Raw genomic sequence first — 47433 nt, 5'->3', positions numbered from 1 at the left:
CCTCCTTCAAAACGTCGAAACCCCGGTTAAACAAAGGTATAACCCCTGTCTAACCGAAAGTCCCCCTTAGGCAGTTCCCGATTGTGCACAACAAGCGATGTTTCTGTACGAAATTTCTCGATAATGCATCATATCCATTATAGACAAAAGGGAAAATTCTATACAGAAAAATTACACACGACGACGTTTTGGTGGACGACATCCATTATGAGGAACTGGAGTAACATCTCTAATTGCTGTTACTTCTAGACCTGCAGCTTGAAGAGCACGAATTGCAGCTTCACGACCAGCACCAGGACCTTTAACAGTAACCTCTAAAGTTTTTAAACCGTGTTCCATTGCAGCTTTAGCAGCAGTTTCAGCAGCCATTTGCGCAGCGAATGGAGTAGATTTACGAGATCCACGGAAACCAAGTGCACCAGCACTAGACCAAGAAAGTGCGTTACCGTGAGTATCTGTAAGTGTTACGATTGTGTTGTTGAAAGTAGAACGAATATGAGCTATACCAGCTTCAATATTCTTTTTCACACGTTTTTTACGAGTGTTTGTTTTACGTGCCATTGTTAGTTCAACCTCCTTTACTTATTATTTCTTTTTATTTGCTACTGTACGACGTGGACCTTTACGTGTACGAGCATTGTTTTTAGAGTTTTGACCACGAACTGGTAAACCACGACGGTGACGAAGACCACGGTAAGAACCGATCTCCATTAGACGTTTGATGTTAAGAGATACTTCACGACGAAGGTCTCCCTCAACTTTAATACGATCGATGATATCACGGATACGTCCTAATTCGTCTTCCGTTAAATCACGAACTCGTGTTTCTTCAGAAATACCTGCTTCAGCAAGAATTTTTTCAGCAGTTGTGCGACCAATGCCGAATACGTAAGTTAAAGAAATAACAACGCGTTTGTCTCGAGGAATATCTACACCTGCGATACGTGCCATTACGAATGCACCTCCTTCTGATTAACCTTGTTTTTGTTTATGTTTAGGGTTTTCACAAATAACCATTACTTTTCCACGTCTACGAATAACTTTACATTTTTCGCAGATTGGTTTAACTGACGGTCTTACTTTCATGTCTCGAACCTCCTTAAAGATTACGGAGTGCTATATTATTTAAAACGGTACGTAATACGACCACGATTTAAATCGTACGGAGATAATTCTACCGTAACTTTGTCTCCTGGTAAAATACGAATGAAGTTCATACGGATTTTACCAGAAACGTGAGCCAATACGACATGCCCATTCTCTAATTCTACTTTGAACATAGCATTTGGCAACGTTTCAAGAACGGTACCTTCGACTTCAATTACATCATCTTTAGCCATTCAATAGTTCTCCCTTCTTCAAATCAGTAACATTTTACACTGCTCTGAAATCCCGGAGAGCCAGCTACTTATAAAGTGGTAAGGATTTCGTATCCTGCTTCTGTAAGAGCAATCGTGTGCTCAAAATGGGCACACCATTTACCATCTACCGTTACCACTGTCCAGTCATCAGATAGTGTTTTTACATATCGTCTTCCTTGATTCACCATCGGCTCAACACAGATGACCATTCCCGGCTTTAATCTAGGGCCTCTATTTGGTGGACCATAGTGCGGGATTTGAGGGTCCTCATGTAAGTCTTGCCCGATTCCGTGACCAACATACTCCCTAACGATCGAGAATCCATTCTCTTCAGCATGGGTTTGAACCGCATGTGAGATATTTGATAATCTCTCGCCTGGTTTTACTTGTTCTAGACCAAGATACAACGATTTTTCTGTGACATCAAGTAGCTTTTGAACAGATTCAGAAATGTTTCCAACTGGATACGTCCATGCAGAATCTCCATGGTACCCATTGTATTTCGCACCAATATCGATACTGATGATATCGCCCTCTTTGAGCTTGCGCTTCCCTGGAATTCCGTGTACAAGCTCTTCATTTACAGAAGCACATATGCTCCCCGGAAATCCGTTGTATCCTTTAAAAGATGGCGTAGCACCATATTTTTGAATCGTCTTTTCCGCTATTTGATCGAGCTCTTTCGTTGTAATTCCTGGAGTAATGTGCTGTTTCAACTCTTGATGAGTCAAAGCAACGATCCTGCCAGCTTCTCGCATGATTTCTATCTCGCGAGGAGTTTTGCAGATTATCATTACGCTAAGCCTCCGATGAGAACATCGATATCAGCAAATACTTTATTGATATCTTGCTCACCATTAATGCTTTGTAAATAACCAAGCTCTTCGTAGAAATCAAGCAAAGGTTTTGTTTGCTTAATATTTACATCTAAACGATTTGCTACAGTTTCTTCATTGTCATCAGAGCGTTGATATAATTCGCCACCACATTTATCGCACACATCAGCTTTTGCTGGTGGATTGAATTCTAAGTGGTAAGTCGCACCGCACTCTTTACAAATGCGACGGCCTGTAAGGCGTTTTAATAACAACCCTGAATCCACATTAATGTTTAAAACATAGTCGATTTTTTTGCCAAGATCTTTCATAATTTCTTCAAGAGCTGATGCTTGTGCAACAGTTCGTGGGAAACCGTCTAGTAAGAAACCTCTTACGCAGTCGTCTTGACTTAAACGTTCACGAACGATTCCGATTGTAACTTCATCTGGAACAAGTGCACCTTTATCAATAAAAGATTTTGCTTGTAGACCCATTTCAGTTTCAGCCTTCATAGCTGCACGGAACATGTCTCCTGTTGAAATGTGAGGGATGTTATACTTGGCAACAATCTGTTCGGCTTGTGTACCTTTACCAGCACCAGGAAGCCCCATTAAAATTAAGTTCATCCTTGTTCCCCCTCAGAGTACATGAGCATGTAGGGAAGACAATTCTTCCCACTTACTCACTGCTTGATAAACCCTTTGTAATGGCGTTTTACCAGTTGGCTTTCTAGCTGCTTCATTGTTTCTAAAGCAACGCCGACAACGATTAACATACTCGTTCCACCGATCTGTGCAGATGGAGGAAGATTTCCCAATTTCGTAAAGATAACTGGTAAGATTGCAATCGCTGCTAGGAAAATTGATCCTACAAAGGTCAAACGATACAAGATTTTTGTTAGATATTGTTCCGTATTCTTACCCGGACGAATACCTGGAACATATCCACCTTGCTTGTTTAGATTCTCTGACATTTGCTCTGGATTAACCTGAACAAATGCATAGAAATATGTGAAGGCTACAATGAGCGCAACATATATGATCATTCCCACTGGGTGAGAATAGTTAAAGTTTGCAATAATCCACTGCGATACATCATGTTTCGGGAAGAACTGTGCAATAGTCGGAGGCGTAATTAAGAATGAAACAGCAAAAATTACTGGAATAACACCAGCACTATTTACCTTAAGCGGTAAATGTGTGTTTTGTGCTCCAGCATAACCACCATTTCCTCCTGTTACACGCTTCGCATATTGAATTGGGATCTTTCTAACAGCCTGTTGAATGAAAATAACACCCACAATAACTGCTAGCACAGCTAGTAAAATCAATGCAACTTTAACGATACTCATGAACAATTGATCTCCGATATTTTGAAACTGTTGCTGATACACTTGAGATATAACACTTGGGATCGCTGCGGCAATACCGCCAAAGATAAGGATGGAAATACCATTACCTACACCTTTAGCTGTAATCTGTTCACCTAACCACATTAAAAATGCAGTACCAGCAGTCAGTACCGTAGCAATGTATAAATAAGTGCTCCAACCTGGATTCAAAATTAATTGTCCACCTACCATACCGTTAAAACCGATTGACATACCAAACCCCTGAATAAACGCAAGAACAATTGTAAAGTAACGCGTGAATTGCGTTAATTTACGACGGCCCATTTCACCTTGCTTCGACCATTCCGAAAATTTAGGAACAACATCCATCTGCAATAATTGCACGATGATGGATGCTGTAATATACGGCATGATTCCCATCGCAAAGATGGAGAAGTTTTTCAAGGCTCCACCGCCAAATGTATTTAGAATACCTAAAGCATTTAATTGATCTTGTGCCTTCAGTACGTCTCCATTTGTAAATGGCACGGGGATAAACGTGCCAATCCTGAATACGATTAACATCGCTAAAGTGAATAATATTTTACGTCTTATCTCAGCAACGCGCATAAAGTTGGAGATTGTACGAAACATTAGATCACCTCAACTGATCCGCCAGCTGCTTCAATTGCTTCTTTAGCACTTGAAGAGAACTTGTGCGCTTTAACAGTTAGTTTTTTCTCTACTGCTCCGCTTGCAAGAACTTTAACACCGTCGTTTAACTTGCTGATAACGCCAGTTTCCAGCAATAATTCAGGTGTTACTTCTGTACCATCTTCAAAACGATTTAACGTTGATAAGTTTACAATAGCAAACTCTTTACGGTTAATGTTTGTGAAGCCGCGTTTTGGTAAACGACGGAATAATGGAGTTTGACCACCTTCGAAGCCAAGACGAACACCGCCGCCAGAACGTGCGTTTTGTCCTTTATGACCTTTACCAGCAGTTTTACCGTTACCAGAACCGATACCACGACCGACACGGTTACGTACTTTACGAGAACCTTCTGCAGGTTTTAATTCATGAAGTTTCATTCCCAGGCACCTCCTTATATTAATGAGTTATCCTTAAGCTTCTTTTACAGTTACAAGGTGAGAAACTTTGTTGATCATACCAAGAATAGCAGGAGTTTCTTCCTTAACTACAGTTGAATTCAACTTTTTAAGACCTAAAGCTTCTACCGTCGCACGTTGATCTTGTGGACGACCAATTACACTACGAGTGAGGGTAATTTCTAACTTTTTCGCCATTTGTTTTCCCTCCTTAACCTAGTAGCTCTTCTACAGATTTACCGCGTAATTTTGCAACATCTTCAGCGCGCTTAAGTTCGCTTAATCCGTTCACAGTAGCGCGAATCATGTTGATTGGTGTGTTAGAACCAAGAGATTTCGAAAGAATATCTTGTACACCAGCTAATTCAAGGACCGCACGAACAGGTCCACCAGCAATAACACCAGTACCCTCAGCAGCAGGTTTTAAGAATACTTCACCAGCGCCAAAATGACCGTTGATTGTGTGTGGAATTGTTGTACCAACTAATGGTACAGCGATTAAGTTTTTCTTAGCGTCTTCGATAGCTTTACGGATTGCGTCTGGTACCTCTTGTGCTTTACCAGTACCGAATCCAACATGACCGTTTTTATCGCCAACTACAACTAGTGCAGCAAAGCGGAAACGACGACCACCCTTAACAACTTTCGCGACACGATTTATCGTAACTACACGTTCTTCAAGTTCTAATTTACTTGGGTCAATGCGATGCATCAATTTTCCCTCCTTTGACCATTAAAATTGTAATCCAGCCTCACGAGCAGCTTCAGCTAGAGCTTTAACACGGCCATGGTATAAGTAACCACCGCGATCAAATACTACTTCTTTAACGCCTTTCTCTACAGCACGCTTAGCAACTGATTCTCCAACTTTCGTAGCAGCTTCAATATTGCTAGTACCGTTAAGAGCAAGGTCTTTATCAAGAGTAGATGCACTTACTAACGTTACACCATTCACATCATCAATAACTTGAGCGTAAATATGTTGGTTAGAACGGAACACGTTTAAACGTGGACGCTCTGCAGTACCAGTAAGTTTAGCACGTACACGTGCATGTCTTTTCTTACGAGTCGCATTTTTATCAGCTTTAGTGATCATTCTTGTCACTCCTTTCTCTCACCTAACGGGTTTACTTAGCAGTTTTACCTTCTTTACGACGAACAACTTCGCCTTCGTAACGAATACCTTTACCTTTGTAAGGCTCAGGAGCACGTACAGCACGGATGTTAGCAGCGAATTCGCCAACACGTTGCTTGTCGATACCTTTAATTACGATCTTAGTTGGTGCAGGTACTTCAACTTCAAGACCTGCTTCCGGAGTCATTTCTACTGGATGAGAATAACCTACGCTTAATACAAGTTTATCACCTTGTTTTTGAGCACGGTAACCAACACCGACTAATTCAAGTCCGCGTGCGAAACCTTCAGTTACACCTTCAACCATGTTTCCGATTAAAGCACGAGTTGTACCGTGTAATGCACGGTGTTCCTTCTGTTCAGATGGACGCTCAACTGTTAATGTATTCTCTTCAATTTTGATAAGCATATCAGCATTGAAAGTACGAGTTAATTCACCTTTAGGGCCTTTTACTGTTACAGTATTGTCTTCTGCAACTGTAATAGTAACACCTGCAGGGATTTCAAGAATCTTTTTACCAATACGAGACATGTGGTCACACCTCCGTTCGTTTTAAATATATATTACCAAACGTATGCTACTACTTCTCCACCAGTTTGTAATTGACGAGCGTCTTTGTCTGTCATTACTCCCTTAGATGTAGAAACAAGAGCGATACCTAATCCGTTAAGTACACGTGGTACTTCGTCAGCTTTAGCGTAAACGCGTAAGCCAGGTTTACTGATACGTTTTAATCCAGTGATTACACGTTCATTGTTTGCACCATATTTCAGGAAAATACGAAGGATACCTTGTTTGTTATCCTCGATGTATTCTACATCACGAATGAAACCTTCACGTTTTAAAAGTTCAGCGATCTCTTTTTTGATTTTAGAAGCAGGAACCTCTAATTTCTCATGACGTACCATGTTCGCATTACGGATGCGAGTAAGCATGTCTGCAATTGGATCTGTCATCACCATGTGTTTTACCTCCTTCCCATTTGTGGGTTTTACCAACTAGCTTTTTTAACACCAGGAATTTGACCTTTATATGCAAGTTCACGGAAACAAATACGGCAAAGTTTAAATTTGCGGTATACAGAATGCGGACGACCGCAGCGTTCGCAACGTGTATACTCTTGTACTTTAAACTTAGGAGTACGCTTTTGTTTCGCTATCATAGATTTTTTAGCCACGTTTTCGCCTCCTCTACTTAGCGTTGGCTTCCATTATTTTTGGAATGGCATACCGAATTGTGTTAAAAGTTCACGAGCTTCTTCATCAGTTTTCGCTGTAGTAACGATTACGATGTCCATACCGCGGACTTTGCTTACTTTATCATAATCAATCTCAGGGAAAATAAGTTGCTCTTTAACACCTAATGTATAGTTTCCACGACCATCGAATGATTTCTTAGAAACACCACGGAAATCACGTACACGTGGTAAAGAAACTGATACTAATTTGTCGAAGAACTCATACATTTGCTCGCCGCGTAAAGTTACTTTCGCACCGATTGGCATACCTTCACGAAGACGGAAACCAGCGATTGATTTTTTAGCACGAGTTACAACAGGTTTTTGACCTGTGATTTGTGTTAATTCTTCTACTGCGTTGTCTAACGCTTTTGAGTTAGATACCGCGTCACCAACACCAGTGTTGATTACGATCTTTTCGATTTTTGGTACCTGCATTACAGATTTATAGTTAAACTTGCTCACTAGAGCAGGAGTAATTTCCTTTTGGAACTTCTCTTTAAGGCGATTCAATGAAGTGACCTCCTTTCTTAAGAAAATTATTTATCTAATAATTCACCAGATTTTTTTGCAATACGAACTTTTTTACCATCTTCTACTTTGAAGCCTACGCGAGTAGGTTCACCTGTTTTCGGATCTAAAATCATAACGTTAGAAACGTGAATAGGTGCTTCTTTAGTAATAATTCCACCTTGTGGATTTAATTGAGATGGCTTAGAGTGCTTCTTAACGATATTGACACCCTCAACGATAACACGGTTTTGCTTTGGAAAAGCCACAAGGATAACGCCTTGTTTTCCTTTGTCTTTACCAGTGATTACCTGTACTTTATCACCTTTTTTTACATGCATCTTAATTCTGCACCTCCTTAGCAAGGCAATACCTTAAATTATAGAACTTCTGGAGCTAAAGAAACGATCTTCATGAAGTTGCTATCACGTAATTCACGAGCTACTGGTCCGAAGATACGAGTACCACGTGGGCTCTTATCGTCTTTAATGATAACCGCTGCGTTTTCATCAAATTTGATGTAAGAACCGTCCGGACGACGAGCTCCGCTCTTCGTACGTACTACTACTGCTTTAACAACGTCACCTTTTTTAACAACGCCACCTGGTGTTGCTTGTTTTACCGTAGCAACGATAATGTCACCAATGTTAGCATATTTACGACCAGAGCCGCCTAATACTTTAATTGTTAAAAGTTCACGTGCACCAGAGTTGTCAGCAACTTTCAAACGAGATTCTTGTTGGATCATGTTATGAAACCTCCCTTCGGACTAAAAATTCCGATTCGTCTATTTAGATAATAACCGCTTCTTCAACGATTTCAACTAAACGGAAACGCTTAGTAGCAGAAAGCGGGCGAGTTTCCATGATTTTAACGATATCGCCAAGTTTCGCTTGGTTTTGCTCATCATGGGCTTTGTACTTCTTAGAATACTTAACACGTTTTCCGTACAAGGAATGAGTTTTGTAAGTTTCAACTAAAACTGTAATCGTTTTGTCCATTTTGTCAGACACTACACGACCAGTATAAACTTTGCGTTGGTTACGTTCGCTCACTATGCAAACCTCCCCTCAATTTATCGATTAATTCCGATCTCTCTTTCACGAACTACAGTTTTCATACGAGCAATTGCTTTACGCACTTCACGAATGCGAGTTGGATTCTCTAATTGTCCTGTAGCAAGTTGGAAGCGAAGATTAAACAACTCTTCCTTTAAAGCTTTAACTTTTGTTTCGATTTCGGCAGTGGTTAATTCACGAATATCATTAGTTTTCATTAGATTCACCACCATTTTCTTCACGTTTTACGAATTTACATTTCACAGGTAACTTGTGAGCTGCAAGACGTAATGCTTCGCGTGCTACCTCTTCAGATACACCCGCGATTTCGAACATAATTTTCCCAGGTTTTACTACTGCTACCCAGCCTTCTGGTGCCCCTTTACCGGAACCCATACGTACTTCTAGAGGTTTTGCAGTGTAAGGTTTAGAAGGGAAAATTTTAATCCATACTTTACCGCCACGTTTCATGTAACGAGTCATTGCACGACGAGCAGCTTCGATTTGACGGTTTGTAATCCATGAAGCAGCTTGTGCTTGTAAACCGAATTCACCGAAAGCAATTTCAGTTCCACCTTTAGCACGACCACGCATTTTACCACGATGCTCTCTACGATATTTTACGCGTTTTGGCATTAACATATTATTTTCCTCCTTCCTCAGAAGCTTTCTTTTTTGTAGGAAGGACTTCTCCACGGTAGATCCATACTTTTACGCCTAATTTACCGTATGTTGTATCAGCTTCAACTGCTGCATAGTCAATATCAGCGCGAAGTGTATGAAGTGGAACAGTTCCTTCACTGTAAGATTCTGCACGAGCGATATCAGCTCCGCCAAGACGACCAGAAACCTGTGTTTTAATACCTTTAGCACCTGCACGCATAGCACGTTGAATAACTTGCTTTTGTGCACGACGGAATGATACACGGTTTTCTAATTGACGAGCGATGTTTTCGCCTACTAATTTAGCGTTAAGATCAGCTCTCTTAACTTCTAAAATGTTGATGTGTACACGCTTGCCTGTTAATTGGTTAAGAGCTTTACGAAGTGCTTCAACTTCAGTACCACCTTTACCAATTACCATACCAGGTTTTGCAGTGTGAATTGTAACATTTACACGATTTGCTGCACGTTCGATTTCTACTTTAGCAACAGCAGAATCTTTTAAGCGTACATTAATGTACTCACGGATTTTGATGTCTTCATGTAATAATGTAGCGTAATCTTTCTCAGCGAACCAACGAGATTCCCAGTCACGGATAACGCCGACACGAAGACCAATTGGATTAACCTTTTGACCCATCGATTATCCCTCCTTCTTTTCTGATACCACAACTGTGATGTGGCTTGTGCGTTTGTTAATTTGGCTTGCACGACCCATTGCACGTGGACGGAAACGTTTTAACGTTGGACCTTCGTCAACGAAAACTTTTTCTACAACTAGGTTGTTAATGTCCATCTCATAATTGTGCTCTGCATTTGCGATTGCAGATTTTAAAACTTTTTCTACAACTGGAGAAGCAGTTTTTGGTGTGTGGTTAAGGATAGCAATCGCTTCACCCACTTGCTTACCTCGGATTAAGTCTACTACTAAACGAACTTTACGAGGAGCAATACGAACTGTTCTCGCTACTGCTTTAGCTTGCATTGAAGTGCCTCCTCTCATTATCTTCTAGTTTTCTTATCGTCAGCAAGGTGACCTTTGTACGTACGAGTTGGTGCGAATTCACCTAACTTATGGCCAACCATATCCTCAGTGATGTACACAGGTACGTGTTTACGACCATCATATACAGCGATTGTGTGTCCGATGAACTGAGGGAAGATTGTTGAACGGCGAGACCAAGTTTTAACAACTTGTTTTTGCTCAGATGCAACTAATTTTTCCATTTTGCTCATTAAGTGATCATCGACAAATGGTCCTTTTTTTAAGCTACGAGCCATTTTGGTGCCTCCCTTCGTGATTGGCGTACGGTTCTAGAAATGAACCGTACTACAATCCCATTATTTTTTACGACGACGAACGATAAATTTGTCAGACGCTTTGTTTTTCTTACGAGTCTTGAATCCAAGAGTTGGTTTACCCCATGGAGACATTGGAGACTTACGTCCGATTGGAGAACGTCCTTCACCACCACCGTGTGGGTGATCAACAGGGTTCATTACAGAACCACGAACTGTTGGGCGTTTACCTAACCAGCGAGAGCGACCTGCTTTACCGATTTTGATAAGTTCGTGTTGTTCGTTACCTACTTGACCGATTGAAGCGCGACAAGCAGATAATACAAGACGTACTTCACCAGAAGTTAAACGTACAAGTACGTATTTACCTTCTTTACCAAGTACTTGAGCAGATGTACCAGCAGAACGAACTAATTGTCCGCCACGACCAGGCTTAAGCTCGATGTTATGAACAACAGTACCTACTGGAATGTTGATTAATGGTAATGCGTTACCGATTTTAATGTCAGCTTCTGGGCCAGACATAACTTCCATACCTACTTCTAAAGATTTAGGAGCAAGAATGTAACGTTTTTCACCGTCAACGTAGTTAATTAATGCGATATTCGCAGAGCGGTTTGGATCGTATTCGATCGTAGCAACGCGTCCTGGAATTCCATCTTTGTTACGCTTAAAGTCGATGATACGGTATTGACGCTTATGTCCGCCACCTTGATGACGTACAGTGATTTTACCTTGGTTATTACGACCAGCCTTCTTGCTTAAAGGAGCAAGTAATGACTTTTCGGGTCTATCAGTCGTGATTTCAGCGAAATCATTCGTAGTCATATTACGACGACCGTTAGTAGTTGGATTATACTTTTTGATTCCCATCTCAATTTCCCTCCTTCTTTAGTAAGAATTAAACGCCTTGGAAGATTTCGATTTCTTTGCTGTCAGCAGTTAGCTTAACGATTGCTTTACGACGACGGCTAGTAAAACCAGCGTGACGACCAACGCGTTTTGCTTTCGGCTTGTAGTTCATGATGTTCACTTTTTCTACTTTAACACCAAAGATCGCTTCAAGAGCATCTTTAACTTCTGTTTTATTAGATTTAACGTCCACATCGAACGTGTATTTTTTTTCAGCCATCATTTCCATAGAACGTTCAGTGATAACTGGGCGCTTAATGATATCACGAGGATCTCTCATTATGCAAGCACCTCCTCTACTTTTTCCACTGCCGCTTTTGTCATGATTAGCTTATCATGATGAAGCACGTCTAAAACGTTTACGCCATCAGCAGTGATTACTGTTACTCCAGGGATATTGCGAGCAGATAACTCTACAGATTCGTTTGCATCAGCAGTTACGATAAGAGCTTTCTTCTCAACAGTTAATCCTTTAAGTACTGCTAGCATGTCTTTTGTTTTTGGTGCATTTAACACTAGGTCTTCAAGAACTACAATGTTGTTCTCAACTACTTTAGTAGCTAATGCAGATTTGATTGCTAAACGACGAACTTTCTTAGGAAGTTTGTACGCATAGCTTCTTGGTGTAGGTCCGAATACCGTACCACCACCACGCCATTGAGGAGAGCGGATAGACCCTTGACGAGCACGTCCAGTTCCTTTTTGACGCCATGGTTTACGACCACCACCGCGAACTTCAGAGCGAGTTTTTACTTTGTGTGTACCTTGACGTAAAGATGCACGTTGCATCATTACAGCTTCGAAAAGTACAGCTTCATTTGGTTCGATACCGAAAATAGCTTCAGCTAATTCGATTTCACCAACCTGTGAACCAGTTTGGTTATATACAGTAACTTTTGGCATTGGAATTCCTCCTTCCTATTGTGAATTATTTGCTAACCTTCACAGCGCCTTGAACAACTACAAGAGATTTCTTAGCACCTGGAACGTTACCTTTTACTAGTAATAAGTTGCGCTCAGTGTCAACTTGAACGATTTCTAAGTTTTGGATAGTAACTTGGTCTCCACCCATACGTCCAGCAAGTTTTTTGCCTTTGAATACACGGTTCGGAGCAACTGGGCCCATTGAACCTGGACGACGGTGATAGCGAGAACCATGAGACATAGGTCCGCGAGATTGTCCGTGGCGTTTGATAACACCTTGGAAACCTTTACCTTTAGAAATTCCTGTTACATCAACGATTTCACCTGTAGCGAATACGTCAACTTTTACCTCTTGACCAACCTCTAATCCGTCCACGTCTGCATCGCGGATTTCGCGAATGAAGCGCTTAGGAGTTGTAGATGCTTTAGCAGTGTGGCCTTGTTCAGGTTTGTTAGTTAACTTTTCACGTTTATCTTCAAATCCTAACTGGATTGCATTGTAGCCATCAGTTTCAGTTGTTTTCTTTTGAAGAACAACGTTTGGATTAGCAGCGATAACTGTTACTGGGATTAACTCACCGTTCTCAGCAAATACTTGAGTCATACCGATCTTTCTTCCTAAGATTCCTTTGGTCATGAGTTACACCTCCTACATTTTTAAGTTATATAAATTATAGTTTGATTTCGATATCTACACCAGATGGTAAGTCTAAACGCATTAATGAATCTACTGTTTGTGGAGTAGGACTCACGATGTCGATTAGACGTTTGTGCGTGCGCATTTCGAATTGCTCACGAGAATCTTTGTACTTATGAACAGCACGAAGAATTGTGTAAACAGTTTTTTCAGTTGGTAATGGGATCGGACCAGAAACTGTTGCCCCAGAACGCTTAGCTGTTTCTACAATTTTCTCAGCTGACTGATCAAGAATACGGTGATCGTAAGCTTTTAAACGGATACGAATTTTTTCTTTTGCCATTATTTTCCCTCCTTCGTTCGCCTATTTCTAAAATAGACCTTCTCCATGGAAATTTCCCCACACCATGCCATGGCAAAGCGGCCGGGTGTGTCAGCAACCTTCCACTTCATCGCAGTCAAAGACCAACATTGTCTATTATACAATGTTATTCGTCTAGATGCAAGCATCTTTTTGTATGCATCTGCTTTTCTCTACTTTTGCTATTATACATGGCACTTTAAAGAATTTCAAGTTTTCATCTAACAGAATTCATTTTACAGTTTCTGGATTATCTTTTGTCGTTTTTATAATACTATAGAAGAAACTCGTCAAAACAAAAAACACCCTCTTCTTCCTTATATAAACGCAAACAAAAAACCTAAGGGAAAATCCCTTAGGTTTTTTTATATCAGTTAAGATTACTCAACGATAGTAGCAACTACACCGTAACCTACTGTACGTCCACCTTCACGAATAGAGAATTTAGTTCCCTCTTCGATAGCGATTGGAGCGATAAGTTCGATAGTCATTTCGATGTTGTCACCAGGCATTACCATTTCAGTACCTTCTGGTAATTGGATGATACCAGTTACGTCAGTTGTACGGAAGTAGAACTGAGGACGGTAGTTAGCGAAGAATGGAGTGTGACGTCCACCTTCTTCTTTAGATAATACGAAAACTTCAGCTTTGAATTTAGCGTGAGCTTTTACAGAACCGCTTTTTGCAAGTACTTGTCCACGTTGGATGTCTTCACGAGCAACCCCACGAAGTAAAGCACCGATGTTGTCTCCAGCTTGAGCTTGGTCAAGAAGTTTACGGAACATCTCTACACCAGTTACAGTTGTAGAAGCATTTTCTTCAGCAAGACCGATGATTTCTACTACGTCACCAACTTTAACGATACCGCGCTCAACACGACCAGTAGCAACTGTACCACGACCTGTGATAGAGAATACGTCCTCTACAGGCATTAAGAATGGTTTGTCAGTTTCACGTTCTGGAGTTGGGATGTAAGCATCAACTTCAGCCATTAATTCAATGATTTTTGCTTCCCAATCAGCTTCTCCTTGAAGAGCTTTAAGAGCAGAACCTTTGATTACAGGAATGTCGTCGCCTGGGAATCCGTATTCAGATAATAGGTCGCGAACTTCCATTTCTACTAATTCTAATAATTCTTCGTCATCTACCATGTCGCATTTGTTTAAGAATACAACGATGTAAGGAACACCTACTTGACGAGAAAGAAGGATGTGCTCACGTGTTTGAGGCATTGGGCCATCAGCAGCAGATACTACTAAGATACCGCCGTCCATTTGAGCAGCACCAGTGATCATGTTTTTAACATAGTCAGCGTGACCTGGGCAGTCAACGTGTGCATAGTGACGAGTTTCAGTTTCGTACTCAACGTGTGCAGTTGAGATTGTGATACCGCGCTCTCTTTCTTCTGGAGCAGCATCGATTTGATCGTATCCGCGTGCTTCAGCACCACCAGCTTTTGCAAGAACTGTAGTGATCGCAGCAGTTAATGTAGTTTTACCATGGTCAACGTGGCCGATTGTACCGATGTTAACATGGGGTTTAGAACGTTCGAATTTAGCTTTAGCCATTCTAAATTCCTCCTTAGTTTATATAGGTTATTTTATATTTAGACTAGAAAGTGAAACTTACGTCCCACTTTCTAAGCTTACATAAGTAGTTATACTTGAACAATCGATAAAAATCAATTATTCACCTTTATTTTTTTTGATAATTTCTTCAGAAACAGACTTTGGTACTTCTTCATAGTGGTCAAACACCATAGAGAATGTTCCGCGTCCTTGAGTGTTAGAACGTAATGACGTTGCATAACCGAACATTTCAGAAAGTGGAACCATAGCGCGAACAACTTGTGCGTTACCGCGAGCTTCCATACCTTCTACACGTCCACGACGAGATGTTACGTCACCCATAATGTCACCCATGTACTCTTCAGGAATTACAACTTCAACTTTCATCATTGGCTCAAGAATTACTGGGCTACATTTAGAAACCGCAGCTTTAAGTGCCATAGATGCAGCGATTTTGAACGCCATCTCAGATGAATCGACATCATGGTAAGATCCGTCAACTAATGCAGCTTTAATGTCAACTAGTGGATAACCAGCTAGTACACCATTTTTAAGTGCATCTTCAAGACCTGCTCCAACAGCTGGGATGTATTCACGAGGAACTACACCACCGACGATCTTGTTTTCGAATTCGAATCCTTTACCTTCTTCGTTAGGTTCAAACTCAATCCAAACGTGACCGAATTGTCCACGACCACCAGATTGACGAGCGAACTTACCTTCAACTTTCGCAGCAGCGCGGAAAGTCTCACGGTATGCTACCTGAGGAGCACCAACGTTTGCTTCCACTTTGAATTCACGGCGCATACGGTCAACGATGATATCAAGGTGAAGTTCACCCATACCAGCGATGATAGTTTGGCCAGTTTCTTGGTCAGTGTGAGCACGGAATGTTGGATCTTCTTCAGAAAGCTTAGATAATGCTGTACCCATTTTATCTTGGTCAGCTTTAGATTTTGGTTCGATAGCTACAGAGATAACTGGCTCTGGGAATTCCATAGACTCAAGGATAACAAGGCTCTTCTCGTCACAAAGAGTATCACCAGTAGTAGTATCTTTTAAACCTACAGCAGCAGCGATATCACCAGCGTAAACTGTTGAAATCTCTTCACGGCTGTTAGCGTGCATTTGTAGGATACGACCTACACGCTCACGCTTACCTTTAGTTGAGTTTTTCACGTATGATCCAGAGTTTAACACACCAGAGTACACACGGAAGAACGTTAACTTACCAACATAAGGGTCAGTCATGATTTTGAATGCTAAAGCTGCGAATGGTTCTTCATCGCTAGACTTACGTTCTACTTCTTCATCTGTATCCGGTAGAGTACCTTTAATAGCAGGTACATCTAATGGAGATGGAAGGTAGTCGATAACTGCGTCTAACAGAATTTGAACACCTTTGTTTTTGAATGCAGAACCACAGATTACTGGGAAGAATTCTACAGAAGTTGTAGCCTTACGGATACCAGCTTTAAGCTCTTCTACAGTGATTTCTTCACCTTCTAGGTACTTCATCATCATTTCTTCATCAAGCTCAGCTACCGCTTCAATAAGTTTTCCACGGTATTCTTCAGCTAATTCTTTGTGCTCTTCAGGAATTTCAACACGTTGAATGTCTGTTCCTAAATCGTTACCGTACATGTAAGCACACTCTTCAACAAGGTCAATGATACCATTGAACTCATCTTCAGCACCGATTGGTAACTGAATTGGATGTGCGTTTGCTTGTAAACGATCGTGGATTGTTCCTACAGAGTATAAGAAATCTGCACCGATCTTATCCATTTTGTTAACGAATACGATACGAGGTACGCCGTAAGTAGTAGCCTGACGCCAAACAGTTTCTGTTTGTGGTTCTACACCAGATTGCGCATCAAGTACTGCTACAGCGCCATCAAGTACGCGTAAAGAACGTTCTACTTCTACTGTGAAATCTACGTGTCCTGGAGTATCAATGATGTTTACACGATGACCTTTCCATTGTGCTGTAGTTGCAGCAGAAGTAATTGTGATACCACGCTCTTGCTCTTGCTCCATCCAGTCCATCTGAGATGCACCTTCGTGAGTTTCACCGATTTTATGAATACGTCCTGTGTAGTACAGAATACGCTCAGTTGCTGTTGTTTTACCAGCATCGATGTGAGCCATGATACCAATATTACGAGTGTTTTCTAAAGAGAACTCTCTTGCCATTTGGTGTCTTGCTCCTTCCATATATGGATTGGATTTTTTTATTTTAAGTAGCAAAAAAGCCACTTTATATTGTTACACATGTCAGTATGTCCAGTACTCTCATTATGTAAAACGAGCGCCCGATGAAAGGGAGAGGCATTCTCCCTCTCCACACTTCCATAAGCGACAAATAAAGCGGTTTATGCTTACATTTATTTTACGTTGAATCCTACCAACGGTAATGAGCAAATGCTTTGTTAGCTTCTGCCATTTTATGAGTGTCTTCACGTTTCTTAACAGATGCACCAGCGTTGTTAGCTGCATCTAAGATTTCGTTAGCAAGACGCTCTTCCATAGTTTTTTCACCACGAAGACGAGCGTAGTTTACTAACCAACGAAGACCTAAAGTTGTACGGCGTTCTGGACGAACCTCAACTGGAACTTGGTAGTTAGCACCACCAACACGACGAGCGCGTACTTCAAGAACAGGCATGATGTTCTTAAGAGCTTGCTCGAATACTTCCATTGGCTCTTTACCAGTACGTTCGTTTACGATATCGAACGCATTATAAAGAATTGTTTGAGATTTACCTTTTTTACCGTCAACCATCATTTTGTTGATAAGGCGTGTTACTAGCTTCGAATTGTACATTGGATCTGGTAACACGTCACGTTTCGCAACAGGTCCTTTACGAGGCATATTGAGTTCCTCCTTTCATTTTAAAGTTATTATTTTTTAGCAGGTTTTGGTCTCTTAGTACCATATTTAGAACGTCCTTGCATACGTTTGTCAACACCAGCTGTGTCAAGCGCACCACGAACGATGTGGTAACGTACCCCCGGTAAATCCTTTACACGACCACCGCGAATTAATACTACGCTATGCTCTTGTAGGTTATGACCGATACCTGGGATGTAAGCTGTAACCTCGATACCGTTTGTTAAACGTACACGAGCGTATTTACGTAACGCTGAGTTAGGTTTCTTTGGAGTCATTGTACCAACACGAGTACATACACCACGTTTTTGAGGTGCAGAGATATCAGTTGATTTTTTCTTTAAAGAGTTAAAACCTTTGTTTAACGCAGGTGATTTAGATTTCCATACTTTATCAGTACGACCATTTCTCACTAATTGGTTAATAGTAGGCATTTGATTATCCTCCCTTCGCATGTTTGTATGACCACATATCCAGGTGGTTCATTATTAGTTGAAAACAAAGTTTTTGCAAGGAAGAGCAAATGCTCTCTCCTCACAAAAACAGTTTTAACTTATTATTCCTATTGCTGAAGCTCCCACTTGAATCCCCGAAGCTTTACCAAGCTTACGAACTGATTCAACTTTTGTTATGGGCACGTTATATTGCATTGCAATACGAATGATAGCATGGGTTAACCGCATGTCAGCATCCTCTGCGATGACAACTTCTTTAACTGTACCATTTTTGATTGCCTCCAATGTACGTTTATGACCAACGACTACATTTTCAGCAGTTGATACTTTTTGATAAGACATATAAATATCCTCCAAAGCATCGTTCAGGAGCAACCTTGATTATAGTAACATTTTGACTCATACAATGTCAACTAAGATTAATTGTTTTTATACAAAATTTATGCCGGAAAATTTTACTGTTCCACATAAACCTCATCGTTTTCTACATTCATGTCATCTTGTGTTGTTTTTACAAGATCCACTTTGCGATAACGATTCATACCTGTTCCAGCAGGAACAAGTTTACCGATAATAACATTTTCTTTTAATCCTAGAAGTTCATCGCGTTTACCCTTAATTGCTGCATCAGTTAAGACACGAGTTGTTTCTTGGAACGATGCTGCAGATAAGAATGAATCTGTTTCAAGTGAAGCTTTTGTAATACCAAGTAGAACAGGTCTAGCTGTTGCTGGTTGCTTACCTTGCAGTAAGACCTTAGCATTCGCATCAGTGAACTGATGGATATCTAGTAATGTTCCTGGTAATACATCTGTTTCACCTGCATCACTTACACGAACTTTACGTAACATTTGACGTACCATTACTTCTACGTGTTTGTCACCAATTTCTACCCCTTGCATACGGTATACTTTTTGAACTTCACGTAATAAGTATTCTTGAACCGCCGTAATGTCCGTTACTTTTAGTAATTCTTTCGGATCAATAGAACCTTCTGTTAACTCTTTACCGTGGCTAATTGGCTGTCCTGGAGTTACTTTCAGACGAGCACCGTAAGGAATAGCATACGTACGAGCTTCAACTTCACCCTGTACAACTACTTCTTGGCGATCTTTAACGTCGTTGATCGCTGCGATAACACCGTCGATTTCACTGATAACTGCCTGACCTTTCGGATTACGAGCTTCGAAGATCTCTTGGATACGAGGTAAACCTTGAGTAATATCATCTCCGGCAACCCCACCTGTATGGAATGTACGCATCGTTAACTGTGTACCTGGCTCACCGATAGATTGAGCTGCGATAATACCTACCGCTTCTCCTACTTCTACGTCTGTTCCAGTTGCTAAGTTACGACCGTAACACTTCTTACATACACCGTGGCGAGTGTTACACGTAAACGCTGAACGAATGTTTACAGTTTCAACACCCGAATTTTCAACGATATGAGCGATATCTTCAGTAATTAATTGATTTTCAGCAACTAATACTTCACCTGTTTCAGGATGTTTTACAGTTTTTCTTGCAAAACGTCCAACAAGACGATCATATAATGACTCGATAACTTCATTACCCTCTTTAATCGCACCAATTAATAAACCGCGATCTGTTCCACAATCATCTTCACGAACGATTACATCTTGTGCAACGTCAACAAGACGACGTGTTAAGTAACCAGAATCGGCAGTTTTAAGTGCTGTATCGGCAAGACCTTTACGCGCACCATGCGTAGAGATGAAGTACTCAAGTACTGTTAAACCTTCACGGAAACTCGATTTGATTGGAAGTTCGATGATACGACCAGATGGATTGGCCATAAGACCACGCATACCAGCAAGCTGAGTAAAGTTAGATGCGTTACCACGGGCACCTGAGTCACTCATCATGAAGATTGGGTTGCGTTTATTCAAGGATTTCATCAGTTTTCCTTGGATAACATCTTTTGCATTACTCCAAATAGAGATAACGCGATCGTAACGTTCTTCTTCCGTGATTAAACCGCGACGGAATTGTTTAATTACATTATCTACTTTTGCTTGTGCTTCGTGGAGAATTTCATCTTTTTCGCCTAATACAAGAATGTCAGATACCCCAACTGTAATACCAGCTTTTGTAGAGTACTTGAATCCTAAGTTTTTCATACGGTCAAGCATGCGAGACGTTTCTGTAATTTGGAAACGTTTGAACACTTCCGCAATGATGTTACCAAGGATCTTCTTGCTAAATGGCGCCACTTCTTCGCGACTAGCAATAATTTCTTTAATGTTCGCACCTTTTTCAACGAAATATTTCGCTGGTGTTTCTTTTTCAAGGTTTGAATTTGTTGGTTCATTAATATAAGGGAACGACTCTGGTAAGATTTCGTTAAATATTAATTTACCAACTGTTGTTAATAGAAGCATACTCTTTTGCTCTTCAGTAAATGTTGCGTTGTTTACTGCACTTGCAGCTACTGCAACACGTGTATGAAGATGAACATATCCATTTTGATATGCAAGCAATGCTTCATTTGCATCTTTGAAGACCATACCTTCACCGATTGCACCTTCACGCTCAAGTGTTAAGTAATAGTTACCTAATACCATATCCTGAGATGGAGTAACAACTGGTTTACCGTCTTTCGGGTTCAAGATGTTTTGTGCCGCTAACATAAGAAGACGAGCTTCAGCTTGAGCTTCTGATGATAAAGGTACGTGAACGGCCATTTGGTCACCGTCAAAGTCCGCGTTGTATGCAGTACATACAAGTGGGTGAAGACGGATTGCGCGACCTTCTACTAATGTAGGTTCAAACGCCTGGATACCAAGACGGTGAAGTGTTGGTGCGCGGTTTAGAAGTACTGGATGTTCTTTAATCACAGACTCTAAAACGTCCCAAACTTCAGGTTGTACACGCTCGATTTTACGTTTCGCACTCTTAATGTTATGTGCTAATCCTTTTTCAACTAACTCTTTCATTACGAAAGGTTTGAACAGTTCAAGCGCCATTTCTTTTGGTAATCCACATTGATACATCTTTAAGTTCGGTCCTACAACGATTACAGAACGACCAGAGTAGTCAACACGTTTACCTAATAAGTTTTGACGGAAACGTCCTTGTTTACCTTTAAGCATGTGAGATAGTGATTTTAATGGACGGTTACCTGGCCCAGTAACTGGACGGCCACGACGACCATTATCGATTAATGCGTCTACAGCTTCTTGTAACATACGTTTTTCGTTTTGAACGATGATGCTTGGTGCACCTAAGTCCAATAGACGTTTTAAACGGTTGTTACGGTTAATTACACGACGGTATAAGTCGTTTAAGTCAGAAGTAGCAAAACGTCCACCGTCTAACTGTACCATTGGGCGTAGTTCTGGTGGGATTACTGGTAGAACATCTAAGATCATCCAAGACGGTTCATTTCCAGAGTTACGGAATGCTTCTAATACTTCTAGACGTTTAATAGCACGAGTACGGCGTTGTCCTTGTGCTGTTTTTAATTCTTCTTTTAAGAAGTCTACTTCTTTATCTAAATCGATGTCTTGTAGTAGCTTTTTAATTGCTTCTGCACCCATAGCAGCTTGGAATGTGCTACCATATCGATCACGATATGCACGGTATTCTTTTTCAGAAAGTAATTGCTTCTTATCAAGTGGTGTATCTCCACTTTCTGTTACAACATAAGAAGCGAAATAAATTACTTCTTCAAGCGCGCGAGGGGACATGTCTAAGACAAGTCCCATGCGGCTCGGGATACCTTTGAAATACCAAATATGAGATACAGGAGCAGCTAATTCGATATGACCCATACGTTCACGACGTACTTTTGCACGCGTTACTTCAACGCCACATCGATCACAAACTACACCTTTATAACGTACACGTTTGTATTTTCCGCAATGACATTCCCAGTCCTTTTGTGGTCCGAAAATACGCTCACAGAACAAGCCATCTTTTTCAGGCTTTAACGTACGATAGTTAATAGTTTCTGGTTTCTTAACTTCACCGTATGACCAAGAACGAATCTTGTCAGGTGAAGCAAGTCCAATCTTCATATATTCAAAGTTATTTACATCTATCAAGGGGCCTACCTCCCTTTTAGTCTACAGGTTATCCCAATTATTCCTTAGTTGTCTCAACTTCGACATTCAATTTATCTGCTGATTGATGATCATCGTCATCTTCTGTATCACGCATTTCAATTTCTGTATCGTCGCTAGACATCATTTTAACGTCCATACCTAAACTTTGCAGCTCTTTAATCAATACTTTGAATGATTCAGGAACGCCTGGTTCTGGAACATTTTCGCCTTTAACAATTGCTTCATAAGTCTTAACACGTCCAACAACATCATCAGACTTCACTGTTAAGATTTCTTGAAGAGTATAAGCAGCACCGTAAGCTTCAAGTGCCCAAACCTCCATCTCACCGAAACGCTGTCCACCGAACTGAGCTTTACCTCCAAGAGGTTGCTGCGTTACAAGTGAGTATGGTCCAGTAGAACGAGCATGAAGTTTATCGTCAACCATGTGCGCAAGTTTGATCATATACATGACACCAACAGATACGCGGTTATCGAATGGTTCACCAGTACGTCCGTCATACAGGATTGTTTTCGCGTCATTTGCCATACCAGCTTCTTCAATTGTGCCCCAAACATCTTCCTCACGAGCACCATCGAATACTGGTGTTGCAATGTGAATGCCAAGGTATCTTGCTGCCATACCAAGATGAAGCTCTAATACCTGACCGATATTCATACGAGATGGTACCCCTAATGGGTTTAACATGATATCGATTGGCGTACCGTCTGGTAGGTAAGGCATATCTTCTTCTGGTAAAATACGAGAAATAACACCTTTGTTACCGTGACGTCCGGCCATCTTGTCACCTTCAGAAATTTTACGTTTTTGAACGATATATGCACGTACAAGTTGATTCACGCCTGGTGGCAATTCATCGCCATCTTCACGGTTGAATACTTTTACGTCTAAGATAATACCGCCACCACCGTGTGGTACACGTAGTGATGTATCACGTACTTCACGCGCTTTTTCTCCAAAGATAGCATGTAATAGACGTTCTTCAGCTGTTAATTCTGTTACACCTTTAGGTGTTACTTTACCAACAAGTAAATCTCCATCTTTTACTTCAGCACCAACGCGAATGATACCGCGCTCGTCAAGGTTACGTAATGCGTCTTCCCCAACGTTTGGAATGTCACGTGTAATTTCTTCTGGTCCAAGCTTCGTATCACGAGCTTCTGATTCATATTCTTCAATATGAATAGAAGTGTACACATCATCTTTTACAAGGCGCTCACTCATGATGATCGCATCCTCGTAGTTATAACCGTCCCAAGTCATGAAGCCAACAAGCACGTTACGTCCAAGTGCTAGTTCACCTAATTCCATAGAAGGACCATCCGCAAGGATTTCACCTTTTACAACTTCATTTCCAACACTTACGATTGGACGTTGGTTGTAACAAGTTCCTTGGTTAGAACGAATGAATTTTTGCATTTTGTAGCGATCTAAGTCGCCTTTTACTGTTTGACCGTCAACTTCTACATAGCGACGTACCCAAACTTCACGTGCTTCTACGCGCTCAACAACACCAGGATGTTTACAGATTACTGCAGCACCTGAGTCTTTTGCTGATACGTACTCCATACCTGTACCTACAATCGGAGATTCCGGATTCATTAACGGAACCGCCTGACGTTGCATGTTCGCTCCCATAAGTGCGCGGTTAGAGTCATCGTTTTCTAAGAACGGAATACAAGCTGTCGCTGCCGACACTACTTGTTTTGGAGATACATCCATGTAGTCGATGCGTTCTCTATTTGTGACAATGTTTTCACCACGGAAACGAGCTACGATATCTTCACTTAGGAATTCACCTTCGTCAGATAATTTCATATTCGCTTGGGCTACAACATAGTTATCTTCTTCATCTGCTGTTAAGTAATCAACATGCCCTGTTACAAGACCAGTTTCTGGGTCAACACGACGGTATGGTGTTTCAATGAAACCAAACTCATTTACTTTCGCGAACGAAGATAATGAGTTAATCAAACCGATGTTTGGTCCCTCTGGTGTTTCAATCGGACACATACGACCGTAGTGAGAGTAATGAACGTCACGCACTTCAAAGCCTGCGCGCTCACGCGTTAAACCACCAGGTCCTAATGCAGATAGTCTTCGTTTGTGAGTTAACTCTGCTAATGGGTTTGTTTGGTCCATAAACTGAGATAACTGAGAACTTCCGAAGAACTCTTTAATAGATGCAATAACAGGACGAATATTAATTAGTGCCTGTGGTGTAATTGCATTTGTATCTTGGATCGACATTCTCTCACGAACAACACGTTCCATACGAGAAAGACCGATACGGAATTGATTTTGTAACAGTTCTCCAACAGAACGCAGACGACGGTTTCCTAAATGGTCAATATCATCTGTATCCCCTACTTTGTATAGTAGGTTGAAGAAGTAACTGATAGAAGCAAGGATATCACCTGGTGTGATGTGTTTCACATCACGAGTAATGTTTGCATTACCAATTACATTAATTACGCGTTCGCCTTCCGACTCAGGAGCATAAATCTTAATAGATTGCAGCTCAACATCGCCTTCTACCACTCCACCCATTGGTTTCGCTGTTTTGAATCCAATGTTTTTCTCTAAGTAAGGTAAAATGCGATCAAGTGTACGACGATCTAAGATTGTTCCTTCTGCCGCTAAAATTTCACCAGTTTCTGGATCCACTAATGTTTCAGCTAAACGTTGATTAAACAATCTGTTTTTAATGTGTAACTTCTTGTTGATCTTATAGCGACCTACATTTGCTAAATCGTAGCGCTTCGGATCAAAGAAACGAGACACAAGTAAGCTCTTAGCATTTTCTACTGTTGGTGGTTCACCAGGACGTAGACGCTCATAAATTTCAAGCAATGCTTTTTCTGTGCTATCTGTGTTGTCTTTTTCTAATGTGTTGCTTAAGTATTCGTTATCACCTAAAAGCTCGGTGATTTCTTGATCAGAGCCAAACCCTAATGCGCGTAACAAAACAGTTACAGGAAGTTTACGCGTACGGTCAATACGCACATATACAACATCCTTAGCATCTGTCTCATACTCTAACCAAGCTCCGCGGTTTGGAATTACAGTAGCAGTAAAACCACGTTTTCCGTTTTTATCCACTTTGCCACTATAGTATACGCTTGGAGAGCGAACTAACTGGGAAACGATAACACGTTCTGCACCGTTAATTACGAATGTTCCAGTCTCTGTCATGAGTGGGAAATCTCCCATGAACACATCTTGTTCTTTTACTTCACCAGTTTCCTTGTTGATTAGACGCACTTTTACACGAAGTGGTGCTGCATACGTCACATCACGCTCTTTGCATTCGTCTACAGAGTATTTAGGTTCACCTAAGCTGTAGTCGATAAATTCAAGCGATAGATTTCCCGTAAAGTCTTCAATCGGAGAAATGTCTTGGAACATTTCTCGCAAACCCTCATCAAGAAACCACTGATAAGAAGAGGTTTGAATTTCGATAAGATTTGGTAACTCTAATACTTCACTAATACGGGCATAACTTCTTCGTTGGCGGTGGCGTCCGTATTGAACTAGTTGACCTGTCAACTGCTTCACCCCTCAAATCATGAGTATTATAAATGCACAAAAAAATTTGTGCAAAATCACAAATAAATACAACTACTGCTATTAGCGTAGTCTCTTTCTCTTAAAGATAAATACGTTGAGTCTTTCTACCTGCTCAAAAAAGAAAAATGGCTTCTATAAGAAAACCATCATTCTGTTTCATAATCTGCTGATTTTACTATCTTTTCCAAGAGAAACAAAAATATACATCTTTCTCAACGCAGAAAATCATATATTGGCATTGTATAATGTTAACATAGCCAAAAATAACCGTCAACGTTTTTTTGATTTTATGATATAATATCCTTTTTTCTTTTCTACAACCTCAACCTCAGAAAATACTTCTTCTAGTTTTTTTAGCGCAGACGGTGCACCTTGTTTCTTTTGAATAACAATCCAAAGTTCTCCACCTGGAACTAAATACTCCACAGCTTTTTCTAAAATCTCATGTACGATATCTTTACCCGCACGAATTGGAGGGTTAGATAGAATAGCAGCATACTTACCATCTACATTTTCATAGACGCTACTTTGAAAAATACGTATATTCTCGATTTTGTTATTAGCGGCGTTTTCTTTCGCAAGCCCAAGTGCCCTCTCATTCACATCCACCATGTGAACTTCACGACCTTGAAACTCTTTCGCTAACGACAAACCAATAGGACCGTATCCGCAACCTACGTCTAATATATTACCTTTAATATCTGGCATTTGAAACGCTTCAATTAAAAGACGGGAACCAAAGTCCACTTCGTTTTTCGAGAACACCCCATGGTCAGATAAGAAAGTAAATCGAGATCCACGAAGGGCAAACTCCCATCGCTTACGATCACTTTTACTAGAAGGGTCGTTAGAAAAATAATGGTCTGCCATATGGCCACCTCTTTTCTTTACAGTTAAAAAAAAAGCTCGCATGAGAGCGAGCTTTTTTTAAAGCATCAAAAGTTAATTACTTAACTTCTACAGCAGCGCCAACTTCTTCAAGTTTAGCTTTGATTTCTTCAGCTTCTTCTTTAGCAGCAGCTTCTTTGATTACTTTTGGAGTGTTGTCAACTAATTCTTTAGCTTCTTTTAAGCCAAGACCAGTGATTTCACGAACAACTTTGATAACTTTGATTTTTTGTGCACCAGCGCTAGTTAGTTCCACATCAAATTCAGTTTTCTCAGCAGCAGCTTCTCCAGCGCCACCAGCAACAGCTACAGGAGCAGCAGCAGTTACGCCGAATTCTTCCTCGATAGCTTTTACTAAGTCGTTAAGTTCTAATACAGTCATAGATTTAACTGCTTCAATGATTTGTTCTTTAGTCATTGTAAATATCCTCCCTTAAATAGGTTTGTATTGTTTTATCGATAATACGTAATTATCTTTTAAAAAATTAAGCGCCTTGCTCTTCCTTTTGGTCTGCAACTGCTTTAGTAGCAAGTGCAAGGTTACGGATTGGAGCTTGAAGAACGCTAAGAAGCATAGAAAGTAAGCCTTCACGTGATGGAAGAGTAGCGATTGCTTTAACCTCATCAAGTGTTACAAGTTTACCTTCGATTACGCCCGCTTTAATTTCTAAAGCTTCATGATCTTTAGCGAAGTCGTTTAATACTTTCGCAGGAGCAACTACATCCTCGTTACTGAACGCGATTGCGTTTGGTCCTGTTAAGAATTCATTTAACTCAGCCATTTCAGCAGATTCTGCAGCACGACGAGTTAGAGAGTTTTTGTAAACTTTGAACTCAACGCCAGCTTCACGTAATTGCTTACGTAATTCTGTTGCTTCAGAAACTGTTAAACCACGGTAGTCAACAACGATTGTAGATTTACTAGCGCGAAGTTTGTCCGCGATTTCAGTTACAACTTGTTGTTTAGTTTCGATTACTTTGCTCATGTTATTACACCTCCTGTAGATTATATAGAAGATGTACCGAAAGTGCACTAAAAACCTCCATGCCCAACTTGTAGACATGGAGGCATATAGTCACAGAAAAAAGATTCCGCTTCGTATATTAACACCTAGGTAGGAAATTAAGTCTATTGACACCTACTGTCTACGGTACACTAATTAAATTCACAACATAAATGATTATATTAAAACTTCTTTATGAAGTCAACTTCCAAAATTTACGCTAATGTAGAAACGTCTACACGTACGCCAGGTCCCATTGTAGAAGCAACTGTTACGTTCTTCATGTAAGTACCTTTTGCAGCAGCTGGCTTAACTTTTTGTAAAGTGTCAGCAATTGTTTTGAAGTTTTCTACTAATTTAGCATCTTCGAAAGATACTTTACCGATTGGAACGTGGATGTTACCAGCTTTATCAACGCGGTATTCAACTTTACCAGCTTTGATTTCGTTAACAGCTTTAGTTACATCGAAAGTAACTGTTCCAGTTTTAGGGTTTGGCATTAAACCTTTAGGTCCTAATACGCGACCAAGTTTACCAACTTCACCCATCATGTCAGGAGTTGCTACTACTACATCGAAATCGAACCAACCTTGTTGGATTTTACCGATGTAATCAGTATCGCCTACGAAGTCAGCTCCAGCAACTTCAGCTTCTTTAGCTTTTTCACCTTTAGCAAATACTAATACACGTTGTACTTTACCAGTACCGTGTGGAAGAACAACTGCACCACGGATTTGTTGGTCAGCTTTCTTAGGGTCAACACCTAAACGGAATGCAGCTTCTACAGTTGCATCAAATTTAGCTGTGTTTGTTTTCTTTACTAATTCTACTGCTTCTGTTGCAGAGTAAGCAGCTGCACGATCAACAAGCTTTGCAGCTTCTACGTACTTTTTACCTCTTTTAGCCATTTTTATTTCCTCCTCGAATGTGGTTTTAGCGGAATAACCTCCCACGTTTACGCCTGTTTTCAGGTATAACCTGAGGATGAGCGCCATCCATTTATTTAAAAACGATAATCATTTACGATAATAAAGGTTGCGAATTGGAATTCCAGACCCGCAACCTTTTTTAAAAACAAATCGAATTAGTCTTCGATAACGATGCCCATACTGCGTGCAGTACCTTCAACCATACGCATTGCAGCTTCTACGCTAGCAGCGTTTAGGTCAGGCATTTTAGTTTCAGCGATTTCGCGTACTTTATCACGCTTAACAGTTGCCACTTTATTACGGTTTGGTTCACCAGAACCAGACTCAATACCAGCTACTTTCTTAAGAAGAACAGCAGCAGGAGGAGTTTTAGTAATGAAAGTGAATGAACGGTCCTCAAATACCGTAATTTCAACAGGGATGATAAGACCAGCTTGATCTGCTGTACGAGCGTTAAACTCTTTACAGAAGCCCATGATGTTAACACCTGCTTGTCCTAATGCTGGACCAACTGGTGGAGCTGGGTTAGCTTTACCTGCAGGAATTTGAAGCTTTACCATTTTAATTACCTTTTTAGCCACGAGACACACCTCCTTAAGTCCGTGATGTGGTCAATTGGACAGTGATTTGCCCTCCCACGTCATATTTTATCTGTAAGGATAAAATCTTTCAAAAAACGTCTCCGATAACGAAGACGTACTGACTTAAAAGATATTATCACTTTTTACAATTCATTTCAAGTTTCATTTTATAATTTTTCAATTTGATGGAAGTCAAGTTCAACTGGAGTCTCGCGACCAAACATGTCCACAAGCACGCTAACCTTTTTCTTCTCCACATCAATTTCTTCAATAGCACCTGTATAATCTGCGAATGGTCCCTCATTTACACGTACTGTCTCATGAAGTTCAAAGTCGAAATCAACCACTTCGTTATCCATTCCCATATGTTTCATAATGGTAACAACTTCCTCTTCTAATAGAGGTGATGGTTTAGATCCAGAACCAGAAGAACCAACGAACCCAGTTACACCCGGCGTGTTACGTACAACATACCAAGAGTCATCAGTCATGATTAATTCTACTAATACATAACCTGGGAACACTTTTCTTTTCATTAATTTTTCTTTTCCGTTTTTCATTTCTACTTCTACTTCTTCCGGGACAACAACACGGAAAATTTTATCTTGCATACCCATTGATTCTACACGTTTCTCTAGGTTTGCTTTTACTTTATTTTCATATCCAGAATAAGTATGGACAACATACCAACTTTTTTCCATTCATTTAGGACGAGCGTCCTTCCCTCCCTGACGTACATTTTTTTGCGCAAATGAAAAAACCCGTTCACCGGGCTTTTACACAGTTCTTATAAATAACATTATATCATGGATAAGTGCTTCTTATTCAAGAATTAACCAAGAATTAACCGAATTAAAGAAGAAATGCCCATATCAACTACTGCGAAGAAAATCGCAAAGAACACAACTGTAGCAACAACAGTCGCTGTTGAGCGGAGTAATTCATCTTTTTTAGGCCAACTTACTTTTTTCATTTCGCGACCTACATCGCCGAAAAAGTTCGTTAAACGCATCTGCGGGACCTCCAGTGTATTATTTCAATTATTTATTTTGTTTCCTTGTGAACTGTATGCTGATTGCATGTTTTACAAAACTTTTTTATTTCAAGTCGCTCTATTGAGCTCGTATCTTTCATAGTAGAGTAGTTTCGATTTTTACACTCTTCACATGAGAGTACAACTTTTTTCCTCATTAGTTACACCAACCTTGTAACATTATGTCCCTAAAAATGTATCATACAATAAAAGACAATGTCAATGACATGCATTTTGTACTCTCTACAAAAGAAAACAGGTGATTTATTTTACACCTGTAGCACTTGTTACTTCTTATGAATTTAAAGTTGTACTTTCTCTCATTTCCATATATCGTTCCAATTTTCTCTTTACTCTTTGTAAAGCGTTATCAATAGATTTCACATGCCTGTTTAACTGTTCTGAAATCTCTTGATAAGAACGACCATCTAAATATAAAGAAAGCACTTTCCTTTCTAAATCGCTTAATAATTCAGATATTTTTGATTCTATGTCTGTATATTCTTCCTGGCTAATGATCATCTCTTCAGGATCAGTCACCTTCGCTTCAGAAATAACATCCAATAACGTTCGATCAGATTCCTCATCGTAAATCGGCTTATCTAAAGACACATACGAATTTAAAGGAATATGTTTTTGTCTTGTTGCCGTTTTAATAGCGGTAATAATTTGTCGAGTGATACATAGTTCAGCAAATGCTTTGAATGAAGACAGCTTGTCCTCTTTATAATCACGAATTGCTTTAAACAACCCTATCATACCTTCTTGAACAATGTCTTCTCGATCGGCACCCACTAAAAAGTAAGATCTTGATTTCGCACGAACAAAGTTCTTATACTTGTGAATTAAATATTCTAGAGCGTCAGTATTACCTTTTCGAACTAACTCAACGATTGCCTCATCCTCTAAATCACGAAATGTAACGTCGCCTATACTTACGAAGCCTGCTTCCACCTTGATCCCTCCGACCGCTATTTATTTAGCAATATTATACAGTAAAAAGATAAAGAGCGTCAATGCTTCAACGCTCTCCTCTTCTTAATTTTTCTAATTTTTCTGTAATATCTTTACTAAATATCTTTCGCATGGCGGGCTGCTGTTCTTTCGTGTCTTTTGTGCGCCTTCTTACTTGTTGTTCCATCGCTTGTACTTCCAACTCTAATTCACGCGCAGATTTTCGAAGGGCACCTTGCCCAAATATAACCCATTGTTCTGTATAATCAGAAGTCGCAACATATATTTGTGTATTTATATTTCTAAGCTCTATCGCAAGTTGCTCTATCTTTTCGTCTGCAGTTTGATTCTTTCGTGTGAATATTACTTCTACACGAGATTGTTTCATCTTTTTTTCAATACCATGGACTGTATAGGCATCAAAGACTATCATCACTTTTGTACCTGTATAACCTTGATAATCCGCCATCTTATCAATAAGCGCATCTCTTGATGATTGTAAATCTACATCCCGCAGTTTCTTCAAATCTCCCCAAGCTCCGATAATGTTGTAACCGTCAACGATTAAAATATCGTTCATTTTTTATTTACCAATTTCGTGACGTTTACGATATACCTCATACATTAACAAACTTGCGGCTACTGAAGCATTTAAGGATGTAACTTTACCAACCATCGGTAAAGTGATTAAGAAATCACACTTTTCACCAATAATACGACTCATACCTTTTCCTTCACTACCAATTACTAACCCAATCGGCATTGTACCATCTAAATTACGGTAATCCGTTTTCCCTTTAGCATCTGTACCAGCAATCCAAAGTCCACGCTCTTTTAATTCATCAATTGTACGAGATAAGTTTGTTACGCGCGCAACAGGAATGTATTCAATCGCTCCTGTTGATGCTTTCGCAACTGATGCTGTAAGTCCCACAGCTCTTCTCTTCGGAATAATAATTCCATGAGCTCCTGTTGCATCAGCAGTACGCATAATAGAACCTAGGTTATGCGGATCTTCAATCTCATCTAAAATCAAGAAGAATGGATCTTCATTACGTTTTTCTGCCACTTTGAATAAATCTTCTAACTCTGCATACTGATATGCAGCTACTTGAGCAATTACACCTTGATGATTACCCTCAACTAATTGATCTAACTTTTTCTTTGGTGCATGTTGTAAAATAATCTTATTTTCTTTCGCTAACGCTAGTACAATTTGTACTTGTCCTTTGGCAGCACCTTCTGCGATCCAAATTTTATTAATATCTCTCCCTGATCTTAACGCTTCAATTACAGGGTTACGTCCGATAATATATTCACTAGTCATGATGATGTGCCCCCTTCCTGTTCTTCTAAAACTGCAATTGCCTTATATACAATTTCGTCTAATCTTTCACGATTATTTAATAAATGATGATAACCAATTAGCGCTTCAAAGGCTGTACTATGTCGATATGTTTGTACATCCGTATTTTTCGGAACTGTACCTGAATTTGCATTACGCCCTCTTCTTAATACCGCCTCTTCTTCCTCTGTCAAAAATGCCGTCTCTAATAAATGATAAACAACTTTCGCCTGTGCTTTTGCTGAAACAAAGCTCGTCCCTAAGCGGTGTAATTGATTAGGGCGAACTTTTCCTTTTTGAAGGAGGTGATAGCGGATATATTGTTCATATACCGCATCACCCATATACGCTAACGCCAAGCTGTTTAATTGCTTTGCATCGATCATCCTTATCCTCTTTTCCATCTTGTACCTTGAGCGGTATCTTCTAAAATAATATTACGTTCTTTTAAATCGTCACGAATTTGATCAGACAATGCAAAATCACGATTTTTACGAGCTTCAATGCGCTTTTGGATAAGCTCTTCAATTTCTTCATCCAGTAATTCTTCTTTTGATAATTCTAATCCCAAAATATCAAATAACGTTTCCAGTTGTTTTACGTATGCTTCAATCACAACTTTAGATGTATGCTCTTCAAGTAAATATTGATTTGCATGATTTGCTACGTTGTATAATTCGGTAATTGCATTTGCAGTGTTAAAGTCATCATTCATTGCCTCTTCAAATGCAGTCTGGAATTTCTCTATTTCAGCTAACCATTTCTCATTATGGTCCGTTAAATCCGTACTACTCTCCATACGATGCTTTAAGTTTCCATAAGCTGTTTTAATTCTTTCCAGTCCATTATTCGTACTTTGTAATAACTCTTCACTAAAGTTAATCGGGTGACGATAGTGTACTGATAACATAAAGAATCTAATTAACTGCGGGTCGTATTGCTTAATAATATCGTGAACTAAAATAAAGTTACCAAGCGATTTAGACATCTTCTCATTGTTAATATTAATATATCCATTATGCATCCAGTAACGTGCAAACGTTTTTCCAGTCAATGCCTCTGACTGCGCAATTTCATTTTCATGATGTGGGAAAGCCAAGTCTTGACCACCAGCATGAATGTCAATTGTATCCCCTAAGTACTTACGCGCCATTGCTGAGCATTCAATATGCCATCCTGGACGTCCTTGCCCCCAAGGGCTTTCCCAGAAGATTTCTCCTTCTTTCGCAGCTTTCCATAAAGCAAAATCAAGAGGATCTTGTTTCTTTTCCCCTACCTCAATACGAGCACCGTGACGTAAATCTGCGATTGGTTGATGTGATAATTTACCGTAACCTTCGAATTCCTTCGTCTTAAAGTACACATCACCCTCTGATTCATATGCATACCCTTTATTCACAAGTTCTTGAATAAATTCAATAATGATATCCATATTTTCTGTTACACGAGGATGAACTGTTGCGTGTTTGCAACCTAGTGCTGTTACATCTTCAAAGTACGCTTCAACAAAACGATCAGCAATTGTCGGTACATCTTCACCCAATTCATTTGCCGCTTTAATTAATTTATCATCTACATCCGTAAAGTTAGATACATATTGCACATCGTATCCTTTGTATTCTAAATAACGACGCACTGTATCGAATACCATAGGAGGCCTTGCATTCCCAATATGAATGTAGTTATAAACTGTAGGTCCGCATACGTACATCTTTACCTTATTTTCTTCTAATGGAACAAACTCTTCTTTTTGACGTGTTAACGTATTATAAATGTGAATAGTCATTTTTATCCTTCCTTTCTACCTTTAATTCCAATTGTTTCTTCAATTTATCAAGTTCTATTTCCATAGCCTTTAATTTATCAAAAATCGGATCCGGAAGGTCAGAGTGATTTAATTCTTGACCAATCTTTACTCCATTTTGAATAACGACACGGCCAGGTATACCTACAACTGTAGAATGTGCAGGAACTTCTTTTAATACGACAGACCCTGCTCCGATTTTAGAATTCTCTCCCACAGTAATAGAACCAAGAACTTTAGCACCCGTCGCAATTAATACATTATCCTGAATTGTTGGATGCCTCTTTCCTTTTTCTTTTCCTGTACCACCTAATGTAACCCCTTGATAAATCGTTACATTATCACCAATTTCACAAGTTTCTCCGATTACAACTCCCATTCCATGATCTATGAAAAAACGTCGACCAATAGTTGCTCCTGGATGGATCTCAATGCCAGTAAAAAAGCGGCTCACTTGTGAAACAAAACGTGCAAGAAAGAAAAAATTTTTTTTATAAAAAGCATGTGCAATTCGATGGGCCCAAACTGCATGTAATCCAGAGTAAGTTAAAATGACTTCGAAATAACCTCTTGCCGCTGGATCCTGTTCAAAAACGACTTCAATATCTTCCCGAAGCCTCTTAAACATCGGTGTTCCCTCCCCTTTATGGGCTGCTTTTTTGTCGAGCGAACTAACTCCCCTAACTCATCACTTCTCCCCTAATTCTTTATATAAGGAGATAAATTCTATATTCATACCTATTTACACGGTATAAAAAAAAGGCGTCTCTGTCATATTGACAGAGACGCCTTTTAAGCGCGGTTCCACTCTGTTTAGGCTTAAAAAAGCCTCAAACTCATCCATGATAACGGTGTAAACCGCTTCTGCTTACTTTGCGGCCTAAGACATCCCACGAAGCAATTCGCTGTTCAGCAGAAGACTCGAAGGGGCATTTCAAAAATCCGCTTATAAACCACTCCCAGCCTAAAGGTGGTTCTCTCTGTAAAAAGCCTGATTTTCTACTTCTCCTTCTCGTCGCTTTTCCTTATTAGGTTTTAGGTATACTTATTATATTTCTAAACCTAGAAAATGTTAACCAATTACTTTTTGAAGACGATTTAAAACTTTTTCTTTTCCAAGAAGTGCAATAGCATTCGGAAGCTCTGGACCATGCGTTTGTCCTGTAGTTGCAACACGGATTGGCATAAATAAATTTTTACCTTTATGTCCTGTTTCCTTTTGAACTGCTTTAATGGCTGCCTTAATTGCTGCTGGCTCCATTGCTTCTAGAGCTTCTATTTGACCAGCAAATGCACGAAGTACTTCAGGTACTTGTTCACCATTTAATACTTCTTGTCCTTCTTCTTCATAATCAACATGATCTTTAAAGAACATTTCAGAAAGCTCTACAATTTCAGCTCCAAAACTCATTTGTTCATGGTATAAAGCAATTACATCACGAATCCAAGCTTGGTCTTGTTCGCTTAAAGTTTCTCCCACACGTCCAGCTTTCACTAAATGCGGTAAGCTTAACTCTACAACCGTATCTAAATCTTGCTTTTTCATATACTGGTTGTTCATCCATTTTAGTTTTTGAGAATCAAATAATGCAGGTGATTTTGATAAACGAGCTGCATCGAACATTTTGATAAACTCATCTTTAGAGAAGATTTCTTCTTCTCCTACCGGAGACCAACCTAGTAGTGCAATAAAGTTAAAGATTGCTTCTGGAAGATACCCAAGCTCTTTATATTGCTCAATAAATTGAATAATAGATTCATCACGCTTACTTAACTTTTTACGACTTTCATTAACAATTAGAGTCATATGACCGAATTGTGGAATATCCCAGCCGAAAGCTTCATAAATCATCATTTGTTTCGGTGTATTTGAAATATGATCATCACCACGAAGTACATGTGTAATTTCCATTAGATGATCATCTACTGCTACTGCAAAGTTATAAGTTGGAATTCCATCCTTTTTCACAATAACAAAATCACCGAAATCATTTGAATGGAACGCAACTTCATCTTTTACAATATCTTTGAATGTGTAGTCACGATCAGCTGGTACACGGAAACGAATACTTGGAATACGTCCCTCAGCTTCAAATTCTTTCACTTGTTCTTCAGTTAATTCACGGTGGTTACCTGCGTAACGAGGTGTTTCACCGCGAGCGATTTGTCCTTCACGCTCTGCTTCTAGCTCTTCTTCTGTCATATAACATTTATAAGCTAGACCACGCTCTAATAAATCTTCATATAATTTTTTATAAATATCTAAACGCTCTGTTTGGCGATATGGTCCAAATTCACCACCAACATCAACACCTTCATCCCAGTCCATACCGAGCCATTTCAAGTATTTTAATTGGCTTTCTTCTCCACCAGCCACGTTACGTTTTACATCAGTATCTTCAATACGAATAATAAATTTGCCATCTAAATGACGAGCAAATAAATAATTAAATAATGCCGTACGCGCATTTCCGATATGTAAGTGTCCTGTTGGACTTGGCGCGTAGCGCACTCTCACTTGCTTTTCCATAATTGGTACACCTTCCATTCTTAATGTCAACACATTCTATAATTGTACACCAAAAAAATGTGATTATCCATCTTACGAATTAAAAACCATTATTTTTTCTGTAATAAAACAACCGCTTGAGAAGCAATCCCTTCTTCTCTACCTGTAAATCCTAATTTTTCTGTTGTTGTTGCCTTTACATTAATGTTATCGATAGACGTTTCTAACAGTTCACTAATGCGCTTACGCATACTCTCAATATGTGGTGCCATTTTTGGTTTTTGAGCAATAATTGTACAATCTAAATTTCCTAACTCGTAACCTTGTTCACGCACAAATTCCCAAACTTTTTGTAACAATACAGCTGAATCTGCATCTTTAAAAGCTGGGTCTGTATCAGGAAAATGCTTTCCGATATCTCCTGCTGCAATCGCACCTAAACATGCATCAGCAATCGTATGTAACAATACATCTGCATCTGAATGACCGATTAATCCTTTCTCGTGTGGAATTGTAATTCCACCGATAATCAACGGGCGCCCTTCCGCAAATTCATGTACATCAAAACCTTGTCCAATTCGAAACATCCTTACTTCCTCCTTAAGCTAAACTACTGAGCTTTATGACTCTATATTATATCGCTATCCTTATAAAGAAAAGCCCGGCTGTTGCCGAGCTTTTCTTTATTAACACGTCATCAATGTTATTTCTTCTGAACACGTAGGAAACTTTCAGCAATTAATAGATCTTCCGGAGTCGTCACTTTAATATTATAGTAACTCCCCTCTACTACACCTACTTGCTTCCCCACACGTTCTACGAGACTTGCATCATCTGTGCCAAGAAAACAACTTTGCTTTGCGCTTCTATGAGCTTCTAGCAAAAGAGAAACAGAGAATCCTTGTGGTGTTTGTACAGCGTTAAGTTGAGATCGCTCTACCGTTTCTACAACAACACCCTGCTCTACTTTCTTAACAGTATCTTTTACTGGCACTGCACAAATGGAAGCTCCATATTTTTCTGCTGCAGTTAATACATCGCGAATCACTTTATTCGTTACGAACGGGCGCGCCCCGTCATGAACAAGAACATATTCGACACCACTCGCATACTGAAGTGCGTTATATACGCTATCTTGTCTTTCGGCTCCACCCTGAATAAATTGTACGTGCTTTTCAATCTGGTACTTCTGCACCAACTCTTCAAAATACGGGCGTTCTTCTTCGTTAATTGCCATAATAATACTTTTGCACGCTTTATCTTTTTCAAAAGCACGCAATGTGTGCACAATAATTGGTACTTCATCTATAAGTAAAAATAACTTATTTTTACCAGCACCCATTCGTTTCCCTTGGCCCGCTGCCGGAATAATTAATGTATACATATTAATAATCCTCTACTTATAATGCTTTTTCTAGCAATTTACGTTTTGCGAAAATCATACGACCAGCCGATGTTTGTAATACGCTAGTAACAAGTACGTCAAGTTGTGAACCCACATACTCTCTACCATCTTCTACTACAATCATCGTACCATCATCTAAGTATGCAACACCTTGATTTTGTTCTTTACCATCTTTCACAACATAAACACTTAATTCTTCACCAGGGAGTACGACTGGTTTAATCGCATTAGCTAAATCATTAATGTTTAACACCGTAACCCCTTGTAATTCAGAAACTTTGTTTAAATTGAAATCGTTTGTTACTACAGTTCCACCAGTGATTTTTGCCAACTTTACAAGCTTGCTATCTACTTCTTGGATATCATCGAAATCGCCTTCATAAATTTCTACCGGAATTGGCATCTCCTTTTGAATACGATTTAAAATGTCTAGCCCTCTGCGGCCACGATTACGCTTTAAAGCATCTGAAGAATCGGCAATATGCTGAAGCTCTTCTAATACGAATTGCGGAATGACAATTGTTCCTTCTAAAAACTTTGTTTGGCAAATATCTGCAATACGTCCGTCAATAATTACACTCGTATCGAGAATTTTCCAATGAGTCGTAGATTTTTCTGCTTCGACCTCTACCTCTTCATTCTCACTATTGTTTTTCTTCTTACCTCCGCGTTGGGGTAATGTAAATAATCCTAGCAATTCATTCCTCTTTTTAAATCCTACTTGGAATCCTAAATATCCAAGTAAAAGGGTGAAGAACACTTGCAACACCGTACTAATAACTGGAATTGTAAATTCACGAATTGGTATCAAAATTAAATATGCAACAATAAGACCAGAGATTAATCCTAATGTACCAAATAAAACATCTGCTACAGGCGCCTTTACAAGAGCCTCTTCAATATGCTTAATAAGTTGAACAATATAATCTACAAGCCAAAATGTTGTTAAAAATAAAATAATTGCACCAATAATTGCACGAACATACGATCCTTCCAACAAAGGAACCGCACCGATATCTAATACATTAATAATTTTTGGGATTAAGTAAATCCCTAACGCTCCCCCGATCACTAAAAAGAAGAGCTGTACAATCCGTTTTAACATCCAACCACCTCCTACTCATTATTAACCATTGTTTCGCTAATCAAAACGCCGAATGCAAAAGCGGACGTGTTTTTTTGTAAATAGTTTTATTTACCAATATATCATATCATATACCAAAAATGTTCTAGTGTCGTTATATTATAGAATCAATGTAATATTCTTAATTGTGTCTACTCATATAGAGATGCTCTTGAATTCTTTTTAGACCTTCTCGTATTTTCTTCGCTCTCACTTCTCCAATTCCTTCCACATCATCCAATTCATTAATAGTTGCTCGGCAAACACCTTGCAATGTTTTAAATCGATTAATTAAATTCTCGATAATAAGTGGCGGAACACGAGAAATCTTGCTTGTGATTCGGTACCCTCTAGGTGTCACACTTTCTTCTAAACTTGTTTGTCCTGGATAGCCAAGCAATTTAACTAAATCACTATCCTCTAAAAGTTGTGTATTTGCAAGATCTTGTAACTTTTTCAAGATTTGATGATGGTCTTGTGTTTTCTCCTGGTGATAATCTTTAATTAACAATGCTGCCTCTGCCTCTAAATCAGCTAGTAATTCTGTAAGCTGTAAACGAATTAACCTACCTTCTGTTCCTAACTCATGAATATAGCTCAATATTTCATTTTTAATACGCAGCACCATTTCAACACTATGTAAAACGTGAACCACCTCGGACATTGTAACGACCTCTTCAAATTCTAGAATACCCAAATTCGTAATGCCGTCATTCCATACAGCCTTATATTTTTCTAGCGTTTGAATTGCTTGATTTGCCTTCGTTAAAATGACACCTATATCTTTTAATGTATAACGTAAGTTCCCTTGATATAGCGTAATTACATTACGTCTTTGTGAAATGGCCACAACAAGGCTGCCCGTCTGCTTTGCTACACGCTCTGCTGTTCGGTGACGCATACCTGTTTCAATAGAATCAATAGATGAATCTGGAACTAACTGTGCGTTTGCAATTAAAATTTTACTTCCAGTTTCATTTAAAATAAGTGCTCCATCCATTTTTGCTAATTCATATAAACTAGCAGGAGAGAATGCGCAATTAATATGAAAACCACCATCAACAATGCTTTTAATCTGCTCATTATACCCAAGAACAATTAGTCCCCCCGTTTGTGCGCGAAGTACATTATCTATCCCTTCGCGCAGTGGTGTTCCTGGGGCCACGAGCTGTAAAATGTTAATCATACTTTTGACACGTTGCTTATTTTCTTCCATAGCCTAGCCTCCTAATGTCAAACGAAGCGCTTCTCCCAAATTAGAAACACCTACAACCTCAATCCCCTCTGGAATTGTCCATCCCCCTAAATTTTTTCTAGGAATGATAGCACGTTGAAATCCTAATTTAGCTGCTTCTTGTACACGTTGTTCAATTCTTGATACTCTTCTTATTTCTCCAGTTAATCCAACTTCTCCTATTACCGCATCAGTTGGTGCCGTAGATTTATCTCTAAAACTTGAAGCTATACTTAAGGCGACAGCTAAATCAATTGCCGGTTCGTCTAATTTCAAACCACCAGCTACTTTTAAATACGCATCTTGATTTTGTAATAGTAAACCTGTTCTTTTCTCTAGTACCGCCATAATAAGCGAGACACGATTATGATCAATTCCTGTCGCCATTCTTCGAGGATTTCCAAAACTAGTAGGGGAAATTAATGCCTGTATTTCTACTAAAACTGGTCTTGTTCCTTCCATTGAGGCAACTACTGTTGAACCTGCAACTCCAACTGGTCTTTCCTCAAGGAAAATTTCAGAAGGATTTAAGACTTCTGCAAGGCCAAGTTCTTTCATTTCAAAGATACCCATTTCATTCGTAGAACCAAAACGATTCTTTACAGCTCGTAAAATACGATATGTATGGTGTCGATCTCCTTCAAAGTAAAGAACTGCATCGACCATATGTTCTAGCATACGCGGTCCCGCAATTGCACCTTCTTTTGTCACATGTCCTACGATGAAAATTGGGATTCCCTTTGTTTTTGCAAGTTTCATTAATTCTGCTGTACATTCACGTACTTGCGCCACACTACCAGGAGCTGATGTCACCTCAGGTAAATGTATCGTTTGAATAGAATCAATAACAACAAAAGCAGGATTCATCTCTTCAATATGTGCTGCAATACGCTGTAAATCTGTCTCTGATACAACAAATAGATTACTACCATTTACATGTAAACGATCTGCACGAAGTTTAATCTGCTTTGCTGACTCCTCACCTGATATATACAATACATCATATGAAGCATCTGCTAATTGCGAGGAAATCTGTAATAATAACGTTGATTTTCCAATCCCAGGGTCCCCACCAATAAGTACTAAAGATCCATCTACAATTCCGCCACCTAGTACACGGTTAAACTCTTGAAATTTTGTTTCAATACGTGCCTCAGACTTTGTTTCTACTTCTGTAAGACGTCTTGGTTTTGTTACTTCTGTTTGAATTGCATTTGCATAATTTAGGCGTCTGGATGATACAACGGGTTCCATCTCTTCAACAAGCGAATTCCATTGACCACACCCTGGACATTTACCCATATATTTTGGTGATTGATAACCACACTCTTGACATGTGAATTTTGTTTTCTTTTTAGCCATATCTTTTTATATTTCACTTCGCTTTCATCTATAAACATTTGACCTTCTCGTACAAGAAAGAGGGCTATCTCGTAGCCCTCTTAGTTTGTCTATACTTATTTTACCTTTTCAGCACTATGAATGACAAATGTTTCCCCTTCTACATCAAAGATAACTTTTTGACCTTTCTCAATAGCACCTTTTAAAAGTTCTTCCGATAGTCTATCTTCTACATGCTTCTGAATTGCTCTACGTAGTGGACGAGCACCATATTCACGATCAAACCCTTTATCAGCAATAGCTGCAATCGCTCCTTCTGTTAAGTGCAATTCAATTTCTTGTTCTTTTAAGCGATTCACTAACTGATTTACCATAAGAGTCACAATTTCTTGAATATGTTTTTTCTCAAGCATATGGAATACGATAATTTCATCAATACGGTTTAAGAATTCTGGACGAAATGCCTTTTTCAGCTCATCCATTACTTTACCTTTCATATCCGAATAATCACGGCTTTCATCTTGTACGTTAAATCCAAGATGTTTGTTACGTTTTAACGCCTCAGCACCAACGTTAGACGTCATAATAACAATCGTATTACGGAAATCAACTGTACGTCCTTTAGAATCAGTTAAACGACCATCTTCCAATACCTGTAGTAGAATATTAAATACATCAGGATGTGCCTTCTCTACTTCATCTAATAGGACAACTGAATAAGGCTTACGACGAACCTTCTCTGTTAATTGTCCGCCTTCTTCATACCCAACATATCCTGGAGGAGAACCAACTAAGCGAGAAGTTGAATGTTTCTCCATATACTCAGACATATCAATGCGAATCATTGCATCCTCATCACCGAACATAGATTCTGCCAATGCTCTTGCTAATTCTGTTTTACCTACACCTGTTGGCCCTAAGAAAATAAATGAACCAATTGGACGTTTCGGATCTTTCAATCCTGCTCTTGCACGACGAACAGCTTTCGCTACAGCCACTACAGCTTCATCCTGACCGATGACACGATCATGAAGAATGGATTCTAAGTTTAATAATTTATCAGTCTCTGTTTGTGCAAGTTTAGAAACAGGGATACGTGTCCATGTAGAAACGACATTTGCAATATCTTCTACCGTAACCTCTGAATTTTCTTTTCCTTGTTGCTCTTTCCACTGACGTTTTGTATCTTCCAATTTCTCACGTAAGCGTTGTTCCATATCGCGTAAGGAAGCAGCCTTTTCAAACTCTTGACTTTGTACAGCCGCATCTTTTTCTTTTCGAATTTCCTCAAGCTTCACTTCAAGCTCTTTTAAGTTTGGTGGTGTTGTATAAGAACGCAAGCGAACTTTTGAAGCAGCTTCATCAATTAAATCAATTGCTTTATCCGGTAAGAAACGATCCGTAATATAACGATCTGAAAGTTTTACAGCTGCATCAATTGCATCATCTGTAATAGACACACGGTGATGCGCCTCATAACGATCGCGTAACCCTTTCAAGATTTGAGTCGATTCTTCTAGACTCGGCTCATCAACATGAATTGGCTGGAAACGTCTCTCTAAAGCTGCATCCTTTTCAATATATTTACGATACTCATCTAAAGTTGTCGCACCAATACATTGTAATTCTCCGCGTGCTAAAGATGGTTTTAAAATATTCGATGCATCGATTGCACCTTCTGCTCCACCTGCACCGATTAATGTATGAAGTTCATCAATAAATAGAATAATATTCCCTGCTTGACGTATTTCATCCATTACTTTCTTTAAACGATCTTCAAACTCACCACGATATTTCGTCCCAGCTACCACTGTTCCCATATCTAGTGTCATAACACGCTTATCTCTTAACGTTTCAGGAACTTCATTATTTACGATTTGCTGTGCTAACCCTTCAGCAATTGCTGTTTTACCTACACCAGGCTCTCCAATTAACACTGGATTGTTTTTTGTTCTACGGCTTAACACTTCAATTACACGTTGAATTTCTTTACTACGTCCAATAACAGGATCCAAACGATTCTCACGTGCAACAACTGTTAAGTCGCGCGCTAAACTGTCTAGTGTCGGTGTATTTGCATTTGTCGATGAACCACCTTGATGACCTGAACTTGCTTCGTTACTTCCAAGAAGTTGTAACACTTGTTGTCTTGCTTTGTTGAGGCTTACACCTAAATTATTTAATACACGTGCCGCTACACCTTCACCTTCACGGATTAAGCCAAGTAAAATATGTTCTGTTCCAACGTAAGAATGTCCTAGCTTACGCGCTTCATCCATAGACAATTCAATAACTTTTTTAGCACGAGGTGTATAATGTACAGTTTGAGAAGCTTCTGTTCCACGTCCAATTAACGCTTCTACCTCTTTTTGCACTTTCTCCGGGCTCAATCCAAGAGCAATTAACGCTTTTGCTGCAATTCCTTCACCTTCGCGTACAAGCCCAAGTAAAATATGTTCTGTTCCAATGTTATTATGCCCAATGCGAATTGCTTCCTCTTGAGATAAAGCTAATACTTTCTGTGCTCTTTCTGTAAATCTTCCAAACATCATAGAAATCGCCTCCTACTTGCGCTTAGTTTTTTTCAATACGTAATCGCTCACGGATTAAGGTTGCTCTTCGATAATCTCTTTCTTCTGGTCCTAAAGGTCCTCCTGCATATTGTTGTAAAATACCAGGTTGCGTAAGAACCATTAGCTCAGTCAAAATATTTCTCGATATACCTTTTATATATCCTAGATCAATACCGAGTCGTACATCCGATAAGCAAGTTGCCGCTTCTGCAGATTGAATTAAACGACTGTTTGCTAGTATACCGTAAGAACGATAAACCTTATCTTCAAGCTCAATGCTCGAATTTTGTACAATTAATTCTCTGGCCAATTTTTCTTGTTGTATAATTTGCTGCATGACACTCTTTAAATCTGCAATAATATCTTCTTCGGATTTCCCTAACGTCATTTGATTTGATACTTGAAATATATTACCTAACGCTTCGCTACCTTCACCGTATATTCCTCTTACTACTAAACCTAATTTTTGAATTACTTGTATAATACGGCTAATTCTTTTTGTTAAAACCAGCCCTGGTAAATGAATCATTACAGAAGCTCTTAATCCTGTACCAACGTTAGTAGGACAACTCGTAATATATCCAAGTGATTCATCAAAAGCATATTCAACCTCTTTCTCAATCCAATTATCTATTTGATTGGCGCTTTGAAGCGCCTTTGATAACTGTAGTCCTGGAAATAGGCACTGAATCCTAATGTGGTCTTCCTCATTAAGCATCACACTAATGTGTTCGCTTTCTGATAACAGACATGCTCCATATTCGGTCCCTGCTAGATTTGGACTAATTAAATGCTTTTCGACTAAAACTCTCCTTTGAAGAGGAGTTAGTTCATTCATTTTTAATAGTCCAAACTTCCCAAAGGGCTCTACCGCTTTATTTATAAATTTCTTTTTAAATAATTCTTGAACCTTTTGAGCTTCCTCTTCGTTTTGCATAGTAGAAAATTGATATTGCTTAAAATTACGAGCCAAACGAATTCGACTACTTAAAACAATATCAGAATCAGGGCCATCCCCCTTCATCCATGGACTAATCGCTTCATTCATAATTTTGTCCAGTGACATAGAACTACTCCCCCTCTCTATGCTCACTAAGCTGAGTTTCAAGCCCTCGAATTTCATCTCTTACCTCAGCAGCTTTCTCAAACTCCTCATTCTGTACATATTGTTTCAGAATAAGTTTTAGTTCATCTAATTCTTTCTTTAAGTGGATATTTCCTTCCATTCGTTCCGGAATTTTTCCACAATGTTCTGTATGTCCACCATGAAGTCGCTTTAACAATGGGTTTAAGTGTCCTTTAAATGTATCGTAACAAGAAGCACAACCAAAGCGTCCCACTTTTGTAAAATGTTCATATGTCATCTTACAATCTGGACATCTTACTGTATTTGTATTTGAAAACCCGTTTTTTCCTTCTCCAAACATTGTTGATTCACCGTGTAATAAACCAGCAAATACATCATGAAATGAAAAGTTAGACTGTGATGATTGAAAGAAAGACGTATAGCCACTTTGCTCCGCACATTGCTCACAAAGATGAACTTCCGCCTTCTTCTCGTTGATTACTTTTGTATAATGTAAAGTTGCTGGTCTTATATTACAGTTTTGACAAGTCATCAATATCCCCACCTTTACAACAGGAACGATCTACCTCATGATACTTTTCATACATTACTAGATTGTCCTCTTTCCTTAATCCACTCAGATAAAAGTACATGCTCTTTTTCAAAACTTCTACAATATTTAACTGCCCTATCTTAATTATCATTCTTTTACAAAAGCTGTATTTATTTATATTTCAGTGTTCTTAACATTGCGCATAATATTCGAGCCCTAAGTTCATCTCGAGAAGGAATATCCATTGATAATACAGAACGATCTAGTACACTTAACATTAATTTTGCTTCACGGCCTGTTATGATTCCCTCTTCTAATAAACGTATAATCATACTCTCTGCATTCCCTTGTGCAACGCTATGATCAATCATATGAAGCATTTGATCAATAATGTCTATATCATCATGCAGTTTGACTTTTATAATGCGAATGTAACCTCCTCCACCACGTTTACTTTCTACTACAAATCCTCTTTCTAATGTAAAACGGGTATTGATTACATAATTGATTTGAGATGGTACGCACTCGAATCGATCCGCAATCTCATTTCTTTTGATTTCAATCACATTATTATTACTTAAGTCAATAACTTGCTTTAGATATTGCTCAATGATATCAGATATATTTCTCATTTATCCGCCACCTTTATTGACTTTGACTATCTTTGACTTTAATTATATACGTATTAATAAAATTTGCAACTCTTTTGCTTATTCACTATCCTAGCCACATTCCCCTGCATTTAATCAAAATAGTAATTATTTAAGCACATTTTTTTAATTACTATGGATTATAAAAGAAAACACGAAAAAACACGAGTCATTTGACTCGTGTTTAGTTGCTTGGCGACGTCCTACTCTCACAGGGACAAGGTCCCAACTACCATCGGCGCTAGAGAGCTTAACTTCCGTGTTCGGTATGGGAACGGGTGTGACCTCTCTGCCATCATCACCAAACTATGAAGGCATATTCCTTCAAAACTAGATAACATTTGCTACATATTATATGGTTAAGTCCTCGATCTATTAGTATTCGTCAGCTCCACATGTCACCATGCTTCCACCTCGAACCTATCAACCTGATCATCTTTCAGGGATCTTACTAGCTTACGCTATGGGAAATCTCATCTTGAGGGGGGCTTCATGCTTAGATGCTTTC

At 39.3% G+C, this 47433-nt stretch carries 59 protein-coding genes, 2 rRNA genes and 2 other annotated features; all 61 genes read right to left on the bottom strand.

The features are described 5' to 3' along the window. Positions 1-171 precede the first annotated feature (171 nt). Positions 172-561, bottom strand: a complete 390-nt coding sequence (rpsK, locus tag BLT20_RS28030) for a 30S ribosomal protein S11 (RefSeq protein WP_000101798.1) — start codon at positions 559-561, stop codon at positions 172-174. A 24-nt stretch (positions 562-585) separates the two neighbouring features. Further along, positions 586-951 (bottom strand): 30S ribosomal protein S13, encoded by a 366-nt coding sequence (gene rpsM / locus BLT20_RS28025; RefSeq protein ID WP_000090788.1) that lies wholly within the window; start codon positions 949-951, stop codon positions 586-588. Between the two features lie 21 nt (positions 952-972). Beyond that, complete coding sequence (rpmJ, locus tag BLT20_RS28020; protein WP_000868344.1) at positions 973-1086, bottom strand: 50S ribosomal protein L36; 114 nt, start codon at positions 1084-1086, stop codon at positions 973-975. A gap of 35 nt (positions 1087-1121) precedes the next feature. Further along, positions 1122-1340 carry a translation initiation factor IF-1 gene (infA, locus tag BLT20_RS28015; RefSeq protein ID WP_001029884.1) on the bottom strand — a complete coding sequence of 73 codons (219 nt, stop codon included), beginning with the start codon at positions 1338-1340 and terminating at the stop codon, positions 1122-1124. 68 nt (positions 1341-1408) lie between these two features. Beyond that, on the bottom strand, positions 1409-2155 hold the full coding sequence (gene map / locus BLT20_RS28010; protein WP_000582539.1) for a type I methionyl aminopeptidase: 747 nt from the start codon (positions 2153-2155) through the stop codon (positions 1409-1411). After that, positions 2155-2805, bottom strand: a complete 651-nt coding sequence (locus BLT20_RS28005) for an adenylate kinase (RefSeq protein WP_001048989.1) — start codon at positions 2803-2805, stop codon at positions 2155-2157. Before BLT20_RS28005 ends, map begins: the two co-directional genes overlap by 1 nt. A 56-nt stretch (positions 2806-2861) precedes the next feature. Further along, entirely contained in the window at positions 2862-4163 is a 1302-nt protein-coding gene (secY, locus tag BLT20_RS28000; RefSeq protein ID WP_000490117.1) for a preprotein translocase subunit SecY, read from the bottom strand. After that, complete coding sequence (gene rplO / locus BLT20_RS27995) at positions 4163-4603, bottom strand: 50S ribosomal protein L15 (RefSeq protein WP_000766081.1); 441 nt, start codon at positions 4601-4603, stop codon at positions 4163-4165. The genes secY and rplO overlap by 1 nt, the downstream gene beginning before the upstream one ends. A gap of 33 nt (positions 4604-4636) precedes the next feature. Then, complete coding sequence (gene rpmD / locus BLT20_RS27990; protein ID WP_001085234.1) at positions 4637-4819, bottom strand: 50S ribosomal protein L30; 183 nt, start codon at positions 4817-4819, stop codon at positions 4637-4639. A 13-nt stretch (positions 4820-4832) separates the two neighbouring features. Beyond that, positions 4833-5333 (bottom strand): 30S ribosomal protein S5, encoded by a 501-nt coding sequence (gene rpsE, locus BLT20_RS27985; protein WP_000554646.1) that lies wholly within the window; start codon positions 5331-5333, stop codon positions 4833-4835. A gap of 21 nt (positions 5334-5354) precedes the next feature. Further along, positions 5355-5717: a 50S ribosomal protein L18 gene (gene rplR, locus BLT20_RS27980; protein WP_000628816.1), complete on the bottom strand. Its 363-nt coding sequence runs from the start codon at positions 5715-5717 to the stop codon at positions 5355-5357. A gap of 31 nt (positions 5718-5748) precedes the next feature. Next, a complete protein-coding gene (gene rplF, locus BLT20_RS27975; protein WP_000086558.1) occupies positions 5749-6288 on the bottom strand; it encodes a 50S ribosomal protein L6 in 540 nt (179 codons plus the stop codon). 32 nt (positions 6289-6320) lie between these two features. Continuing rightward, positions 6321-6719, bottom strand: coding sequence for a 30S ribosomal protein S8 (gene rpsH, locus BLT20_RS27970; RefSeq protein ID WP_000245511.1), 399 nt, complete (start codon positions 6717-6719; stop codon positions 6321-6323). A 29-nt stretch (positions 6720-6748) separates the two neighbouring features. Beyond that, positions 6749-6934 (bottom strand): 30S ribosomal protein S14, encoded by a 186-nt coding sequence (gene rpsN / locus BLT20_RS27965; protein ID WP_001085700.1) that lies wholly within the window; start codon positions 6932-6934, stop codon positions 6749-6751. Between the two features lie 33 nt (positions 6935-6967). Then, positions 6968-7507 carry a 50S ribosomal protein L5 gene (rplE, locus tag BLT20_RS27960; RefSeq protein ID WP_001080831.1) on the bottom strand — a complete coding sequence of 180 codons (540 nt, stop codon included), beginning with the start codon at positions 7505-7507 and terminating at the stop codon, positions 6968-6970. Between the two features lie 26 nt (positions 7508-7533). Beyond that, positions 7534-7845, bottom strand: a complete 312-nt coding sequence (gene rplX / locus BLT20_RS27955) for a 50S ribosomal protein L24 (RefSeq protein ID WP_000558200.1) — start codon at positions 7843-7845, stop codon at positions 7534-7536. A gap of 38 nt (positions 7846-7883) precedes the next feature. Then, positions 7884-8252 carry a 50S ribosomal protein L14 gene (rplN, locus tag BLT20_RS27950; protein ID WP_000615912.1) on the bottom strand — a complete coding sequence of 123 codons (369 nt, stop codon included), beginning with the start codon at positions 8250-8252 and terminating at the stop codon, positions 7884-7886. Between the two features lie 43 nt (positions 8253-8295). Then, positions 8296-8559: a 30S ribosomal protein S17 gene (gene rpsQ, locus BLT20_RS27945; protein ID WP_000004106.1), complete on the bottom strand. Its 264-nt coding sequence runs from the start codon at positions 8557-8559 to the stop codon at positions 8296-8298. 20 nt (positions 8560-8579) lie between these two features. Next, the gene (gene rpmC, locus BLT20_RS27940; protein ID WP_000855718.1) at positions 8580-8780 is read right to left on the bottom strand and encodes a 50S ribosomal protein L29; all 201 of its coding nucleotides are present in this window, start codon (positions 8778-8780) and stop codon (positions 8580-8582) included. Continuing rightward, entirely contained in the window at positions 8770-9204 is a 435-nt protein-coding gene (gene rplP / locus BLT20_RS27935) for a 50S ribosomal protein L16 (RefSeq protein WP_000928969.1), read from the bottom strand. The genes rpmC and rplP overlap by 11 nt, the downstream gene beginning before the upstream one ends. Position 9205: 1 nt before the next feature. Next, complete coding sequence (rpsC, locus tag BLT20_RS27930; RefSeq protein WP_000529956.1) at positions 9206-9865, bottom strand: 30S ribosomal protein S3; 660 nt, start codon at positions 9863-9865, stop codon at positions 9206-9208. A gap of 3 nt (positions 9866-9868) precedes the next feature. Beyond that, entirely contained in the window at positions 9869-10210 is a 342-nt protein-coding gene (rplV, locus tag BLT20_RS27925) for a 50S ribosomal protein L22 (protein WP_001148024.1), read from the bottom strand. Positions 10211-10227: 17 nt separating this feature from the next. Continuing rightward, positions 10228-10506 (bottom strand): 30S ribosomal protein S19, encoded by a 279-nt coding sequence (rpsS, locus tag BLT20_RS27920; protein ID WP_000124454.1) that lies wholly within the window; start codon positions 10504-10506, stop codon positions 10228-10230. Between the two features lie 60 nt (positions 10507-10566). Next, on the bottom strand, positions 10567-11397 hold the full coding sequence (gene rplB / locus BLT20_RS27915; RefSeq protein WP_000511583.1) for a 50S ribosomal protein L2: 831 nt from the start codon (positions 11395-11397) through the stop codon (positions 10567-10569). 28 nt (positions 11398-11425) lie between these two features. Then, positions 11426-11716: a 50S ribosomal protein L23 gene (gene rplW, locus BLT20_RS27910; RefSeq protein ID WP_001205558.1), complete on the bottom strand. Its 291-nt coding sequence runs from the start codon at positions 11714-11716 to the stop codon at positions 11426-11428. Next, entirely contained in the window at positions 11716-12339 is a 624-nt protein-coding gene (rplD, locus tag BLT20_RS27905) for a 50S ribosomal protein L4 (protein ID WP_001127258.1), read from the bottom strand. Before rplD ends, rplW begins: the two co-directional genes overlap by 1 nt. 25 nt (positions 12340-12364) lie before the next feature. Then, positions 12365-12997, bottom strand: coding sequence for a 50S ribosomal protein L3 (gene rplC, locus BLT20_RS27900; RefSeq protein ID WP_000160207.1), 633 nt, complete (start codon positions 12995-12997; stop codon positions 12365-12367). A gap of 34 nt (positions 12998-13031) precedes the next feature. Then, the gene (rpsJ, locus tag BLT20_RS27895; protein WP_001040596.1) at positions 13032-13340 is read right to left on the bottom strand and encodes a 30S ribosomal protein S10; all 309 of its coding nucleotides are present in this window, start codon (positions 13338-13340) and stop codon (positions 13032-13034) included. A 398-nt stretch (positions 13341-13738) separates the two neighbouring features. Further along, on the bottom strand, positions 13739-14926 hold the full coding sequence (tuf, locus tag BLT20_RS27885; protein ID WP_001029614.1) for an elongation factor Tu: 1188 nt from the start codon (positions 14924-14926) through the stop codon (positions 13739-13741). Positions 14927-15043: 117 nt separating this feature from the next. After that, complete coding sequence (gene fusA / locus BLT20_RS27880) at positions 15044-17122, bottom strand: elongation factor G (RefSeq protein WP_000090370.1); 2079 nt, start codon at positions 17120-17122, stop codon at positions 15044-15046. Between the two features lie 208 nt (positions 17123-17330). Further along, the gene (gene rpsG, locus BLT20_RS27875; RefSeq protein WP_001137491.1) at positions 17331-17801 is read right to left on the bottom strand and encodes a 30S ribosomal protein S7; all 471 of its coding nucleotides are present in this window, start codon (positions 17799-17801) and stop codon (positions 17331-17333) included. Positions 17802-17830: 29 nt separating this feature from the next. Further along, on the bottom strand, positions 17831-18253 hold the full coding sequence (rpsL, locus tag BLT20_RS27870) for a 30S ribosomal protein S12 (RefSeq protein WP_001142341.1): 423 nt from the start codon (positions 18251-18253) through the stop codon (positions 17831-17833). Positions 18254-18367: 114 nt separating this feature from the next. Continuing rightward, on the bottom strand, positions 18368-18616 hold the full coding sequence (locus tag BLT20_RS27865; RefSeq protein ID WP_000121836.1) for a 50S ribosomal protein L7ae-like protein: 249 nt from the start codon (positions 18614-18616) through the stop codon (positions 18368-18370). 113 nt (positions 18617-18729) lie between these two features. Beyond that, positions 18730-22341: a DNA-directed RNA polymerase subunit beta' gene (gene rpoC / locus BLT20_RS27860; protein WP_000567939.1), complete on the bottom strand. Its 3612-nt coding sequence runs from the start codon at positions 22339-22341 to the stop codon at positions 18730-18732. A 37-nt stretch (positions 22342-22378) separates the two neighbouring features. Next, entirely contained in the window at positions 22379-25912 is a 3534-nt protein-coding gene (rpoB, locus tag BLT20_RS27855) for a DNA-directed RNA polymerase subunit beta (RefSeq protein ID WP_000147553.1), read from the bottom strand. Between the two features lie 291 nt (positions 25913-26203). Then, the gene (locus BLT20_RS27850; RefSeq protein ID WP_000763266.1) at positions 26204-26803 is read right to left on the bottom strand and encodes a class I SAM-dependent methyltransferase; all 600 of its coding nucleotides are present in this window, start codon (positions 26801-26803) and stop codon (positions 26204-26206) included. Between the two features lie 76 nt (positions 26804-26879). Then, positions 26880-27239, bottom strand: a complete 360-nt coding sequence (gene rplL / locus BLT20_RS27845; RefSeq protein ID WP_000159736.1) for a 50S ribosomal protein L7/L12 — start codon at positions 27237-27239, stop codon at positions 26880-26882. A gap of 67 nt (positions 27240-27306) precedes the next feature. Further along, positions 27307-27807, bottom strand: coding sequence for a 50S ribosomal protein L10 (gene rplJ, locus BLT20_RS27840; RefSeq protein ID WP_000048716.1), 501 nt, complete (start codon positions 27805-27807; stop codon positions 27307-27309). Positions 27808-27846: 39 nt separating this feature from the next. Further along, positions 27847-27991 (bottom strand) — a sequence feature (ribosomal protein L10 leader region). Between the two features lie 49 nt (positions 27992-28040). After that, the gene (gene rplA, locus BLT20_RS27835) at positions 28041-28733 is read right to left on the bottom strand and encodes a 50S ribosomal protein L1 (RefSeq protein ID WP_002025182.1); all 693 of its coding nucleotides are present in this window, start codon (positions 28731-28733) and stop codon (positions 28041-28043) included. Positions 28734-28909: 176 nt separating this feature from the next. Next, complete coding sequence (gene rplK / locus BLT20_RS27830) at positions 28910-29335, bottom strand: 50S ribosomal protein L11 (RefSeq protein WP_001085872.1); 426 nt, start codon at positions 29333-29335, stop codon at positions 28910-28912. Between the two features lie 167 nt (positions 29336-29502). Further along, positions 29503-30036: a transcription termination/antitermination protein NusG gene (gene nusG / locus BLT20_RS27825; RefSeq protein WP_000415794.1), complete on the bottom strand. Its 534-nt coding sequence runs from the start codon at positions 30034-30036 to the stop codon at positions 29503-29505. A gap of 131 nt (positions 30037-30167) precedes the next feature. Then, positions 30168-30347 carry a preprotein translocase subunit SecE gene (gene secE / locus BLT20_RS27820; protein WP_001241323.1) on the bottom strand — a complete coding sequence of 60 codons (180 nt, stop codon included), beginning with the start codon at positions 30345-30347 and terminating at the stop codon, positions 30168-30170. 32 nt (positions 30348-30379) lie between these two features. Next, the gene (gene rpmG, locus BLT20_RS27815; protein ID WP_014481927.1) at positions 30380-30526 is read right to left on the bottom strand and encodes a 50S ribosomal protein L33; all 147 of its coding nucleotides are present in this window, start codon (positions 30524-30526) and stop codon (positions 30380-30382) included. Positions 30527-30662: 136 nt separating this feature from the next. Continuing rightward, positions 30663-31322 carry an RNA polymerase factor sigma-70 gene (locus tag BLT20_RS27810; protein ID WP_000387193.1) on the bottom strand — a complete coding sequence of 220 codons (660 nt, stop codon included), beginning with the start codon at positions 31320-31322 and terminating at the stop codon, positions 30663-30665. 67 nt (positions 31323-31389) lie between these two features. Next, the gene (locus tag BLT20_RS27805) at positions 31390-31902 is read right to left on the bottom strand and encodes an NYN domain-containing protein (RefSeq protein ID WP_000997886.1); all 513 of its coding nucleotides are present in this window, start codon (positions 31900-31902) and stop codon (positions 31390-31392) included. Between the two features lie 3 nt (positions 31903-31905). Beyond that, on the bottom strand, positions 31906-32649 hold the full coding sequence (rlmB, locus tag BLT20_RS27800; RefSeq protein ID WP_000200237.1) for a 23S rRNA (guanosine(2251)-2'-O)-methyltransferase RlmB: 744 nt from the start codon (positions 32647-32649) through the stop codon (positions 31906-31908). Then, entirely contained in the window at positions 32646-33053 is a 408-nt protein-coding gene (locus tag BLT20_RS27795; protein WP_000564262.1) for a Mini-ribonuclease 3, read from the bottom strand. The genes rlmB and BLT20_RS27795 overlap by 4 nt, the downstream gene beginning before the upstream one ends. Before the next feature lie 2 nt (positions 33054-33055). Beyond that, entirely contained in the window at positions 33056-34453 is a 1398-nt protein-coding gene (cysS, locus tag BLT20_RS27790; protein ID WP_000152276.1) for a cysteine--tRNA ligase, read from the bottom strand. Next, positions 34434-35099, bottom strand: a complete 666-nt coding sequence (cysE, locus tag BLT20_RS27785; protein ID WP_000476493.1) for a serine O-acetyltransferase — start codon at positions 35097-35099, stop codon at positions 34434-34436. Before cysE ends, cysS begins: the two co-directional genes overlap by 20 nt. A 150-nt stretch (positions 35100-35249) precedes the next feature. Continuing rightward, positions 35250-35496, bottom strand: a binding site (T-box leader). A gap of 47 nt (positions 35497-35543) precedes the next feature. Next, positions 35544-37001, bottom strand: coding sequence for a glutamate--tRNA ligase (gene gltX / locus BLT20_RS27780; RefSeq protein ID WP_000415143.1), 1458 nt, complete (start codon positions 36999-37001; stop codon positions 35544-35546). Positions 37002-37090: 89 nt separating this feature from the next. Beyond that, positions 37091-37567 carry a 2-C-methyl-D-erythritol 2,4-cyclodiphosphate synthase gene (gene ispF / locus BLT20_RS27775; RefSeq protein ID WP_000488386.1) on the bottom strand — a complete coding sequence of 159 codons (477 nt, stop codon included), beginning with the start codon at positions 37565-37567 and terminating at the stop codon, positions 37091-37093. Between the two features lie 116 nt (positions 37568-37683). Continuing rightward, complete coding sequence (gene ispD / locus BLT20_RS27770; protein WP_000288288.1) at positions 37684-38364, bottom strand: 2-C-methyl-D-erythritol 4-phosphate cytidylyltransferase; 681 nt, start codon at positions 38362-38364, stop codon at positions 37684-37686. Between the two features lie 16 nt (positions 38365-38380). Beyond that, positions 38381-39490, bottom strand: a complete 1110-nt coding sequence (locus BLT20_RS27765) for a PIN/TRAM domain-containing protein (RefSeq protein WP_000919677.1) — start codon at positions 39488-39490, stop codon at positions 38381-38383. Positions 39491-39650: 160 nt separating this feature from the next. Further along, on the bottom strand, positions 39651-40724 hold the full coding sequence (disA, locus tag BLT20_RS27760) for a DNA integrity scanning diadenylate cyclase DisA (protein WP_000392163.1): 1074 nt from the start codon (positions 40722-40724) through the stop codon (positions 39651-39653). A gap of 3 nt (positions 40725-40727) precedes the next feature. Next, positions 40728-42104: a DNA repair protein RadA gene (gene radA, locus BLT20_RS27755; RefSeq protein ID WP_001085202.1), complete on the bottom strand. Its 1377-nt coding sequence runs from the start codon at positions 42102-42104 to the stop codon at positions 40728-40730. Positions 42105-42199: 95 nt separating this feature from the next. Further along, positions 42200-44635, bottom strand: a complete 2436-nt coding sequence (clpC, locus tag BLT20_RS27750) for an ATP-dependent protease ATP-binding subunit ClpC (RefSeq protein WP_000971183.1) — start codon at positions 44633-44635, stop codon at positions 42200-42202. A gap of 22 nt (positions 44636-44657) precedes the next feature. Continuing rightward, positions 44658-45722: a protein-arginine kinase McsB gene (locus tag BLT20_RS27745; protein ID WP_000050842.1), complete on the bottom strand. Its 1065-nt coding sequence runs from the start codon at positions 45720-45722 to the stop codon at positions 44658-44660. A gap of 4 nt (positions 45723-45726) precedes the next feature. After that, on the bottom strand, positions 45727-46275 hold the full coding sequence (locus tag BLT20_RS27740; protein ID WP_000128399.1) for a protein-arginine kinase activator protein McsA: 549 nt from the start codon (positions 46273-46275) through the stop codon (positions 45727-45729). Between the two features lie 170 nt (positions 46276-46445). Next, positions 46446-46907: a transcriptional regulator CtsR gene (gene ctsR / locus BLT20_RS27735; protein WP_001244565.1), complete on the bottom strand. Its 462-nt coding sequence runs from the start codon at positions 46905-46907 to the stop codon at positions 46446-46448. Positions 46908-47115: 208 nt separating this feature from the next. Further along, positions 47116-47231: ribosomal RNA gene (gene rrf / locus BLT20_RS27730) — 5S ribosomal RNA — on the bottom strand. 49 nt (positions 47232-47280) lie between these two features. Then, positions 47281-47433: ribosomal RNA gene (locus tag BLT20_RS27725) — 23S ribosomal RNA — on the bottom strand; the annotation flags it as partial.

Origin of the sequence: Bacillus sp. cl96 (genome assembly GCF_900100505.1) — a bacterium.
Classification (GTDB): Bacteria; Bacillota; Bacilli; order Bacillales; family Bacillaceae_G; genus Bacillus_A; species Bacillus_A cereus.
The sequence above is the reverse complement of the archived record's forward strand: the minus strand, read 5'-3'. Positions and strand labels throughout refer to the sequence as shown.

What these genes read in the sequence shown, in the direction of transcription:
- rpsK (WP_000101798.1), bottom strand. Translation starts at nt 561, where the DNA reads ATGGCACGTAAAACAAACACTCGTAAAAAACGTGTGAAAAAGAATATT.
- rpsM (WP_000090788.1), bottom strand. Translation starts at nt 951, where the DNA reads ATGGCACGTATCGCAGGTGTAGATATTCCTCGAGACAAACGCGTTGTT.
- rpmJ (WP_000868344.1), bottom strand. Translation starts at nt 1,086, where the DNA reads ATGAAAGTAAGACCGTCAGTTAAACCAATCTGCGAAAAATGTAAAGTT.
- infA (WP_001029884.1), bottom strand. Translation starts at nt 1,340, where the DNA reads ATGGCTAAAGATGATGTAATTGAAGTCGAAGGTACCGTTCTTGAAACG.
- map (WP_000582539.1), bottom strand. Translation starts at nt 2,155, where the DNA reads ATGATAATCTGCAAAACTCCTCGCGAGATAGAAATCATGCGAGAAGCT.
- BLT20_RS28005 (WP_001048989.1), bottom strand. Translation starts at nt 2,805, where the DNA reads ATGAACTTAATTTTAATGGGGCTTCCTGGTGCTGGTAAAGGTACACAA.
- secY (WP_000490117.1), bottom strand. Translation starts at nt 4,163, where the DNA reads ATGTTTCGTACAATCTCCAACTTTATGCGCGTTGCTGAGATAAGACGT.
- rplO (WP_000766081.1), bottom strand. Translation starts at nt 4,603, where the DNA reads ATGAAACTTCATGAATTAAAACCTGCAGAAGGTTCTCGTAAAGTACGT.
- rpmD (WP_001085234.1), bottom strand. Translation starts at nt 4,819, where the DNA reads ATGGCGAAAAAGTTAGAAATTACCCTCACTCGTAGTGTAATTGGTCGT.
- rpsE (WP_000554646.1), bottom strand. Translation starts at nt 5,333, where the DNA reads ATGCATCGCATTGACCCAAGTAAATTAGAACTTGAAGAACGTGTAGTT.
- rplR (WP_000628816.1), bottom strand. Translation starts at nt 5,717, where the DNA reads ATGATCACTAAAGCTGATAAAAATGCGACTCGTAAGAAAAGACATGCA.
- rplF (WP_000086558.1), bottom strand. Translation starts at nt 6,288, where the DNA reads ATGTCTCGTATTGGTAAAAAGATTCTTGAAATCCCTGCAGGTGTTACT.
- rpsH (WP_000245511.1), bottom strand. Translation starts at nt 6,719, where the DNA reads ATGGTGATGACAGATCCAATTGCAGACATGCTTACTCGCATCCGTAAT.
- rplX (WP_000558200.1), bottom strand. Translation starts at nt 7,845, where the DNA reads ATGCATGTAAAAAAAGGTGATAAAGTACAGGTAATCACTGGTAAAGAC.
- rplN (WP_000615912.1), bottom strand. Translation starts at nt 8,252, where the DNA reads ATGATCCAACAAGAATCTCGTTTGAAAGTTGCTGACAACTCTGGTGCA.
- rpmC (WP_000855718.1), bottom strand. Translation starts at nt 8,780, where the DNA reads ATGAAAACTAATGATATTCGTGAATTAACCACTGCCGAAATCGAAACA.
- rplP (WP_000928969.1), bottom strand. Translation starts at nt 9,204, where the DNA reads ATGTTAATGCCAAAACGCGTAAAATATCGTAGAGAGCATCGTGGTAAA.
- rpsC (WP_000529956.1), bottom strand. Translation starts at nt 9,865, where the DNA reads ATGGGTCAAAAGGTTAATCCAATTGGTCTTCGTGTCGGCGTTATCCGT.
- rplV (WP_001148024.1), bottom strand. Translation starts at nt 10,210, where the DNA reads ATGCAAGCTAAAGCAGTAGCGAGAACAGTTCGTATTGCTCCTCGTAAA.
- rpsS (WP_000124454.1), bottom strand. Translation starts at nt 10,506, where the DNA reads ATGGCTCGTAGCTTAAAAAAAGGACCATTTGTCGATGATCACTTAATG.
- rplB (WP_000511583.1), bottom strand. Translation starts at nt 11,397, where the DNA reads ATGGGAATCAAAAAGTATAATCCAACTACTAACGGTCGTCGTAATATG.
- rplW (WP_001205558.1), bottom strand. Translation starts at nt 11,716, where the DNA reads ATGAGAGATCCTCGTGATATCATTAAGCGCCCAGTTATCACTGAACGT.
- rplD (WP_001127258.1), bottom strand. Translation starts at nt 12,339, where the DNA reads ATGCCAAAAGTTACTGTATATAACCAAACTGGTTCACAGGTTGGTGAA.
- rplC (WP_000160207.1), bottom strand. Translation starts at nt 12,997, where the DNA reads ATGACCAAAGGAATCTTAGGAAGAAAGATCGGTATGACTCAAGTATTT.
- rpsJ (WP_001040596.1), bottom strand. Translation starts at nt 13,340, where the DNA reads ATGGCAAAAGAAAAAATTCGTATCCGTTTAAAAGCTTACGATCACCGT.
- tuf (WP_001029614.1), bottom strand. Translation starts at nt 14,926, where the DNA reads ATGGCTAAAGCTAAATTCGAACGTTCTAAACCCCATGTTAACATCGGT.
- fusA (WP_000090370.1), bottom strand. Translation starts at nt 17,122, where the DNA reads ATGGCAAGAGAGTTCTCTTTAGAAAACACTCGTAATATTGGTATCATG.
- rpsG (WP_001137491.1), bottom strand. Translation starts at nt 17,801, where the DNA reads ATGCCTCGTAAAGGACCTGTTGCGAAACGTGACGTGTTACCAGATCCA.
- rpsL (WP_001142341.1), bottom strand. Translation starts at nt 18,253, where the DNA reads ATGCCTACTATTAACCAATTAGTGAGAAATGGTCGTACTGATAAAGTA.
- BLT20_RS27865 (WP_000121836.1), bottom strand. Translation starts at nt 18,616, where the DNA reads ATGTCTTATCAAAAAGTATCAACTGCTGAAAATGTAGTCGTTGGTCAT.
- BLT20_RS27850 (WP_000763266.1), bottom strand. Translation starts at nt 26,803, where the DNA reads ATGGCAGACCATTATTTTTCTAACGACCCTTCTAGTAAAAGTGATCGT.
- rplL (WP_000159736.1), bottom strand. Translation starts at nt 27,239, where the DNA reads ATGACTAAAGAACAAATCATTGAAGCAGTTAAATCTATGACTGTATTA.
- rplJ (WP_000048716.1), bottom strand. Translation starts at nt 27,807, where the DNA reads ATGAGCAAAGTAATCGAAACTAAACAACAAGTTGTAACTGAAATCGCG.
- rplA (WP_002025182.1), bottom strand. Translation starts at nt 28,733, where the DNA reads ATGGCTAAAAGAGGTAAAAAGTACGTAGAAGCTGCAAAGCTTGTTGAT.
- nusG (WP_000415794.1), bottom strand. Translation starts at nt 30,036, where the DNA reads ATGGAAAAAAGTTGGTATGTTGTCCATACTTATTCTGGATATGAAAAT.
- secE (WP_001241323.1), bottom strand. Translation starts at nt 30,347, where the DNA reads ATGCGTTTAACGAACTTTTTCGGCGATGTAGGTCGCGAAATGAAAAAA.
- rpmG (WP_014481927.1), bottom strand. Translation starts at nt 30,526, where the DNA reads ATGAGGAAAAAAGTTGTACTCTCATGTGAAGAGTGTAAAAATCGAAAC.
- BLT20_RS27805 (WP_000997886.1), bottom strand. Translation starts at nt 31,902, where the DNA reads ATGAACGATATTTTAATCGTTGACGGTTACAACATTATCGGAGCTTGG.
- rlmB (WP_000200237.1), bottom strand. Translation starts at nt 32,649, where the DNA reads ATGACTAGTGAATATATTATCGGACGTAACCCTGTAATTGAAGCGTTA.
- BLT20_RS27795 (WP_000564262.1), bottom strand. Translation starts at nt 33,053, where the DNA reads ATGATCGATGCAAAGCAATTAAACAGCTTGGCGTTAGCGTATATGGGT.
- cysS (WP_000152276.1), bottom strand. Translation starts at nt 34,453, where the DNA reads ATGACTATTCACATTTATAATACGTTAACACGTCAAAAAGAAGAGTTT.
- cysE (WP_000476493.1), bottom strand. Translation starts at nt 35,099, where the DNA reads ATGTTTAAGAGGCTTCGGGAAGATATTGAAGTCGTTTTTGAACAGGAT.
- gltX (WP_000415143.1), bottom strand. Translation starts at nt 37,001, where the DNA reads ATGGAAAAGCAAGTGAGAGTGCGCTACGCGCCAAGTCCAACAGGACAC.
- ispF (WP_000488386.1), bottom strand. Translation starts at nt 37,567, where the DNA reads ATGTTTCGAATTGGACAAGGTTTTGATGTACATGAATTTGCGGAAGGG.
- ispD (WP_000288288.1), bottom strand. Translation starts at nt 38,364, where the DNA reads ATGTATACATTAATTATTCCGGCAGCGGGCCAAGGGAAACGAATGGGT.
- BLT20_RS27765 (WP_000919677.1), bottom strand. Translation starts at nt 39,490, where the DNA reads ATGTTAAAACGGATTGTACAGCTCTTCTTTTTAGTGATCGGGGGAGCG.
- disA (WP_000392163.1), bottom strand. Translation starts at nt 40,724, where the DNA reads ATGGAAGAAAATAAGCAACGTGTCAAAAGTATGATTAACATTTTACAG.
- radA (WP_001085202.1), bottom strand. Translation starts at nt 42,104, where the DNA reads ATGGCTAAAAAGAAAACAAAATTCACATGTCAAGAGTGTGGTTATCAA.
- clpC (WP_000971183.1), bottom strand. Translation starts at nt 44,635, where the DNA reads ATGATGTTTGGAAGATTTACAGAAAGAGCACAGAAAGTATTAGCTTTA.
- BLT20_RS27745 (WP_000050842.1), bottom strand. Translation starts at nt 45,722, where the DNA reads ATGTCACTGGACAAAATTATGAATGAAGCGATTAGTCCATGGATGAAG.
- BLT20_RS27740 (WP_000128399.1), bottom strand. Translation starts at nt 46,275, where the DNA reads ATGACTTGTCAAAACTGTAATATAAGACCAGCAACTTTACATTATACA.
- ctsR (WP_001244565.1), bottom strand. Translation starts at nt 46,907, where the DNA reads ATGAGAAATATATCTGATATCATTGAGCAATATCTAAAGCAAGTTATT.